Annotated in this window: 45 protein-coding genes (1 of these 45 running past the window's edge); 18 read left to right on the top strand and 27 right to left on the bottom strand. The window is 64.2% G+C overall.

Annotated elements, in window-relative coordinates; all coding sequences use genetic code 11:
- The 3 genes in view from atuC to AC07Y9_RS02665 are tightly spaced (at most 12 nt apart) and all read right to left on the bottom strand, a layout consistent with a single transcriptional unit that may run on beyond the window.
- Positions 1 to 1,289: the 5' portion of a geranyl-CoA carboxylase subunit beta gene (atuC, locus tag AC07Y9_RS02675; protein WP_102679597.1), read on the bottom strand. Its footprint begins 328 nt before the window's first position; 1,289 of the gene's 1,617 nt are visible here — the first part of the coding sequence; the start codon lies at positions 1,287 to 1,289; the stop codon falls past the left edge of the window.
- A 3-nt stretch (positions 1,290 to 1,292) separates the two neighbouring features.
- Entirely contained in the window at positions 1,293 to 2,177 is an 885-nt protein-coding gene (locus tag AC07Y9_RS02670; protein WP_007922898.1) for an SDR family oxidoreductase, read from the bottom strand.
- Positions 2,178 to 2,189: 12 nt separating this feature from the next.
- A complete protein-coding gene (locus AC07Y9_RS02665) occupies positions 2,190 to 3,980 on the bottom strand; it encodes an acyclic terpene utilization AtuA family protein (protein ID WP_102679596.1) in 1,791 nt (596 codons plus the stop codon).
- 210 nt (positions 3,981 to 4,190) lie between these two features.
- Here AC07Y9_RS02665 and AC07Y9_RS02660 point away from each other — a divergent pair, with 210 nt between their 5' ends.
- The 3 genes from AC07Y9_RS02660 to AC07Y9_RS02650 all read left to right on the top strand — a co-directional run bounded on the left by AC07Y9_RS02660 (position 4,191) and on the right by AC07Y9_RS02650 (position 6,233).
- Positions 4,191 to 4,814: a TetR/AcrR family transcriptional regulator gene (locus AC07Y9_RS02660; RefSeq protein WP_009044910.1), complete on the top strand. Its 624-nt coding sequence runs from the start codon at positions 4,191 to 4,193 to the stop codon at positions 4,812 to 4,814.
- A gap of 106 nt (positions 4,815 to 4,920) precedes the next feature.
- On the top strand, positions 4,921 to 5,712 hold the full coding sequence (locus AC07Y9_RS02655; RefSeq protein WP_053262128.1) for a substrate-binding periplasmic protein: 792 nt from the start codon (positions 4,921 to 4,923) through the stop codon (positions 5,710 to 5,712).
- Positions 5,713 to 5,795: 83 nt separating this feature from the next.
- Entirely contained in the window at positions 5,796 to 6,233 is a 438-nt protein-coding gene (locus AC07Y9_RS02650; protein ID WP_102679595.1) for a pyoverdine biosynthesis protein, read from the top strand.
- A 56-nt stretch (positions 6,234 to 6,289) separates the two neighbouring features.
- On the opposite strand, the gene AC07Y9_RS02645 is transcribed toward AC07Y9_RS02650, so the two are convergent.
- Positions 6,290 to 6,838 carry an RNA polymerase factor sigma-70 gene (locus AC07Y9_RS02645; protein ID WP_007922891.1) on the bottom strand — a complete coding sequence of 183 codons (549 nt, stop codon included), beginning with the start codon at positions 6,836 to 6,838 and terminating at the stop codon, positions 6,290 to 6,292.
- Positions 6,839 to 7,213: 375 nt separating this feature from the next.
- Here AC07Y9_RS02645 and AC07Y9_RS02640 point away from each other — a divergent pair, with 375 nt between their 5' ends.
- From AC07Y9_RS02640 to AC07Y9_RS02615, 6 genes are all read left to right on the top strand, one after another.
- Positions 7,214 to 20,257, top strand: a complete 13,044-nt coding sequence (locus AC07Y9_RS02640) for a non-ribosomal peptide synthetase (protein ID WP_102679594.1) — start codon at positions 7,214 to 7,216, stop codon at positions 20,255 to 20,257.
- Positions 20,258 to 20,913: 656 nt separating this feature from the next.
- Entirely contained in the window at positions 20,914 to 21,132 is a 219-nt protein-coding gene (locus AC07Y9_RS02635) for a hypothetical protein (RefSeq protein WP_007922888.1), read from the top strand.
- 62 nt (positions 21,133 to 21,194) lie between these two features.
- Entirely contained in the window at positions 21,195 to 21,659 is a 465-nt protein-coding gene (locus AC07Y9_RS02630) for a nitrogen fixation protein (protein WP_096375044.1), read from the top strand.
- Positions 21,660 to 21,975: 316 nt separating this feature from the next.
- On the top strand, positions 21,976 to 22,794 hold the full coding sequence (locus tag AC07Y9_RS02625) for an alpha/beta fold hydrolase (RefSeq protein WP_102679593.1): 819 nt from the start codon (positions 21,976 to 21,978) through the stop codon (positions 22,792 to 22,794).
- Positions 22,795 to 23,080: 286 nt separating this feature from the next.
- On the top strand, positions 23,081 to 24,133 hold the full coding sequence (locus tag AC07Y9_RS02620; RefSeq protein ID WP_102679592.1) for a hypothetical protein: 1,053 nt from the start codon (positions 23,081 to 23,083) through the stop codon (positions 24,131 to 24,133).
- 547 nt (positions 24,134 to 24,680) lie between these two features.
- Positions 24,681 to 25,025, top strand: a complete 345-nt coding sequence (locus AC07Y9_RS02615) for a DUF6124 family protein (protein WP_102679591.1) — start codon at positions 24,681 to 24,683, stop codon at positions 25,023 to 25,025.
- A 124-nt stretch (positions 25,026 to 25,149) separates the two neighbouring features.
- On the opposite strand, the gene AC07Y9_RS02610 is transcribed toward AC07Y9_RS02615, so the two are convergent.
- The 4 genes from AC07Y9_RS02610 to dsbD all read right to left on the bottom strand — a co-directional run bounded on the left by AC07Y9_RS02610 (position 25,150) and on the right by dsbD (position 31,955).
- Entirely contained in the window at positions 25,150 to 28,512 is a 3,363-nt protein-coding gene (locus tag AC07Y9_RS02610; protein WP_102679590.1) for a DEAD/DEAH box helicase, read from the bottom strand.
- A 94-nt stretch (positions 28,513 to 28,606) separates the two neighbouring features.
- Positions 28,607 to 29,374, bottom strand: a complete 768-nt coding sequence (gene dsbG, locus AC07Y9_RS02605; RefSeq protein ID WP_102679589.1) for a thiol:disulfide interchange protein DsbG — start codon at positions 29,372 to 29,374, stop codon at positions 28,607 to 28,609.
- Positions 29,350 to 30,222: a TlpA disulfide reductase family protein gene (locus tag AC07Y9_RS02600; protein ID WP_102679588.1), complete on the bottom strand. Its 873-nt coding sequence runs from the start codon at positions 30,220 to 30,222 to the stop codon at positions 29,350 to 29,352. The genes dsbG and AC07Y9_RS02600 overlap by 25 nt, the downstream gene beginning before the upstream one ends.
- Positions 30,222 to 31,955, bottom strand: coding sequence for a protein-disulfide reductase DsbD (dsbD, locus tag AC07Y9_RS02595; RefSeq protein ID WP_102679587.1), 1,734 nt, complete (start codon positions 31,953 to 31,955; stop codon positions 30,222 to 30,224). The genes AC07Y9_RS02600 and dsbD overlap by 1 nt, the downstream gene beginning before the upstream one ends.
- 152 nt (positions 31,956 to 32,107) lie before the next feature.
- Between dsbD and AC07Y9_RS02590 the strand changes: the two genes are divergently transcribed.
- The 4 genes from AC07Y9_RS02590 (at position 32,108) to AC07Y9_RS02575 (ending at position 36,101) form a co-directional block, all read left to right on the top strand.
- Positions 32,108 to 32,785 (top strand): response regulator, encoded by a 678-nt coding sequence (locus tag AC07Y9_RS02590; protein WP_007922871.1) that lies wholly within the window; start codon positions 32,108 to 32,110, stop codon positions 32,783 to 32,785.
- Positions 32,786 to 32,788: 3 nt separating this feature from the next.
- Positions 32,789 to 34,111: an ATP-binding protein gene (locus AC07Y9_RS02585; RefSeq protein WP_007922870.1), complete on the top strand. Its 1,323-nt coding sequence runs from the start codon at positions 32,789 to 32,791 to the stop codon at positions 34,109 to 34,111.
- Between the two features lie 271 nt (positions 34,112 to 34,382).
- On the top strand, positions 34,383 to 35,795 hold the full coding sequence (locus AC07Y9_RS02580) for an aspartate aminotransferase family protein (RefSeq protein WP_102679586.1): 1,413 nt from the start codon (positions 34,383 to 34,385) through the stop codon (positions 35,793 to 35,795).
- An 81-nt stretch (positions 35,796 to 35,876) separates the two neighbouring features.
- Positions 35,877 to 36,101 (top strand): MbtH family protein, encoded by a 225-nt coding sequence (locus AC07Y9_RS02575; protein ID WP_007923760.1) that lies wholly within the window; start codon positions 35,877 to 35,879, stop codon positions 36,099 to 36,101.
- Between the two features lie 290 nt (positions 36,102 to 36,391).
- On the opposite strand, the gene AC07Y9_RS02570 is transcribed toward AC07Y9_RS02575, so the two are convergent.
- From AC07Y9_RS02570 to soxR, 11 genes are all read right to left on the bottom strand, one after another.
- On the bottom strand, positions 36,392 to 37,219 hold the full coding sequence (locus AC07Y9_RS02570) for a class I SAM-dependent methyltransferase (RefSeq protein WP_102679585.1): 828 nt from the start codon (positions 37,217 to 37,219) through the stop codon (positions 36,392 to 36,394).
- Positions 37,220 to 37,426: 207 nt separating this feature from the next.
- Entirely contained in the window at positions 37,427 to 38,413 is a 987-nt protein-coding gene (locus AC07Y9_RS02565) for a metal ABC transporter solute-binding protein, Zn/Mn family (RefSeq protein ID WP_102679584.1), read from the bottom strand.
- Positions 38,414 to 39,313 carry a metal ABC transporter permease gene (locus AC07Y9_RS02560; RefSeq protein WP_102679583.1) on the bottom strand — a complete coding sequence of 300 codons (900 nt, stop codon included), beginning with the start codon at positions 39,311 to 39,313 and terminating at the stop codon, positions 38,414 to 38,416.
- The gene (locus AC07Y9_RS02555) at positions 39,313 to 40,068 is read right to left on the bottom strand and encodes a metal ABC transporter ATP-binding protein (protein WP_102679582.1); all 756 of its coding nucleotides are present in this window, start codon (positions 40,066 to 40,068) and stop codon (positions 39,313 to 39,315) included. The genes AC07Y9_RS02560 and AC07Y9_RS02555 overlap by 1 nt, the downstream gene beginning before the upstream one ends.
- Positions 40,065 to 40,994 (bottom strand): metal ABC transporter substrate-binding protein, encoded by a 930-nt coding sequence (locus AC07Y9_RS02550; RefSeq protein ID WP_007930423.1) that lies wholly within the window; start codon positions 40,992 to 40,994, stop codon positions 40,065 to 40,067. Before AC07Y9_RS02550 ends, AC07Y9_RS02555 begins: the two co-directional genes overlap by 4 nt.
- A 34-nt stretch (positions 40,995 to 41,028) precedes the next feature.
- Positions 41,029 to 41,601 carry a DUF6162 family protein gene (locus AC07Y9_RS02545; RefSeq protein ID WP_102679581.1) on the bottom strand — a complete coding sequence of 191 codons (573 nt, stop codon included), beginning with the start codon at positions 41,599 to 41,601 and terminating at the stop codon, positions 41,029 to 41,031.
- On the bottom strand, positions 41,598 to 41,939 hold the full coding sequence (locus AC07Y9_RS02540; RefSeq protein WP_173679775.1) for a hypothetical protein: 342 nt from the start codon (positions 41,937 to 41,939) through the stop codon (positions 41,598 to 41,600). The genes AC07Y9_RS02545 and AC07Y9_RS02540 overlap by 4 nt, the downstream gene beginning before the upstream one ends.
- On the bottom strand, positions 41,939 to 42,460 hold the full coding sequence (locus AC07Y9_RS02535; RefSeq protein WP_102679579.1) for a PA2404 family protein: 522 nt from the start codon (positions 42,458 to 42,460) through the stop codon (positions 41,939 to 41,941). The genes AC07Y9_RS02540 and AC07Y9_RS02535 overlap by 1 nt, the downstream gene beginning before the upstream one ends.
- Positions 42,461 to 42,477: 17 nt before the next feature.
- Positions 42,478 to 43,689, bottom strand: a complete 1,212-nt coding sequence (locus AC07Y9_RS02530) for a PepSY-associated TM helix domain-containing protein (protein ID WP_102679578.1) — start codon at positions 43,687 to 43,689, stop codon at positions 42,478 to 42,480.
- Between the two features lie 293 nt (positions 43,690 to 43,982).
- Positions 43,983 to 44,444 carry a VOC family protein gene (locus AC07Y9_RS02525; RefSeq protein ID WP_009050054.1) on the bottom strand — a complete coding sequence of 154 codons (462 nt, stop codon included), beginning with the start codon at positions 44,442 to 44,444 and terminating at the stop codon, positions 43,983 to 43,985.
- Between the two features lie 201 nt (positions 44,445 to 44,645).
- Positions 44,646 to 45,101 (bottom strand): redox-sensitive transcriptional activator SoxR, encoded by a 456-nt coding sequence (gene soxR / locus AC07Y9_RS02520; RefSeq protein WP_007930416.1) that lies wholly within the window; start codon positions 45,099 to 45,101, stop codon positions 44,646 to 44,648.
- Between the two features lie 118 nt (positions 45,102 to 45,219).
- On the opposite strand from soxR, the gene AC07Y9_RS02515 reads away from it, so the two are divergent.
- Positions 45,220 to 45,585 carry an antibiotic biosynthesis monooxygenase gene (locus AC07Y9_RS02515; RefSeq protein ID WP_102679577.1) on the top strand — a complete coding sequence of 122 codons (366 nt, stop codon included), beginning with the start codon at positions 45,220 to 45,222 and terminating at the stop codon, positions 45,583 to 45,585.
- Here AC07Y9_RS02515 and AC07Y9_RS02510 read toward each other — a convergent pair.
- The 4 genes from AC07Y9_RS02510 to msuE all read right to left on the bottom strand — a co-directional run bounded on the left by AC07Y9_RS02510 (position 45,582) and on the right by msuE (position 49,789).
- A complete protein-coding gene (locus AC07Y9_RS02510) occupies positions 45,582 to 46,688 on the bottom strand; it encodes a sigma-54 interaction domain-containing protein (protein ID WP_053262107.1) in 1,107 nt (368 codons plus the stop codon). The two genes, AC07Y9_RS02515 and AC07Y9_RS02510, sit on opposite strands and share 4 nt — an antisense overlap.
- Positions 46,689 to 46,711: 23 nt before the next feature.
- Positions 46,712 to 47,899: an acyl-CoA dehydrogenase family protein gene (locus tag AC07Y9_RS02505; RefSeq protein WP_007930413.1), complete on the bottom strand. Its 1,188-nt coding sequence runs from the start codon at positions 47,897 to 47,899 to the stop codon at positions 46,712 to 46,714.
- A gap of 165 nt (positions 47,900 to 48,064) precedes the next feature.
- Positions 48,065 to 49,216, bottom strand: a complete 1,152-nt coding sequence (gene ssuD / locus AC07Y9_RS02500) for an FMNH2-dependent alkanesulfonate monooxygenase (RefSeq protein WP_087092958.1) — start codon at positions 49,214 to 49,216, stop codon at positions 48,065 to 48,067.
- A gap of 9 nt (positions 49,217 to 49,225) precedes the next feature.
- Positions 49,226 to 49,789, bottom strand: a complete 564-nt coding sequence (gene msuE / locus AC07Y9_RS02495; RefSeq protein ID WP_102679576.1) for an FMN reductase — start codon at positions 49,787 to 49,789, stop codon at positions 49,226 to 49,228.
- A gap of 402 nt (positions 49,790 to 50,191) precedes the next feature.
- Between msuE and AC07Y9_RS02490 the strand changes: the two genes are divergently transcribed.
- The 3 genes from AC07Y9_RS02490 to AC07Y9_RS02480 all read left to right on the top strand — a co-directional run bounded on the left by AC07Y9_RS02490 (position 50,192) and on the right by AC07Y9_RS02480 (position 53,813).
- Positions 50,192 to 50,458 (top strand): hypothetical protein, encoded by a 267-nt coding sequence (locus tag AC07Y9_RS02490; protein WP_009044883.1) that lies wholly within the window; start codon positions 50,192 to 50,194, stop codon positions 50,456 to 50,458.
- A 321-nt stretch (positions 50,459 to 50,779) separates the two neighbouring features.
- The gene (locus AC07Y9_RS02485; protein ID WP_102679575.1) at positions 50,780 to 51,949 is read left to right on the top strand and encodes a cysteine desulfurase family protein; all 1,170 of its coding nucleotides are present in this window, start codon (positions 50,780 to 50,782) and stop codon (positions 51,947 to 51,949) included.
- Between the two features lie 55 nt (positions 51,950 to 52,004).
- A complete protein-coding gene (locus AC07Y9_RS02480) occupies positions 52,005 to 53,813 on the top strand; it encodes an aminopeptidase P family protein (protein ID WP_102679574.1) in 1,809 nt (602 codons plus the stop codon).
- Between the two features lie 70 nt (positions 53,814 to 53,883).
- On the opposite strand, the gene AC07Y9_RS02475 is transcribed toward AC07Y9_RS02480, so the two are convergent.
- Both AC07Y9_RS02475 and AC07Y9_RS02470 read right to left on the bottom strand, forming a co-directional pair.
- Entirely contained in the window at positions 53,884 to 54,474 is a 591-nt protein-coding gene (locus tag AC07Y9_RS02475; protein WP_102679573.1) for a 2-hydroxychromene-2-carboxylate isomerase, read from the bottom strand.
- Positions 54,475 to 54,510: 36 nt separating this feature from the next.
- Positions 54,511 to 55,251 carry an SDR family oxidoreductase gene (locus AC07Y9_RS02470; protein WP_102679572.1) on the bottom strand — a complete coding sequence of 247 codons (741 nt, stop codon included), beginning with the start codon at positions 55,249 to 55,251 and terminating at the stop codon, positions 54,511 to 54,513.
- Between the two features lie 94 nt (positions 55,252 to 55,345).
- Here AC07Y9_RS02470 and AC07Y9_RS02465 point away from each other — a divergent pair, with 94 nt between their 5' ends.
- On the top strand, positions 55,346 to 55,915 hold the full coding sequence (locus tag AC07Y9_RS02465; RefSeq protein ID WP_101338661.1) for a TetR/AcrR family transcriptional regulator: 570 nt from the start codon (positions 55,346 to 55,348) through the stop codon (positions 55,913 to 55,915).
- An 11-nt stretch (positions 55,916 to 55,926) separates the two neighbouring features.
- Here the strand turns inward: AC07Y9_RS02465 and AC07Y9_RS02460 are convergent, their stop codons facing one another.
- Both AC07Y9_RS02460 and rhtA read right to left on the bottom strand, forming a co-directional pair.
- Positions 55,927 to 56,208 carry a hypothetical protein gene (locus tag AC07Y9_RS02460; protein WP_009050041.1) on the bottom strand — a complete coding sequence of 94 codons (282 nt, stop codon included), beginning with the start codon at positions 56,206 to 56,208 and terminating at the stop codon, positions 55,927 to 55,929.
- Between the two features lie 169 nt (positions 56,209 to 56,377).
- Positions 56,378 to 57,265: a threonine/homoserine exporter RhtA gene (gene rhtA, locus AC07Y9_RS02455; protein WP_007930397.1), complete on the bottom strand. Its 888-nt coding sequence runs from the start codon at positions 57,263 to 57,265 to the stop codon at positions 56,378 to 56,380.
- Positions 57,266 to 57,671 lie beyond the last annotated feature (406 nt).

The raw sequence follows: 57,671 nt of genomic DNA, 5'->3' as shown, positions 1-57,671 counted from the left end.
TCCAGGCCGCGGCCGCACATGGCGTAGTTGCCGGCGCCGTAGGAGCCGCCGACCACGATCGTCAATTTCGGTACCCGGGCATTGGCCACCGCCTGGATCAGCTTGGAACCGTGCTTGATCACGCCCTGCTGCTCCGACTCGGTGCCGACCATGAAACCGGTGGTGTTGTGGAAAAACAGCAGCGGGGTGCCGCTCTGGTCGCACAACTGAATGAACTGCGCGGCCTTGCTCGCGCCTTTCGGGGTGATCGGCCCGTTATTGCCGATAAAACCGCAAGGGCGCCCCTGTATCTGCAAATGGCCGCAGAGGGTCTGCGAGTCGAACTCGCCCTTGAACTCGAGGAAGTTCGAGCCGTCGGCGATGCGCGCGATGATTTCCCGGGCGTCGTACGGCTTCTTCGGGTCGTCGGGAATCAGCCCCAGCAGCTCGTCGATCGGGTACAGCGGCTCCGCATAAGGCCGGGGTGGCTGTAGCGGCAGCCGGGCATTCCACGGCAGGGCTGCGAGGATTTCCCGCACGATGCGCACGCCGTCGCCGTCGTTTTCCGCCAGGTATTCCGCGGTGCCGGCCACCTGCGCATGCATTTCGGCGCCGCCCAGTTCTTCATCGGTGGCCACCTCGCCGGTGGCGGCCTTGAGCAATGGCGGGCCGGCGAGAAACAGCTTGGCCTTGCCGCGCACCACCACCACGTAATCCGACAGCCCCGGCTGGTAGGCCCCGCCGGCGGTGGCCGAGCCGTGGACCACGGTGATCTGCGGCAGGCCCATGGCCGACATCCGTGCCTGGTTGGCGAAGCTGCGCGCGCCTTCGACGAAAATCTCCGCCGCGTAATTGAGGTTGGCGCCGCCGCTCTCGGCCAGGGTCACCACCGGCAGTTTGTTTTCCATGGCGATCTGCTGCAGGCGCAGGGATTTTTTCAGGCCGCTGGGGGAGATGGTGCCGCCCTTGATCGCACTGTTATTGGCCACCACCAGCACCCGCACGCCACTGACGTAACCGATGCCGGCGATCAACCCGCCACCGGCCTGGCTGCCATCCTTGTCGTCATGCAGCTTGTAGCCGGCCAGGCTCGCCAGTTCGAGAAAGGGCGCGCCGGGGTCGAGCAGCAGATTGAGGCGTTCGCGGGGCAGCAGTTGCCCGCGCTTTTCGAATTTCGCCTTGGCCTCGGCGGCCTTGGCCAGCAGGTTCTGTTCCAGCTGGCGGATCTGCGCGATGCCGGCCAGCATCGCTTCGCGGTTCTGCTGGAACTGCGGGCCGTGGGGATCGAGCTGGGACTGTATGGCTGGCATGGCTTATTTCCCGTCCTTGAGTGGCTCGTCCTTGAGCACGTCCGGCAGGTAGGCGCGGTGGAAGCCGTTGTAGGACTCGCTGTGGGACGCCTTGTGCAGCGGCCAGGCACGGCTGCCCAGGCTGGCGGCGCCGTCGATGCGCAAGGTGCTGCCGCTGATGAAGGCCGCCGCCGGGCTGAGCAGGAAGACGATGGCGGCGCTGACTTCCGACTCGGTGCCGATGCGCTTGAGCGGTACGTGTTCGCGCAGGGTCGGGATCACCGCCTTGAACGCGCCTTCGTAGGTGTCCATGCCGCTGGAGGCGATCCAGCCCGGCGCCACGGCGTTGACCCGCACCCCGGCATGGCCCCATTCGAACGCGGCGGTCTTGGTGAAATTGTCCATCCCCGAACGGGCGGCGCCGGAATGGCCCATGCCGGGCATGCCGCCCCACATGTCGGCGAGCATGTTGACGATGCTGCCGCCGTGCTTGCTCATGGACTGGTTGAAGACTTCCCGGGCCATGAGAAAACCGCCCACCAGGTTGGTGCGCAGCACGGTTTCAAACCCTTTCTGATTGATCGAGGCCAGGGGCGAGGGGTACTGCCCGCCGGCGTTGTTGACCAGGCCATGTAGCGGCCCGTGGTCACGGATCAGTTCGCTGACCAGGGCCTTGACCGCTTCCTCGTCGCGGATATCGCAGGCATGCCCGCTGGCCTGGCCGCCGTCCTCGGCGATCTCCGCGGCCACCTTGTGCAGCTTGTCCGCCTTGCGCCCCACCAGCAGCACCCGGGCGCCAAGGGCCGCCAGTTCATGGGCGGTGCAGCGCCCGATGCCGCTGCCACCGCCGGTGACGACTAGGGTCTGGCCGGCGAACAGGTCGGGTTTGAAAATCGAGTCGTAGCCCACGAAAAGCCTCCTTCAGTTGACGGCGTCGGCGATGCTCTGCGGCACCGGGATCTGGATTTCCAGCAACTGCTGGGCGAAGGCCTTGCCTTGCGGGTCGATGCGCAGGCTGGCGACACCGCCGCCGCCGAGGGCGTTCTCCAGCAGGAAGTTCAGGCTGTGGGTGCCCGGCAGGTACCAGCGCTGGACCCGGCCATGCACCGGGTCCAGCACATGGCTCATCCAGTCCACCACGACGGCGGGTGTCAGGGCCTCGGCGATCCACGGCAGGTATTCGGGGGCGCGCGCCATGACCCCTATATTGCTGTGGTTGCCCTTGTCGCCGGAGCGTGCCACCGCCAGCTTGACCAGCGCCACGCTGGCGTCGGCGCGGCCCACGGGGCTGGCCACGGCATGGGGCGCGGGCAGGGCGCTGGCGTCGAGGCTGTCGAGCTCGGGCAGCTCGACCCGGTGGCGCTGGCCGGCCATCTCGACTTCCAGAGTGCAGGCGTTTTTGTCGATCAGGAACGAGAACAGGCGGATCAGCGGATAGACCGTGGGCCGGCCGCCGACGATGCCGGTCAGGCCTGGGGCCATGCCCGTGGCGGCCTGGGCGATCTCCCGGGAAAACAGCACCAGCGCGCGTTTGTCCGGATGGCGCACGGCGAGCTTGATCACCACTTCGCGGCTGTCCTGGCGCTGACCATGGGGGCCATAGGTGGCTTCGCTGCCGAGCAGTTCGATATTGACTTCGCTGTAGGGCGCCCAGCCGCGCTGGCCGAACATTTGCGTGGTCTTGTCGATGATCGCCTGGCTGACCCGACGTGCCTTGGCCACCGCGTCGATACCGGCGATCAGGCAACTGGCGGTGCAGCGGAAACCGTCCGGGTAGGTGGCGCTGACCTTGTACTGGCCGGTCGGCGGCAGGCCCTTGGCGCCGTGCACGCTGACCGCATTCTTGCCCTGTTGGCGCAGCTTGACCTGGGTGAAGTCGCAGACCACATCGGGCAGCAGATAGGCCCGTGGGTCGCCGATCTCATATAACAGCTGTTCGCCGACGGTCAGCGGCGTGACCAGCCCACCGGAACCTTCGGGCTTGCTGACCACGAACTGGCCATCGGCGCTGACTTCGACGATGGGAAAGCCGATGTGTTCGTAGTCCGGCACGTCGCGCCAGTCGGTGAAGTTGCCGCCGGTGCACTGCGCGCCGCATTCGATGATGTGCCCGGCGAGGGCGGCCTGGGCCAGTTTGTCGTAGTCGTGCCAGGACCAGCCGAATTCATGCACCAGCGCGGCGCTGACCACCGCGCTGTCGACCCCGCGGCCGGTGATGACGATGTCGGCGCCCAGTTTCAGGGCTTCGACTATCCCGGGGGCGCCGAGGTAGGCGTTGGTGGACACGCACATCGGCGGCAGCGGCGCACCGCTGAACATTTCATGAATGCCGCTGCCGCTCAGTTGCTTGAAGCGGGGTTGCAGGTCGTCGCCCAGCAGCACGGCGATTTTCAGGGCCACGCCGGCCTGGTCGCAGGCCGCTTGCAGGGCCGCGGCGCAGGCCTGCGGGTTGATCCCGCCGGCGTTGCTGATGACCCGGATCTCCTGCCGGGCGATCTCGCCCAGCAGCGGGCTCAAGACCTCGACGAAATCCGTGGCGTAGCCGGCAGTAGGGTCCTTCATCCGCGCGCCGGCCATGATCGACAAAGTGATCTCGGCCAGGTAGTCGAACACCAGGTAATCCAGGCGGCCGCCCTCCACCAGTTGCGCGGCGGCGCTCGAGGTGTCGCCCCAGAAGGCGCTGGCACAACCGATGCGAAGGGTCTTGGTCATGGCTGGGGCTCTCGATAAAAGACTCGATAAAAAGACGCGATGACAGAACTGGATCGAGACTACCAAGCAAGCGCTTGGTTTGTAAACGTCGGAAATATCTTATTCCCAAGCGCTTGCTTGGTCGTCCCCGCGGGCTTAAATTGCGCGCGCAAGCTCCCTGTTTCAGGGGGCTGCGCCGCATAACGATCGAGCAAATGTAGGAGAGAGGCCGTGGACGAGCAAAAAGCCTTGCTGGTGATGCGCCAGCTGGTCGCCAACGGGCAACTGACCGATCCGGACAGCGCCCGCGGCAAGCTGCTGCAAACCGCGGCTCACCTGTTTCGCAACAAAGGCTACGAGCGCACCACGGTGCGCGACCTGGCTGGCGCGGTGGGCATCCAGTCCGGCAGCATCTTTCATCACTTCAAGAGCAAGGACGACATCCTGCGCGCGGTGATGGAGGAAACCATCCACTACAACACCGCCCTGATGCGCGCCGAACTGGCCGAGGCCGGCAGCGTGCGCGAGCGGGTGCTGGCGCTGATCCGCTGCGAGTTGCAATCGATCATGGGCGGCAGCGGCGAGGCCATGGCCGTGCTGGTCTACGAATGGCGCTCGTTGTCGGCCCAGGGCCAGGCCGACGTCCTGGCGCTGCGCGACATTTATGAGCGGATCTGGTTGCAGGTGCTGGGCGAGGCCAAGGAGGCCGGCTTTATCAAGGGCGATGTGTTCATAACCCGGCGTTTTCTCACCGGGGCGCTGTCCTGGACCACCACCTGGTTCCGCGCCGAGGGCAGCATGACTCTGGAGCAACTGGCCGAGGAAGCGCTGACCCTGGTGCTCAAGGAGCCGTAGGCCTCCTGCAAGTAATTAATTATTCAGTGGAAAGTTGTCGAAGTCAGGGAAACCGCCTAGCTTTAATGGCATTGCCCTGTTTCTTTTCTTGAGGTGAGTTGCCTTGATGTCTTCGCCAATGCGGACGGCTTTGCGAGTGCTGGTGTGGGGCCTGGCCACCCTGACGGTTTTTCCGGCCTGCGCTGCGCAGTTGGTACGCGTGGGGGCGGCGCATTTTCCCCCTTATACCGTGCGTCCCGAGCAGGGCGCCGACACCGGGCTGCTGCCGCAACTGGTGGACGCCTTGAACGCGCTGCAGAGCGACTACCAATTCGTACTGGTGCCGACCTCGATTCCCCGGCGTTTTCGCGATTTCGAGCAAGGCCGCGTCGACATGGCGATTTTCGAGAACCCGGCCTGGGGCTGGCAGAACATTCCCCACACCAGCGTCGACATGGGCCTGGAAGATGCCGAGATCTTCACCGCCCAGCGCGAGCCCGGCCGCGGCCAGGAATATTTCGCCGATCTCAAGGGCAAGCGCCTGGCCCTGTTCAGCGGTTACCACTACGCGTTCGCCAACTTCAATGCCGACCCCAAGTACCTGGCCGACACCTACAACGCGACCCTGACTTATTCCCACGACAGCAACCTGCTGATGGTGCTGCGCGGTCGCGCCGACATTGCGCTGGTGACCCGTTCCTACCTCAGCGATTTCCTTTCGCACAATACCGACACGGCGCAGCAATTGTTCGCCTCCGATCGGATCGATCAGGTCTACCACCACTACGCGCTGATTCGCCCCATGGCGCCGATCAGCGGCGAAAACTTCGCCAAGTTGCTGGGTCGCCTGCGTGACAGCGGTGAATTGCTGAAGATCTTCGATCCCTACCGCATCGTGGTCATGCCACCGGCCAAATGAAGCCGCCGGCAAGGCGGCTTGCCTAAATTTCCCTGTGCGGCTCACGTCACTTGGTTGAACACTGATGACGCTGAGTCCGTGCCATGTCCTCTCTCGATACGCTGTCCGCTGTGGCCGTTGCCGATACCTGCCGTTGCGCCGCCGATCCCGCTGGCCTGCAACCGCTGCGCCTCGCCGGTATTGAAACGAGCGGTGCCAGCTGCGGGCCTGGCACGCCACTGCCGCCGGCGGGCAGCGAGGTGCTGCAAGCCTTGCGTGGGCAAGAAGGGTGGCGTGACGAGTGGATGGCCGGCTGGTTATCGACCCTGGTGCATTCGTTATGCCTCGACCACGGGCCGAGCGAATGGCTGGCCGAGGACGCGGGCCAGAGGCTCAAGCAGCAGGAGCGTTGCCTGCATTGTGGGAGAGCCTTCGATTTTTCCCACAAGCGCGCCGCCTTGCTGATTCTGGCGCAGGGGCGGGGGGACGGACGGCATCAGGCGGTCGAGAAGATCTGGCGGGAGCGTTCCTGTTCGCGGTAGCGCCGTGGCTGACGGTGGCTATCGCGATCAGGTGCGGGAGTAGCGTGCGGCGCGGATCAGTGGCGGGCGTAGGTGTCGGCGCGGTTGCCCGAGACTTTGCGGCAATGCACCAGCGCATCGCGAATCATGAAATTCACCAGCGTCGGCGAGACCCCGAGTTCCTTGGCGATGTCCTTTTGCGGCACGCCATGCAGGCGATACATCTCGAAGGCATAGCGGGTGCGGCTGGGCAGCTCCGTCAGCGCGTCGGCAATGTGTTCCAGGGTCGAGAAATTGATGTGTGAGGTTTCCGGCGACGCTCCCTGCACGACCACATTCAAGCCTTCTTCTTCAGTGCCCGAATACTTCTGCTCCAGCGCCTGCTTGCGATAGTGGTCGATCGCCAGGTTGCGCACGATCTGGAACAGATAGCTCAACTGCGCCTTGAACGATGAGGTGATCTGCGGCGCCGATTGCAGCCGGAAGAACGCGTCTTGCACCACGTCTTCGGCACGGGAACGACAGCCGGTAATGCGCGCCGCGATCTTGACCAGGATCAGGCGGTTGTCGACAAAGGCCTGGAGTAGCGGTGAATCGCACCTGCTTGTGGATACTTGTTCCGTCATGGAAATCACCTTGCTGCAAAAGGGTTAGTAGGACGACAGAAATTTCAGATTCGTCTTACACATCGAGCGACAAATTATGTTGAATGATAATGATTGTCAATTGAGAAAGAGAATTAATGAGCATCTTTGGTGCAGAGTGAGAACTGCGGCTCGTTGTCGCACTTTGTGAAGGGGTTCGAGGGCAGAGTGCGGACTAATTATTTCAAGACGCCATCCGTTCTCATTGGAGAAAGGTTCCGGGTGGAACATCCCGCCACAGCGCTCTCCAGATGTCCCATTCCGAGGGCAGGGGCCTTTATTTTTCAAAGGTTTATGTAACGGCCGCGGCTTTTTCCCGCGGCTCTACGTGCAAGCACAATCCGCGCAGGAAACCCCATGATGGACGCGTTCGAACTCCCCAGCACTCTGGCTCAAGCCCTTCAACGCCGGGCGGCTCAGACCCCCGATCAAGTGGCCTTGCGCTTCCTTGCCGAAGAGCAGGATCAGAGCGTGGTCCTCAGTTATCGCGACCTGGATCTGCGTGCCCGGACCATCGCCGCGGCGTTGCAGGCCAATGCCGCTCTGGGCGATCGAGCGGTGCTGCTGTTCCCCAGCGGCCCGGACTATGTCGCGGCGTTTTTCGCCTGCCTGTATGCCGGGGTTATCGCGGTGCCGGCCTATCCACCGGAGTCGAGCCGACGCCATCACCAGGAGCGGTTGATCTCGATCATCGCCGACGCCGAGCCGCGGCTGCTGCTGACCAGCAGCGGGCTGCGCGATTCCCTGGCGCAGATGGACGAGCTGCAAGGTGCCGACGCGCCGCAACTGCTCTGCGTGGATACCCTGGAGGCGAGCCTGGCCGAAGGCTGGAGCGCCACCGAACTGCGCGGCGACGACATCGCCTTCCTGCAGTACACCTCGGGCTCCACTGCCTTGCCCAAGGGTGTGCAAGTCAGCCACGGCAACCTGGTGGCCAACGAACTGCTGATCCGCCGCGGCTTCGGTATCGACCTCAACCCCGACGACGTGATCGTCAGCTGGCTGCCGCTGTACCACGACATGGGTCTGATCGGCGGCCTGCTGCAACCGATCTTCAGCGGCGTGCCCTGCGTATTGATGTCGCCGGCGTATTTCCTCGGCCGACCGTTGCGCTGGCTGGAGGCGATCAGCGAATACGGCGGCACCATCAGCGGTGGCCCGGACTTCGCCTACCGCCTGTGCAGCGAGCGGGTCAGCGAGTCGGCCCTGGAACGCCTGGACCTCAGCCGCTGGCGCGTGGCCTATTCCGGGTCCGAGCCGATCCGCCTGGACACCCTGGAGCGCTTCGCCGAGAAGTTCGCCGCCTGCGGTTTCACCTCGAATCATTTCTTCGCCTCCTATGGCCTGGCCGAAGCCACCCTGTTTGTCGCTGGCGGCACCCGTGGCCAGGGCATCCCGGCCCTGCGCCTGGACGAGCAGGCCCTGGCGCAGAACCGCGCCGAGCCGGGCACCGGCAACGCCATGATGAGCTGCGGCACCAGCCAGCCCGAGCACGCGGTGCTGATCGTCGAGCCCAATACCCTGGCCGAGCTGGAAGAGAACCGGGTCGGTGAAGTCTGGGCTGCCGGCCCGAGCATCGCCCATGGTTACTGGCGCAACCCCGAGGCCACGGCCAAGACCTTTGTCGAGCATGCCGGCCGGACCTGGCTGCGCACCGGCGATCTGGGTTTCATGCGCGATGGCGAGCTGTTCATTACCGGCCGCTTGAAAGACATGCTGATCGTGCGTGGGCACAACCTTTATCCACAGGACATCGAGCAGACCATCGAGCGTGAGGTCGAGGTGGTGCGCAAGGGCCGGGTCGCGGCGTTCGCCGTCACCGAGCAGGGCCAGGAAGGCATCGGCATCGCCGCGGAAATCAGCCGCAGCGTGCAGAAGATCCTCACGCCGGACGCGCTGATCAAGCTGATTCGCCAGACCGTGGCCGAGGCCTATCAGCAAGCGCCGAGCGTGGTGGTCCTGCTCAATCCCGGCGCCCTGCCCAAGACGTCCAGCGGCAAGCTGCAACGTTCGGCCTGCCGCAACCGTCTGGCCGATGGCAGCCTCGACAGTTACGCCCAGTTCTCCGATAACAAGCTCCCGGATCGCCAGGCGGCGGTCGGCGAGGCCAGTGGCGAAGCGACCCGCGAACTGCAAGAGCTGATCGGCCGCATCTGGCGCGAACAGCTGCAAGTCGAGCAAGTAGCGAGCGACGATCACTTCTTCCTGCTGGGCGGCAACTCCATCGCCGCGACCCAGGTCGTCGCGCGCCTGCGTGAAGCACTCGGCCTGGAGCTGAACCTGCGCCTGCTGTTCGAGGCGCCGACCCTCGGCGCGTTCGCCGCGCAGGTCGCCCAGTTGCAACAGGATGGCGGCCTGGCCCAGGGCGCGATCAACGCCTTGTCGCGCGCCGAGGCGCTGCCTCAATCCCTGGCGCAGAATCGCCTGTGGATCACCTGGCAGCTCGACCCGCACAGCAGCGCCTACAACATTCCCGGTGGCCTGCGCCTGCGTGGCGAGCTGGACGAAGACGCCCTGCGCGCCAGTTTCCAGCAACTGATCGAACGCCACGAATCCCTGCGCACGCGCTTTTTCGAGCACGACGGCCAGGCGCTGCAACAGGTCCTGCCGGCCAGCGAATTCAACCTGCAGGTGATCGACCTCAGCGACCTGCCGCTGGCCGAGCGCGAGGTGCGGGCGCAACAGCTCCGCGAGGATGAGGCCCGTGCCCGGTTCGACCTGGAACAAGGCCCGCTGCTCCGGGTGACCCTGGTGCGCCTCGACGACGAGGAACACCAACTGCTGGTGACCCTGCACCACATCATCGCCGACGGCTGGTCGCTGAATGTGCTGATCGACGAGTTCTCGCGCCTGTATGCCGCCGCCGTGCAAGGCCAGGCGGCGAGCCTGGCGCCGCTGCCGTTGCAGTACGCCGACTACGGCAGCTGGCAGCGCCAGTGGCTGGCCCAGGGCGAAGGCGAACGGCAACTGGCCTACTGGAAACAGCAGTTGGGCGACGAGCACCCGAGCCTGAGCCTGGCCACCGACCACCCGCGTTCGGCGCAACGGCAACACAGCGCCGCGCGGCACAGCCTGCGCCTGGGCGCGAGCCTGAGCGAAGCCATTCGCCAGACCGCCCAGGCCCATGAATCGACGCCGTTCATGCTGTTGCTCACGGCGTTCCAGAGCCTGCTGCATCGCTACAGCGGCCAGCGCGACATCCGTATCGGCGTGCCCAATGCCAACCGTCCGCGCCTTGAAACCCAGGGCCTGATCGGCTTCTTCATCAACACCCTGGTGCTGCGCGCCGAGGTGGACGGACGCCTGCCTTTCGTTGATCTATTGGCGCAGACTCGCCAGGCCGCGCTGCAGGCCCAGGCCCATCAGGACCTGCCGTTCGAGCAACTGCTCGAAGCCTTCCCCCAGGCCCGCGAACAGGGTCTGTTCCAGGTCATGTTCAACCACCAGCAGCGCGACCTCAGCGCCCTGCGCCGGCTGCCCGGGCTGCTGGCCGAGGAGTTGCCGTGGCACAGCCGCGAGGCCAAGTTCGACCTGCAACTGCACAGTGAAGAAGATCGCAACGGCCGCCTGAGCCTGTCGTTCGACTACGCCAGCGAACTGTTCGAGGCCGCGACCGTCGAGCGCCTGGCCGAGCATTTCGTCAGCCTGCTGCGCGAAGCCTGCGCGCGTCCGCAAACCGCCATCGCCGACCTGCCGTTGCTCAACCCCTGCGAGCAGGCGCAGCAGCAACAGTGGAGCGAAGCCCCGTGCGCGGCGGCCAGCCAATGGCTGCCCGAGCTGCTCGAGGCACAACTGCAGCAGGCCCCGGAACGCACCGCACTGGTGTGGCAGGGCGGCGAGCTGAGCTTTGCCGAGCTGCATGCCCAGGCCAACCGCCTGGCCCATTACCTGCGCGACAAGGGGGTCGGCCCGGATGTCTGCGTGGCCATCGCCGCCGAGCGTTCGCCGCAGCTGTTGATCGGCCTGCTGGCGATCGTCAAGGCCGGCGGCGCCTATGTGCCGCTGGACCCGGACTACCCGGCCGAGCGCCTGGCCTACATGCTGGCCGACAGTGGCGTCGAGCTGCTGCTGACCCAGACCCAGCTGCTCGAGCGCCTGCCCCAGGCCGCGGGCGTCAGCGCCATCGCCATGGACAGCCTCAAGCTCGACGGCTGGCCGAGCCATGCGCCGGGCCTGCACCTGCACGGCGACAACCTGGCCTATGTGATCTACACCTCCGGCTCCACCGGCCAGCCCAAGGGCGTGGGCAACACTCACGCGGCCCTGAGCGAACGCTTGCAGTGGATGCAGAACAGCTACCGCCTGGACGCCAGCGATGTGCTGATGCAAAAGGCGCCGATCAGCTTCGACGTGTCGGTGTGGGAGTGCTTCTGGCCGCTGATCACCGGCTGCCGCCTGCTGCTGGCCGCGCCGGGCGAACACCGCGACCCGCATCGTATCGCCCAGTTGGTGCAGCAATACGGCGTGACCACGCTGCACTTCGTGCCGCCGCTGTTGCAGCTGTTCGTCGAGGAGCCGCTGAGCGCCGGATGCAGCAGCCTGCGCCGGCTGTTCTCCGGTGGCGAAGCCTTGCCGGCCGAATTACGCGACCGGGTGCTGGAGCAACTGCCGAACGCTCAACTGCATAACCGTTACGGCCCGACCGAAACCGCGATCAACGTTACCCACTGGCACTGCCGCAGCGTCGATGGCCAGCGTTCGCCCATCGGCCGTCCGCTGGGCAACGTGGTCTGCCGGGTGCTGGACGCCGACCTCAACCCGGTGCCGATAGGCGTGCCGGGCGAGCTGTGCATTGCCGGGGTCGGCCTGGCCCGTGGTTACCTCGGGCGGCCGGGGCTGAGCGCCGAACGTTTTGTCGTCGACCCGCTGAGCAGCGAGGGCGCGCGCCTGTACCGCACCGGCGACCGGGTACGCTGGGCGGCCGATGGCGCGCTGGAATACCTCGGGCGTCTCGACCAGCAGGTCAAGCTGCGCGGCTTTCGGGTCGAACCCCAGGAAATCGAAGCGCGCCTGCTGGCCCAGGAGGGCGTGGCCCAGGCGGCGGTGCTGGTGCGCGAGACCGCGGCCGGTGCGCAACTGATCGGTTATTACACCGCCAGCGCGGATGGGGAAGAGGAGGGTGCGCAGATCGAGCGCCTGAAAACCGCCCTGGCCAGTGAGCTGCCGGAGTACATGGTGCCGGCGCAACTGATGCTTCTTTCGGCCATGCCCCTGAGCCCGAGCGGCAAGCTCGACCGCCGTGCCTTGCCGGAACCGCAATGGCAGGTGCGTGAACACGTTGAACCCGTCACTGAGTTGCAACAGCAGATCGCGGCGATCTGGCGCGAGGTGCTGGGGCAGCAGCGCATTGGCTTGCGCGATGATTTCTTTGCCCTAGGCGGCCACTCGCTGCTGGCCACGCAGATCATTTCCCGGACCCGCCAGGCCTGCGACGTCGAGTTGCCGCTGCGGGCCTTGTTCGAAGCCAGCGAGCTGGGCGACTTCGCCGAGCAGGTGCGGCTGATCCAGGAAGCCGGCAAGCGTAACCAGCAGCCGCCGATCGCCAAGGTCGATCGCAGCCAGCCTGTGCCGTTGTCTTATTCCCAGCAGCGCATGTGGTTCCTCTGGCAGATGGAGCCGGACAGCCCGGCCTACAACGTTGGCGGCATGGCGCGTTTCAAGGGCGTGCTGGATGTCGGGCGTTTCGAGGCGGCGCTGCAGGCGCTGATCCTGCGTCACGAAACCCTGCGCACCACGTTCCCTAGCGTCGACGGCGTGGCCCAACAACGGGTGCATGGGGAAACCGGCGTGCGCATGGGCTGGAAGGATTTCTCCAGTTTGGATGCAGCGAGCCGCGAGCAACGCCTGCAACAGCTGGCCGACAGCGAGGCGCACCGGCCGTTCGACCTGGAAACCGGTCCGCTGCTGCGCGCCTGCCTGGTCAAGGCGGCGGAGCATGAGCACTACTTCGTGCTGACCCTGCACCACATCGTCACCGAAGGCTGGGCGATGGACATCTTCGCCCGTGAGCTGAGCGCGTTGTACGAAGCCTTTATCGACGACCGTGACTCGCCGCTGGAACCGCTGCCGGTGCAGTACCTGGATTACAGCGTCTGGCAGCGCCAGTGGCTGGAGTCCGGCGAGCGTCAGCGCCAGCTGGATTACTGGACTGTGCAACTGGGCAACGAACACCCACTGCTGGAACTGCCGGGCGACCGGCCGCGGCCGCCGGTGCAGAGCCACCGGGGTGAGTTGTACCGCTTCGACCTCAGCGACGAGCTGGCGGCACGGGTACGGCGCTTCAATGCCGAACACGGCCTGACCCTGTTCATGACCATGACCGCGACCCTGGCTGTGCTGCTCTATCGCTACAGCGGCCAGACCGACCTGCGCATCGGCGCGCCGGTGGCCAACCGCATCCGCCCGGAAAGCGAGGGGCTGATCGGCGCCTTCCTCAACACCCAGGTACTGCGTTGCCAGCTCGACGGGCAGATGAGCGTCTTTGATCTGTTCGAGCAGGTGCGGCATACCGTGATCGAAGGCCAGTCCCATCAGGACCTGCCGTTCGACCACCTGGTGGAAGCCCTGCAACCGCCGCGCAGCGCCGCCTACAACCCGCTGTTCCAGGTGATGTGCAACGTCCAGCGCTGGGAGTTCCAGCAGAGCCGCAGCCTGGCCGGCATGACGGTCGAGTACCTGGCCAACGATGCGCGGGCCACCAAGTTCGACCTCAACCTGGAAGTCACCGACCTCGATCATCGCCTGGGTTGCTGCCTGACCTACAGCACCGACCTGTTCGACGAGCCGCGCATCGCGCGCATGGCGGCGCACTGGTGCAACCTGCTGGAGGCCTTGATCGCGGCCTTGATAGAGAGCCCCGAGCAGCGCCTGAGCGAATTGCCGCTGCTCGACCGCGTCGAACAACAGCAACTGCTGGACAGCCTGGGCGTCGAACCCGGCGAACACCGCCTGGACCAGTGCATCCACCACCTGTTCAGCGAACAGGCGCTGCTGCGCCCGGACGCTCCGGCCCTGACATTCGCCGGGCAGACCCTGAGCTACGCCGAGCTCGACAGCCGCGCCAACCGCCTGGCCTGGATGCTCCGTGAGCGTGGTGTCGGCCCGCAGGTGCGGGTTGGCCTGGCCCTGGAGCGCTCGCTGGAAATGGTCGTCGGCCTGCTGGCGATCCTCAAGGCCGGCGGCGCCTACGTGCCGCTGGACCCGGAATACCCGCTGGACCGCCTGCACTACATGATTGAAGACAGTGGTATCGGCCTGCTGCTCAGCGACGCGGCGATGTTCCAGGCTTTGGGTGAGTTGCTAGCCAGCGTGGCGCGCTGGTGCCTGGAAGAGGACGGCGCGCAACTGGCCAACTACCCGGCCAGCGAGCTGCCCTTTATCAGCCTGCCGCAGCACCAGGCGTACCTGATCTACACCTCGGGCTCCACCGGCAAGCCCAAGGGCGTGGTGGTGTCCCATGGCGAGATCGCCATGCACTGCCGCGCGGTGATCGAGCGCTTTGGCATGCGCCCGGACGACTGCGAGCTGCACTTCTACTCCATCAACTTCGACGCCGCCACCGAGCGTCTGCTGGTGCCGCTGCTCAGCGGCGCCCAGGTGGTGCTGCGGGCGCAGGGGCAGTGGGACGCGCAAGAGATCTGCCAGCTGATCCGTGAGCACCGCATCAACATCCTCGGTTTTACCCCGAGCTACGGCAGCCAGCTGGCGCAGTGGCTGGCAACCCAGGGCCAGACCCTGCCGGTGCGCATGTGCATCACCGGTGGCGAGGCGTTGACCGGCGAACACCTGAGCCGCATCCGCGCGGCGTTCAAGCCGAGCCTGTTCTTCAACGCCTACGGCCCCACCGAAACCGTGGTCATGCCGCTGGCCAGCCTGGCGCCGGAACAACTGGAAGAGGGCGCTGGCAGCGTACCGATCGGCACCGTGATCGGTGAGCGCGTGGCCTACATTCTCGACGCCGATCTGGCCCTGCTGCCGCAAGGCGCCACCGGTGAGCTGTATGTCGGCGGGGCCGGCCTGGCCCAGGGTTACCACCAGCGTCCGGGCATGAGCGCCGAGCGTTTCGTGGCCGACCCGTTCAGCGCTAAAGGCGGGCGCCTGTATCGCACCGGCGACCTGGTGCGCCAGTGCGCCGATGGCCAGGTGGAATACATCGGCCGGGTCGACCATCAGGTGAAGATTCGCGGCTTCCGTATCGAGCTGGGGGAAATCGAAAACCGCCTGCTGGAACATGACGCGGTGCGCGAAGCGGTGGTGCTGGCCCTGGACATGCCGGGCGGCAAACAGCTGGCTGGCTATCTAGTCAGCGACGTTGCCGAGCAGGGTGACGAGCAACAGGCGGCCCTGCGCGAAGCGATTAAGGCCCAGCTTAAAATCCACCTGCCGGACTACATGGTGCCCACCCACCTGGTCCTGCTGGCGAGCATGCCGCTGACGGCCAACGGCAAGCTCGACCGCCGCGCCTTGCCGGCCCCGGACCTGGAACTCAACCGCCAGCAGTACGTGGCGCCGAGCAACGAGCTGGAGCAGACCCTGGCCCAGGTCTGGTGCGACGTGCTGAACCTGCGGCAGGTCGGCCTGCACGACAACTTCTTCGAACTGGGCGGCGACTCGATCCTGTCGATCCAGGTGGTCAGCCGCGCCCGTCAGTTGGGCATTCATTTCAGCCCGCGGGACCTGTTCCAGCATCAGACCGTGCAGGCCCTGGCCGCGGTGGCCAGCCGCAGCGAGCGGATCGTCGCCGAGCAAGGCTTGCTCAGTGGCGAGTCGCACCTGACACCGATCCAGCACTGGTTCTTCGACAGTGCGATCCCCGAGCGTCAGCACTGGAACCAGGCCCTGCTGCTGGCGCCGACCCAGGTGCTCGATGGGCAGTTGCTGGAGCAAGCGCTGCACGCGCTGCTGGCCCAGCATGACGCCCTGCGCCTGCGCTTCACCCAGGTCGACGGCCAATGGCGGGCCGAGCACCAGCCGCTGTCCGAGGCGCCACTGCTGATGCAACTGCGCGTGGCTTCCATGGAACAATGCCCGGCGCTGTTCGCCGAGGCGCAGCGCAGCCTCGACCTGGCCAACGGACCGCTGTTGCGCGCGCTGTTGGTGGACGGTCCGGATGCGCAGCAACGCCTGTTTATCGCCATCCACCACCTGGTGGTCGACGGCGTGTCCTGGCGGGTGCTGCTGGAGGATCTGCAAAACCTCTACCGCCAGCTTGAAGCTCAGCAGACGCCGCGCCTGCCGGCGAAAACCAGCGCCTTGCGCGATTGGGCGTCACGCCTGCAGGCCTATGCCGGCAGCGAGTCGCTGCGCGAAGAGTTGAGCTGGTGGCAGGACCAATTGGCTGGCCCGGCGGCGACGCTGCCGGTGCAGCACGCCCAGGGCGGGCGGCAGAACAAACATGCGCGGACCGTCAGCGTGAAGCTGGATGCCGAACGCACCCGGCAGCTGCTGCAACAGGCGCCGAGCGCCTACCGCACCCAGGTCAACGACCTGCTGCTGACCGCCCTGGCCCGCGTGCTGTGCCGCTGGACCGGCGAAGCGTCGGCGCTGATCCAACTGGAAGGCCATGGCCGCGAAACCCTGTTCGACGAGATCGACCTGACCCGCACGGTCGGCTGGTTCACCAGCGCTTACCCGCTGCGCCTGACCCCGCTGGCCATCGAAGCGGCGGCCGGGCAGGGCGCCTCGATCAAGGCGATCAAGGAACAGCTGCGCGCGGTGCCGCATAAAGGCCTGGGTTATGGCGTGCTGCGCTACCTGGCCGACGGGGCGATCCAGCAACGCATGGCGGCCTTGCCGCAGGCGCCGATCACCTTCAACTACCTGGGCCAGTTCGACCAGAGCTTTGCCAGCGACGCGCTGTTCCGTCCGCTGGACGAGCCGGTGGGCGCCGCCCATTCGCCGCAAGCGCCGCTGCCCAACGAGCTGAGCGTCGACAGCCAGGTCTACGCCGGCGAGTTGGTGCTGCGCTGGACCTTCAGCGGCGAGCGTTTTGATGTGCAGAGCATCGACGCGCTGGCCCAGGCCTACCTCGGCGAACTGCACAGCCTGATCGTCCATTGCCTGGAGGACGATGCCGGCGGCCTGACGCCGTCGGACTTCCCCCTGGCACGCCTGACCCAGGCGCAACTGGACGCGCTGCCGGTGCCGGCCAGTGCCATCGAGGACGTCTACCCGCTGACCCCGATGCAGGAGGGCATGCTGCTGCACACCCTGTTGGAGCCGGGCACCGGCCTGTACTACATGCAGGACCGCTACCGCATCGACAGCGAGCTGGACCCGGCGCGTTTCGCCCAGGCCTGGCAGGCAGTGGTGGCCCGTCACGAAGCCCTGCGCGCGTCCTTCTGCTGGAACGTCGGCGAAGACATGCTGCAGGTTATCCACAAGCCGGGCAGCACGCCGATCGAGTTCCTGGACTGGAGCGCTGTCGCGCAAGACGAGCAGGAACCGAAGCTGCAGGCGCTGCTGAAAAGCGAGCGCGAGGCCGGTTTCGATCTGCTCAGCCAGGCACCGTTCCACCTGCGGCTGATCCGCGTGGGGGCCGCGCGCTACTGGTTCATGATGAGCAACCACCACATCCTGATCGATGCCTGGTGCCGTTCGCTGTTGATGAACGACTTCTTCGAGATCTACACCGCCCTGGGCGAAGGTCGCGAAGCCCAGCTGAGCGTGCCGCCACGCTACCGCGACTACATCGGCTGGCTGCAACGCCAGAGCCTGGCCGAGGCGCGCCAGTGGTGGAAAAACAACCTGCAAGGCTTCGAGCGCACCACGCCGATTCCGAGCGACCGGCCGTTCCTGCGCGAACACGCCGGCGACAGCGGCGGCATGATCGTCGGTGACTGCTACACCCGGCTCGATGCCCGCGACGGCGCGCAATTGCGCGAGTTGGCGCAGCAGCATCAACTGACCATCAACACCTTCGCCCAGGCGGCCTGGGCCCTGGTCCTGCGGCGCCTGAGCGGCGATCGAGACGTGCTGTTCGGCGTCACCGTGGCCGGGCGTCCGGTGGAAATGCCCGAGATGCAGCGCACCGTCGGCCTGTTCATCAACAGCATCGCGCTGCGGGTGCAGCTGCCGGAGGACGGCCAGCGCCTGAGCGTGCGTCAATGGCTCAGCAGCCTGCTGGAACGCAACATGGAGCTGCGCGAGTACGAATACCTGCCGCTGGTGGCGATCCAGGAAAACAGCGAACTGCCCAAGGGCCAGCCGCTGTTCGACAGCCTGTTCGTGTTCGAGAACGCGCCGGTGGAAGTCTCGGTGCTGGACCGCGCGCAAAGCCTGAACGCCACCTCGGATTCCGGCCGCACCCACACCAACTTCCCGCTGACCGCGGTGTGCTACCCGGGGGATGACCTGGGGCTGCACCTGTCCTACGACCAGCGCTACTTCGAGCAAGCGACCATCGAGCGCATGCTCGGCGAGTTCAAGCGCCTGCTGCTGGCGCTGGTGCAGGGCTTCCATGGCGACATGGCCGAGCTGCCGCTGCTGGGCGCAGAAGAGCAGGACTTCCTGCTCGCCGGCTGCAACCAGAGCGAGCATGAGTACCCGCTGCAGCGCAGCTACGTCGAACTGTTCGAGGCCCAGGTGGCGGCGCATCCGCAACGCATCGCCGCCAGTTGCCAGGACTTGCAATACAGCTATGCCGAACTGAACCAGCGCAGTAACCGCCTGGGCCACGCCCTGATCGCCAACGGCGTGGGCCTGGACCAGCCGGTGGCCCTGCTGGCCGAGCGCAGCCTGGACCTGCTGGGCATGATCATCGGCAGCTTCAAGGCCGGCGCCGGCTACCTGCCGCTGGACCCGGGCCTGCCGGGCCAGCGCCTGGGGCGGATCATCGAGCTGAGCCGCACGCCGTTGCTGGTGTGCACTGCGGCCTGCCAGGAACAGGCGCAAGCCTTGCTGGACGAGTTCGCTTGCGCCAACCGACCACGTTTGCTGGTGTGGGAGGAGGTGCAAGCGGCCGATCATTCGCAGGACAACACGGGGATCTACAGCGGCCCGGACAACCTGGCCTATGTGATCTACACCTCGGGCTCTACCGGCCTGCCCAAGGGCGTGATGGTCGAGCAGCGCGGCATGCTCAACAACCAGCTGAGCAAGGTGCCGTACCTGCAATTGAGCGAGGCCGATGTGATCGCCCAGACCGCGTCGCAGAGCTTCGATATTTCGGTCTGGCAGTTCCTCGCCGCGCCGCTGTTCGGTGCGCGGGTGGACATCGTGCCGAACGCCATCGCCCATGATCCGCAAGGCTTGCTGGCCCATGTGCAGGCGCAGGGCATCAGCGTGCTGGAAAGCGTGCCGTCGCTGATCCAGGGCATGCTCGCCCAGGAGTCCATCGACCTCGATGGCCTGCGCTGGATGCTGCCGACCGGCGAGGCGATGCCACCGGAGCTGGCGCACCAATGGTTGCTGCGTTACCCGCAGATCGGCCTGGTCAACGCCTACGGTCCGGCCGAGTGTTCGGATGACGTGGCCTTCTACCGCGTCGACATGGCCTCGACCCGTGGCAGCTACCTGCCGATCGGTACGCCGACCGACAACAACCGCCTGTACCTGATGGATGGCGCGCTGGACCTGGTGCCACTGGGCGCGGTGGGCGAGCTGTGCGTCGCCGGTACCGGGGTCGGCCGTGGTTATGTCAGCGATCCGCTGCGCACCGCGCAGGTGTTCGTGCCGCATCCGTTCGGTGCCCCGGGCGAACGCCTGTACCGCACCGGCGACCTGGCACGGCGCCGCGCCGATGGCGTGCTGGAGTACGTCGGGCGTATCGACCATCAAGTGAAGATCCGTGGCTACCGCATCGAGCTGGGGGAAATCGAAGCCCGCCTGCACGAACAGCCGGAAGTTCGCGACGCTGCGGTCGGCGTGCAGGAAGGCGTCAACGGCAAGCATTTGGTGGGGTATTTGGTAGCCAGCGACTCGGCCCTGAACCCGACGGAACGCCTGGAGCGCATCAAGCAACGCCTGCGCGTCGAGCTGCCGGAATACATGGTGCCGCTGCACTGGCTGTGGCTGGAGTGCCTGCCGCTCAACGCCAATGGCAAGCTCGACCGCAAGGCCCTGCCGGCCCTGGAGATCGGCCAGTTGCACAGCCAGGACTACCTGGCACCGCGCAGCGAACTGGAGCAGACCCTGGCCGCTATCTGGGCCGAGGTGCTCAAGGTCGAGCGGGTCGGGGTCCAGGACAACTTCTTCGAGCTGGGCGGGCATTCGCTGCTGGCCACGCAGATCGCTTCGCGGGTGCAGAAAACCCTGCAACGCAACGTGCCGCTGCGGGCGATGTTCGAATGCAGCACGGTGGAGGAGCTGGCGCAGTACATCGACGGCCTGGCGAGCAGTGAAATCAGCGAGGAGAAGGTCGATCGCCTGAGCGATCTGATGGCGGAGCTGGAGGGGTTGTAATCCAGGGTTGTCGGCGCTGGCCCTATCGCGAGCAAGCTGAACTGGCCTGATAATCCGGGACACCCCAATCGGGCGCCATGATGGCGCCCAAATCTGCACCTTCGTCTGGCAGGGCCTTACCATCGAGGCCCTGCTCACTTCCGGCTGGCCCGAGTGCTACCGCCACATCCACGGTTATCCGCTGCCCATCTTTGAAACCGGCTCCCGCTCCCGCTTCGAATGCGCCGACAACATCGACGCGGCAGGCGGCGTAGCAGATGTCGCTGTTCTAAAAAACTCGGCCCTTCGGGTCGAATTATTCATCCCTCACCGTGCGAGATTAGAGTCCTTAGCAGAACTGCTCATGGGGCTCGCAATGAATTTTTGAAGTATCTCCGCGACCAAGGCGATTCAGTCTTGCACTTATAGTGATTCGAGTTAATCCATCTTCCAAATTTGACTTTTGACGCTAACTTTAGTGGCTATGCTCTTACAGTGGGTTGACTATCAAAGTCATTGCCGCGCCAGCAATAATGGCAGATCGTTATTTTGGAGTTTTTATGGACATGGAGCTGTTTGAAGCGAGCCATTACCAAGCCCCCGAGACACCAAAACGCCATTGATGTTCTGCTTGCACGCCTCCAGTTATTTCAACGGCTATGTTTTGGAGAATTAAAATGTCCAATGAAAAGTTTGACCGCGTCACAGCGAATTTGTCTGTTGCCGATATAAGCACTGCAATCGCTACCGGTTTGCAAAGAGCGCTTGATACTCGTGGAGAAGCGTTGCGCGATAAAATCCTTATTTATGGTGGAAGGATTGACTTCAACATTCAAGTGCTCCCCCAAAGCGCGGTAGGCGAACTCAAGGAAGTTGCCAATATTGGCAAGGTCTAGGTTTTTCGGCATTTTTTCGTCAAGCCAATAGGGACAGAAGGAATGCTGGTGGAGGGAATAAAATGCCACCCAAATCGTTGGAAAAATCCCGCCGATTGATTGAGAACGGTCGAAATAAGGAGCTTCTGTGCCCAAGTGCTCAGCCGGAATGGGAAGGAGCGAAAATATTCGGGGTGGTGAATGGCACGGTGGCAGCTCCTGAAGTAGCTTACCTTTCACAAGCAATACCCATGACGAAAGAGCTGGCTGAATCAACAGTCCCTGTCAGTCCGGCAGAGGTATTTCGCATTTCCGCACCCTGTGCGGAAATGCGATGCCAGCACTACAAGGAAGGAGGCTGCCAGCTTGTATCGCGCACCGTAGAGAAATTAAAAACGGTCACAGACAAACTTCCCCGTTGCTCGATAAGAGCCTCCTGTCGCTGGTGGAATGAACAGGGCCCCGATGCCTGTTTCCGCTGTCCGCAAGTTGTAACCAATAGTTTTTCCCAGGACGAGATGATCATTATTGCGGCAACCCCGATATAGCTCAAAGTGTGAGTCTCGTTGAACTGATCAACTTGCACTCTCTGATATGAACTTTGAGTCTATTTGCCACTTCTGGAGGGGAGTCGAAGGGACCGGCTGTGCCGCTCTTCGATATCTCACTCAAGAGTGTCGAAGGTATACACATCGTTCAGGTGTTCAGCAGCCTACATGGATTCCATCATCTTCTGTGGGGGCAAGTTTGCTCGAAAAAACTTCCAGGCTTGCACGGCCCTTAGGACTTGTCCGATTGACGGCAACCCTTCACCGGCACAGTCTACCGAGGCTTTTTCGCAGCCCACCTGACAGGAGACAGTTGATGCCCTTCGCGACTATTGATGGACAAGCCCTTCACTACCTGGACCAGGGCCGCGGCCCGGCGGTGCTGCTGGCCGGCAGCTACCTGTGGGACCTGAACATGTGGACGCCGCAGATCGAGGCGCTGTCCCGGCAGTACCGGGTGATCGCCCTGGACCTGTGGGGCCACGGCCAGTCCGGCGCTCTGCCGCAAGGCACTGCTTCACTGGACGATATCGCCCGGCAGGTGCTGGCGCTGCTGGATCATCTTGAGATCGAACGCATTACCCTGGTCGGCCTGTCCGTGGGCGGCATGTGGGGCGCGCGCCTGGCCCTGGCGGCGCCGCAACGCATCAATGGCCTGGTGCTGATGGACACCTACCTCGGGGCCGAGCCCGAGCCGACCCGCCAGTACTACTTCTCGTTGTTCAAGCAGATCGAAGAGGCGGGGACCATCCCGTCGCCGCTGCTGGACATCGTGGTACCGATTTTCTTCCGTCCTGGCATCGACCCGCAGTCGGCGCTGTACCAGGACTTCCGCGCGGTCCTCGCGGCACTGCCCAGCGAACGCCTGCGCGAAAGCGTGGTGCCCATGGGCCGCATCACCTTCAGCCGCGCGGACCTGTTGTCGCGCCTGGACCAGCTGGACCCCAAGACCACCTTGCTGCTGTGCGGCGACCAGGACAAACCGCGCCCACCTGCGGAAACCCGGGAAATGGCCGAGCTGATTGGTTGCGCTTATCAGCTGGTGCCCGAGGCGGGGCATATCTCCAACCTGGAGAATCCGGCGTTTGTCACCGAGGCTTTGTTGAAGTTTTTGGCGGAGCGGTATTCCTGCTGATGCCTCGGCGGCGTTTGGGCTGACGTCATCGCGGGCAAGCCTCGCTCCTACAGAAGCATGCAATCCACTAGGGGAAATGCGGCCTCTGTAGGAGCGGCCGGTCGACGCTCGATTGCCCGCGATGCGACTGCGTAATGTCGACGAATCTTCCGGTTGACGGCGCTTCTGTAGGAGCGAGGCTGGCCCGCGATTCGATCTTACGGCCACCACCCGACCCTCTGCTATAGTCGCGCCCGGCGCAGGCCCAAGCACCTGCGCCGGGCGTTTTCATTCAGGGACAGGGGCGATGACGGAACAGATTTACTGGCGCGATATCGAGGATCTGGCGGGCAACTGGAACGGCCTCGGGGTGGAGGTCAAGCGCCCGGCCAGCGGCAAGCCGAACCTGCGCCTGCTCAGTGGCAACCACCGACGCATGCAACTGGTGCTGGGGGACCAGACGCTGCTCTGGGGCACCATGTCCCGCTGCCTTTACGGCGTGTGGCTGGTACGCAATCACCTGCTGGAGCAACTGCCGCAAACCCTGGTGGGGCCCATCGATTCGCCCCAGGTGGAGCAACAGCTACGCCTCGACCCGGCCCTGCGCCTCAAGGCCTGGAGCCGCTTTTTCGTCCAGCAGTTGATGCAGCACCAACCGGACTTTTTCTACCCCGGCTACTGGCTGGTACGGGCCCTGCGCCCGGAATCCCTCCAGCCGATGCGGCCGTTGCTGAGCGGCACCGAAGCCTGGTACTTCAAGGGCGGCGAAGACGCCCTGAGCCATATGCCGCAGTGGGCGATCTACGGCCGCAACATCCTCGACAACCGGCAACCCGGCGCGGCGCGCTGGGTCGAGTTGGGCGAGAGTGGCGGCGCGGTGGTCGGCCTGCATGCAGTGGACCCGCATTCCGGGCGCCTCAAATGGTGGCGCAAGAAAGCCCGCGAGGGCAGCTTGCCGCCCATCCTGCTGTGGTACGTCAGCGGCCTGAGCTGCCACCTGATTCTCGATGGCCATTACCGCTTGCAGGCGGCCATCGATGAAAACCTTCCACCGGAGTTCCTGGTGCTCAGCTCGCCGCGGCTCTTTAGCTATCGCCCGAACCCGCAAGAGCAGCAGAAGGTGCTGGGGGCGCTGCAGATGCAGATCCAGCGCAAGAACCTGGAAACGGTGCGCTTCAACCAACTGCTGATCAGCACCTTCGATGACCGTCCGTATCACGGCTTCGGCAGCCAGTCGTGGGCCGGGATTGCCTCGGAAAAGGTCTGGGTCGATCAGGTCAGCGCCGTCCTCAACGAACGGGCAGACACCGGCGAGCTGGAAAACATCCTCGCCCGCGAAGCACCGGACGAGTTCGCCTGAGCCTTACGCACAAATGCCGAAATCTGACACGCCCCTGTAGCCGCTGCCGAGCCTGCGAGGCTGCGATCGGGCTGGGCGGCATTCCGACGAAGCGGCCGTAAACCAGGCGACGGTCTTTTGCCTGACACACCGCATGGGCAGGTTTGGCGCCTGCTGCGCCCAAACGCGGACCGAGCCAATCTTATGCACAGGCGTCGAATGCTGACGCGCCCCTGTAGCCGCTGCCGAAGGCTGCGATCGGGCGCGAAGCGGCCGTAAACCAGGCGACGGTATCTTGCCTGACACACCGCATTGGCAGGTTTGGCGCCTGCTGCGCAGTCGATCGCAGCCTGCGGCAGCGGCTACGGTGGGGCGATTCACTTTCTTTTGTAAGGCTTTTCCGAGAAGCAGTTTGCCGCTTGAGTGTGGGTGTCCTGGCGCATTAGCCTGCACAGGTCATCGCGAAATCGATGGCCGGATGTGCAAGTCCGAAAAACATATCAGGAACGTACGAAGACCCAGAAGTAATTGCTGGGTGTTCATATCCACTGTGTTGAGGACCGCATCCATGAAAAAGCCAATTCCTGCATATCGCTACCCTGAACTGAAGACTGCCAATCAGACCTTGCGCCAATCTCTGGCCAATTCGCCTGCCGAATCATTCGATGCTCTTCCTGCCACTGTGGCAGGGCCGGTAGGTCCGGATTCTCTTTTCTGTGTACGCGAAGGCATCAGCGCCGAAGAAGCCCTGGTGCATGTCTCGCTCTTGCTCAAATGCGCTGAAGAAGTCAGCGATGAAATCACCGAACGCGGCAGTGGCCTGGAGCGTGGGCTGATCTGGTCGATGGTCCATTCCGTGGAAATGGCCAGGGCGGTGGTGGATGCGTTGCTGGATGGGCGCGGTGCCCGTTGAACCGATACTGTTTTTTGAAGCGCGCATCGTGAGCGGGTTCGCCCCCACAGGGGCCTGATGGTCGTTTCACAATCAGGTACCCGTGGGGGCGAGCGCTCAGGTCAGCGTCAGGCGCTGACGGTGTTCAACTTGGGGTCTGTTCTTCCAAAGCATTCAGTTTTGCCAGAAAGGCAGCAGGCCCCATTCTTTGCAGCGGGAATTTGCCGCGACTCACCGCATCGAAGTAGCGCAGCGACCCCCACAGTTCAAAATCCCCCACCAGATAGACCCGACGTTTGGCCCGGGTGAGGGCAACGTTCAGCAGGTTAGGCTTGGAGGCAGCCCACTGCGCCGCTCCCGCATGCTCGGTGTCTGCCCCCAGCAGCATGAACACGGTGTCTTGCTCCTTGCCCTGGAAGGTATGCACGGTGCCGATGGAGGCTTTCAACCACTGCTTCAACTCGCCCGCAGGTAACTTCGGGCGATGGTTGGGCCGGGCCCAGGCCGCCATGCGTATGGCTTTTTGCAGGGCCAGGCGCACGGCCTTGAACGGCGAGATCACGTACAGCTGCGGCAGCTCTCTATCGCGTGAGTAGAGTTGTCCGAGAAGATCGACCATGAACTCGATCTGCTGGGGGACAACCTGTTTGTGTTTGACATTGCCAGGGATATCGACCCAGCAACTGGAGCTGTACACAGGGGCGTCCTGTTCGGCGTGGGCATTGGGCAGGCCAAAGACCATCTTGTTACCGTAGGCGATCTGATTCGACAGGCTGAACATGGGTTCGATGCAGCGTCTGTGGACCCGCAACGGGCTGCCGATCCACAGCTCTTGATCGGTGTCGTTCTTGAACACGCTGCCATACAGATTGTTGTGGTCCGCCAGGCTTTGCACCGACACACGATTGGGGGCGAAGGCATCGTTCGCCGTGTGTACCGATAGCTGGCCCAGGGTCTTGACCAGGCGTTGCGGCAGGGTGAAGACCGGCTCGATTTGCAGGGGGTCGCCCACCACCATGGCTCTTTGTGCCCGCCACAAGGCACCGACGGCGGCCTGGGGCACGGCCTGTCCCGCCTCGTCGATGTACAGCCAGCCCAAAGAGCCAGCACCCAACCCACGGAACTGGTTGGCAAAGGAGGCAAAGGTGCTCGAGACCACCGGGATCACCATGAACAGGCTTTGCCAGAGCACCTGGGTCAGTCGCTCATCCTCGGGTGTCTTGTTGCTCAGCAACAGGCTGATGGCGGCGAGGTTGGCGCTGAAGCCCTTGCCGTTCGAGCCTGAGGGCGCCACCTCGGCCAGCCAGGCTTCATGCAGGGTCAACGCCGCGGCGAACAAGGTCGAGCGCAAGCGATTGAGTGCTTCATCATGCCAAAGCCCATTGATCTGGAACTCGCTGTTCTCCAGCTCACTGAGCTGGCTTGGCAAATTCGGACGGCCCAGGCGGCTGGCGAAATCGTCCAGGCATCGGCACTTGTCTTGCCATTGCGCCAGACGGGTATCGAGTTCGCTTTTACAGAACAGCAATGCGGTTTGCGCGCTTTCAAGTTCTGGTCTGAGGCTTTTGTTCAGAAGGCTTTTCGCGCGGTTGATCTCTTCATGCGCCAGACGCTGAAGCCGGGCATTTTCCAGTTGTTCGTCACGGTGGGTTTTAGCTGCTTGAGTATTGAACAAGCGCTTCCACCAGACCGGACGGCTGCGATCTATCAGGCGCTCCAGTTCCTGAAGGCTGCTCAGATGTTGCGCTGATGCCTGAAGTTGCTGTTGCTGTTGGTCGAGGGCTTGCTGGGCGGACGCCCTGGTCTGTTCGGCCTGATCGAATGACTGTTGCTGAAGGTGCAGGAAGGCCTGTTCATCGGTAGCCGCCATTTCTTCCAGCAGGCTGGCGTAACGGGCTCGTTCCTCCAGTGCTTTGCTGACCTCCTCATCGGCTTTTTTGAAGGCTGCGCTGGCATCCTTGAAGGTGGGACCCTTGTATTCATCCACCCATTGCCGAATCGTCAGTGGCCGATTGGGCTCGGTGGAGTCTACCGGGGCGAAGAACATGCGCTCCTGCAGGACCTTTCGGTTGTTGCTATTACCGAGCGCGGCGCAGATCAAGCCCCAGGGTTTGTCCTCGTCGGACAGGTCGCTGATGCTGCCATCGCTTTTTTGTGCGGCAATCTTATGGGCGACCGGTTGCAGGTACTGCACGTCGTTCCAGCATTTTCCCAGGGATTTGCGTTTGGGCAGGTCTCGGGAAATGTTTTCCACGGCGGCATTGTTGGAGGAGGCCACCACCATTTCATAGCCGGTCAACTCAGGTTTGAGCGCGCGGATGGTGTAGGTATTCGGCATGCCCTTGAAGGTGACCTGCGGTTTTTTCCCGCCGACGAAAGCATCTTCCGCCTCGCTGTATCCCGCCAATACCCGCGCCCGACGCACGATGTTCTCGGCGAACATATCGCGCAACAACGTCGTTTTGCCTGTCCCGGGTGGTCCGTTAACGGAGAACACTCCGCTGTTTTCCAAGGTGCCGAGCGCGGTATTGATCGCGAACTGTTGCATCAGGCTCATGGCATGGCCCGGCTCATCCGGCCAATGCCCGGGGTTTATGCATTGCGGTTGCAGGGCCTGGTAAATGGCCTTGCGGCCATTGTCGGTATACAGGTCGATTCTTTTGCCCGGGTCGGCTTCGCCCAGGTATTGAAGCAAAGGCAGCGGTTGTTCTGCGCGTTGCAGGCTGGCGATCGCACGCTCGATGTCTTTTATGAAAAAGCTGTTGAGGATGTCGATCTCGGTATCGGGCTCTTCTTCGTCCTCGACTTCCGTTGCCTGTGCCGCAGAGGGTTGCGTGAGTGGTTTCTCGACCTTGGGCTGGGTCAGCACTTGAAGCAATGCGACCGAGCTACCGCTGTTTTGCTCAGGCGTGAAACTGGCCCAGTTGCACAGCAGTTGATGCAGATGCATGACTTCCTCAGCCATCAAGGCTGGGTCATCGTTTTGCTGACGCTGTCCGTGGAAGTTGTGCAGCAGTTTGATCAACTGCTCCTTGGCGTCCTCGAAGGCTTGATGGCCAAGCGCACCAAGCCCTTTGCTCACTGTTTGCCCCAGGGCCCAGGGAGCCGTCGACAGTGACACGGCATCCAGTTGCGGGACGGCTTGAGCATTGAGCTTGATCTTGGCGAAGCAGGTAAACCCTTCAAGCTCCACCCGTTCCTGCTCTTCGTAGAAGGTGTTCTCGTCTACCGATAAAGCGGCCAGATACGGTTCGCAAAGAGTCGCAATGACGGAGGCGTCAAAGACCCCGATATAGAGATTGAAGCCTTTGACTTGAAGGTCTTCAGGTATGGAAAAGTTGCGCCAGTGGCTGTCCTTGCTCTGCTGGAGAATTTCCTGGGAGAGCCATCGGGTCTCCCATTCCTTGAAGTCCTCAACATATTTCCCGAGGGCATAAGGTAGAAAGAATTCCACCTTGTGCCAGTAGTCGAGAATGTCTAAAAGCCTAGCTTGTCCTTGAGCTGTCAAAACGTCACATCCCTGTCTGCGTGAATAAAGGCAGTAGTGTAACGCTGTCGGTAAGGCTAAAGGCCATTAGTGGTCAGGTCGTGGCGCATCTCATTTATTTGGGCCCGAAAATCTTGCCCAGCTTGTCCGGCGCGGGCGCGCCTTGTTGCTGTTGCAGCTCGCCCTTGTCGTCCATGTAGAAGATCGCCGGGGTGGCGGACAGCTCCAGTTCGTCCATCAGCGCCATGTTGGCGTCGAGCTTGGCCTGGACTTCGGCGGGGATCTTGGCCAGGGGCTTGAGGCTGCTGCCCTTGCCGGCTTTCTCGTGCTCCTGCAGGGCTTTCTGCGGGTCTTTGGCGGCCAGCAGGGCGGCGGATTTGCCCGGGCTGTCTTCGCGGATGATGCCGACCATGATGTGCCGCAGCTGGACCTTGCCGGCGTTCACCCAGGGCCGCGCCTGTTCCCAGAACATGTTGCAGTAGGGGCAGTTGGGGTCGCTGAACAGGTAGATCACGCGCGGCGCGTCGGCCTTGCCATCGGCGATCCAGTTGCTCTTTTCCATCTTGGCCCAGACGGCCTTGGCCATTGGCGCGTACACCAGTTTCTGCAGCGGCTCGGCGCTCAGGTCCTTGCCGTCGGCGTCGTACAGATTGCCCAGCAGCACATGCTTGCCGTCCGGCGTCAGGTACAGGGCCATGCCGCGGTTCTGGTACTGCGCGGCATAACCCTTGAGGCCGTCCGGGGCGTCAAAGCGGCCGACGATCTTGGCGCCTTTGGCTTCGATGTTCTTGATCGCCTGGGGCAGTTCTTCGGCGTGCAGCAACGGTGCCTGGAGCAGCGCCGCGCCCAGGGACAGGCTCAGCAGGTGGCGGATGAAAGGCATGGCAATTTCCTTGAAGGGGCGGCCTGCGTGGCCGTGGTCGAATGCGGTGAGTCGAAATGTTCCAGGGCGCGGGCCAGGCTGGCTTCGGACAGCTCGCCCAGGTGGCTGCCGAGCAGGCGCCCGTCGGCGCTGTAGAACAGCGTAGTCGGTAGCGCCATGGAGCCCACGGCCTTGCCAAGGCGGCCGCTGCCGTCGAACAGCACGTTGTTCAGGTTCAGCTCCTGGGTGGCCAGGAAGGTGCTGACGCTCTGCATGCTTTCGGCCTGGTTGACGAACAGGAAGGTCAGGTCCGGGCGCTGCTGCTGGGCTCTTTCCAGCACCGGCATTTCCCGACGGCAGGGCGGGCACCAGGTGGCCCAGAGATTGATCACCAGCGGTTTGCCCTGGTAGCTGGTCAGTTGCACGGTGGCGCCGTCGGGGTTGCGCAGGGCGATTTCCGGCAGCCGCGTGCCTTGTTCGAAGAGGCTCAGGGACAGGGTGGCGAGCAGCCAGAACGCCAGGCCGCTGCCGACCCCGGCGCCCAGCGGCTGGCGCAGGGCTGGGCGGCGCCAGCCCCAGGCGAGGGCGGCCAGCAGCAGGACGATAGCCCCCGGCCAGGCGAGGAAACCGCCGTCGCGCAGGTCGATGATTTGCCACAGGTCGTGGCGATAATGCTTCCAGTAGGCGACCACGAAGCCGATGCGCGCCGCCAGCATGCCCAGCAGGAACAGGCCGAACAGCACCGATTCCGGGTTCTCGCCACCGCGCTTGGCGACTCGCCAGCCGACAAGGGTGGCCAGCGCCAGGGCACTGATCAGCAGCAGGTGGTTGAGCGCGATGGCAAAGGTGCCGATGGTAAAGGTCAGCATCAACGGGCTTCTCGGGTAGCGGTCCAGCGTTGCAGGAAGGCAGCCGCGTCTACCTCACCGGTAATCCGCTGGCTGCGGCGTTCTTCGCCGTCCGGGCCGATCCACAGCAGGCTCGGCGGCCCCGGCACTTTATACCGGTTGAGCAGTTCGCGGCTGGCGGCGTTGTCGGCCGTCACATCCAGGCGCAGCAGGCGCACGTCTTTCAGGGCCTCGAGGACCTGGGGTTGGCCGAACACCTGTTTTTCCATGATCTTGCAGGACACGCACCAGTCAGCGTAGTAGTCCAGCAGCACCCACTGGTCCTGGGCCCTGGCCGTGTCGAGGGCGCCTTGCAGGGCGGCCGGGTCGTTGACGGTGCTGAAGGCGTTGTGGGCGCTGACGGTCGCCACGCCATTGCCGCCGCTGTAGACCTTCAGCGGTCGCCACAGGTCGTCGCTGCCACCGGCGGCGCCCACCAGCAACAGGCTGCCCCACAGGCCGAACACCACTGAACCTGCGCCGAACAAATGACCGGCGCGCCCGGCCGCACGCATCTGCTGCCAGGCGGTGTAGGCCAGGACCAGCGCCAGCGCGCCCCACAGGCCGATCCACAGCGATTCGTCGAGCACCGGGCGCAGCAGCACGATGGCGGTGCCGAGAAAGAGGAAGCCGAACACACCCTTGAGCAGGTTCATCCACGGGCCCGGCTTGGGCAGGAAGCGGTTGCCCACGGTCACCAGCAGCAACAGCGGCAGGCCGATGCCCAGGCCCATGACGAACAGGATCAACCCGCCGTGCAGGGCGTTGCCGCTCTGGGCGATGTATAGCAGGGCGCCGGCCAGCGGCGCGGTCATGCACGGGCCGACCAGCAGGCCGGACAGGGCGCCGAGCACCCCGGCGCCGACCAGGCTGCCGCCGTTGCGTGAGCGGCTGGCGTTTTCCAGGCGATCGCGCAGGGCCGCCGGCAATTGCATCTCGAAGAAACCGAACATCGGCAGCGCGAGGATCACGAACACCGCGGCAAAGCTGCCCAGCAGCCAGGGCTGTTGCAGCAGGGCTTGCAGGTTGGCGCCGAGCAGCGCGGCCAGCACGCCCATCGCGGCGTAGACCAACGCCATGCACACCACATAGCTGCCCGCCAGGGCGAAGCCGCGCCGTGGGCTGGCGCCGCTGCCCACCACCAGGCCGGCGAGGATCGGCAGCATCGGCAGCGAGCAGGGGGCGAAGGCCAGCAGCAGGCCGAGGCCGAAGAACACCAGCAGGCTCCAGCCCAGGGCCCGCTGTTGCAGGCCGCTGGCCAGGGCCTGGTCGCTGGCCTCGGGGGGATTGCCGGCGATGGCCGGGCTGCCGCCCAGGTCGACTTCCAGAGATTGCGGCGGGTAGCACAGGCCAGCGTCGGCACAGCCTTGCCAGCCGACCTTGACCTTGCCGGTGGCGCCGGCGGGGATTTTCAGTTCCAGGCCCTGGCGATACACCTGCTGCGCGCCGAAGAATTCGTCGCTGTGGGACTCGCCCTCGGGCAGCGCCGGGGTGTGCGCCTCCGCCAGGCCGTCGAATTTCAGCCGTTGCTGATACAGGTAATAGCCGTCGGCGATCTGCCAGAACAGCTGGGTTTCCCCCGACGCCAGGCGTTCGGAGGTGAAGACGAAGGCTTTGCCGACCGGGAGAAAGTCGGGTTTGACCTCGAACGGGTTGTTACCCGCCTGGGCCAGGCCCGACAGCAGCATGAACAACAGGATGAACAGACGACGCATGGAAAAGCCTTAAACCGGTGCAAGTGACCGCACAATGGCCGATGGCGATTAACCGATGATTAACCCTGCACGCCTTGTGGCACTAGCGGTGCAGGCATAATGTCGGCTTAATCGGCGCTGGTTTTAATGCCCACTTTTCTACAGGTTCCACCATGCACGTACTTGTCTGTGAAGATGATGAGCTGATTGCCAGCGGGATCGTGGCCGGCCTCACGGCCCAGGGCCTGACGGTCGAGCACGTGGCCACCGCCTCGGCGGCGCGGGCCATGCTCGGCGTGGCGGAATTCGACGTGATGGTGCTCGACCTCGGCCTGCCCGACGAAGACGGCCTGAAACTGCTCAAGCAACTGCGCCACAACGGCCTGGAAATCCCCGTGCTGATTCTCACCGCGCGGGACTCGGTCACCGACCGGGTCGACGGCCTGCAGGCCGGCGCCGACGATTACCTGCTCAAGCCCTTCGACCTACGGGAACTGGCGGCGCGCCTGCATACCCTGTTGCGCCGGGTGGCGGGGCGCAGCGTCAACCTGATCGAGCACGGCCGCCTGACCTACGACCCGAGCACCCGCGAAACCCAGCTCGGCGGCCAGCCGGTGGACCTGTCGCGGCGCGAGCAGGCGCTGCTCCAGGCGCTGCTGCACAACCGTGGCCGGGTGCTGTCCAGCGAGCAGCTCAAGGACAGCGTCTACGGTTTCAACGACGAACTGGAAAGCAACGCCCTCAACGTGCACATCCACCACCTGCGGCGCAAACTCGGCAACGGCATCGTCGAGACCGTGCGCGGCCTGGGCTATCGCCTGGGGCCGGCGGATGGCGGGGAGGAGTCGTAAGTGATGAGCCTGCGTTTGCGCCTGAGCCTGACCATCGGCGCGGCCTTCGTGCTGATCTGGGCGCTGGCCGCGGCCTGGATGTTCAGCGACCTGCGCAACCAGATGATGTTTTCCCTCGACCAGCGCCTGGTGGCGTCGGCGCGCATGGTCGCCGGCCTGCTGGAACAATTGCCGGCCTTGCCAAGCAAGGGCGAGGGCACCCATTTCAGCGCCGAACAGCTGAACATTCCCGGGGGCATGGCCTGCCAGGTCAGCTCCCTGCGCGGCGAGATCCTCGCCCGCAGCCATAACCATCCCGACGAAAAGCTCGAAGCCGAGCGCATGGGCTTTCACGACCAGATGATCGACGGTGTGCGCTGGCGCAGTTTCACCCTGGCCCGGGGCGACCTGCGCATCACCACCGCTGATCGCCAGGTCGAGCGTGAAGCGCTGAACATGTCGGTGCTGCTGGCCGCCTCGGTGCCGGTCGGCGTGGCCTTGCTCGGTTGCCTGTGGTTGTTGTGGCTGGGGATCGGCCAGGGCCTGGCGCCGCTGAACCGCATGCGCGATGCCCTGATGCGCCGCAGCGCCGACTCCCTGGAGCCGTTGCAGATCCAGCCGCTGCCCAGCGAGTTGCGGCCGTTGCTGGAAACCCAGAACCAGCTGTTCCAGCGCATCGGCAAGACCCTCGAGCGCGAGCGCCGCCTGACCGGTGACGCCGCCCACGAATTGCGCAGCCCGCTGACGGCGATCAAGACCCACCTGCAAGTGGCGCGGATGACCGACGGCGCGGCCCGCGATCAATCCCTGGCGCGCGCCGAAGAAGGCGCCGACCGTCTGCACCGGACCCTGGAGCAGCTGCTGTTGCTGGCGCGGGTCGAAGGCAGCCTGTCGTTCGAGGACGGCGTGCAGTGCAGTGCCGAACAGGTGGCGAAAACCGCGATCCAGGACGCCGCCAGCGGCGCCCGGCAGCGGGTCCGGCTGCACATCGACGAGCGGGTGTCGGCGGCGCCGCTGGAAATGCCCTCGGTGCTGGCCATCGCCGCGCTGCGCAACCTGCTGGACAACGCCCTGCGGCATACCCCGAGCGATGCGCCGGTGGAGCTGAACCTGGAAACCATCGGCAACCGCGTGCGTTTCCAGGTGCGCGACCACGGTGACGGCATTCCCGAGGATGACTTGCAGCACCTGACCCAGCGCTTCTGGCGCAACGGCCAGAGCACCGGTTGCGGCCTGGGCCTGGCCATCGTCCAGGCGATTGTCCAGCGCTGCGGTTGCGTGCTGCATTTCGACAGCCGGCCCGATGGCTTGCGGGTCGAGCTGACCATGCCGCTGCAAGCGGCATGAGGGCCTATCGCGAGCAAGCCTCGCTCCTACAGTGGGCAGTACAACCCTTGTAGGAGCGAGCTTGCTCGCGAAAAAACTCGAATCCCCCCTGTCCCCTGACGATTCGTCCGCTTCCCGTTATCTCCCCACGCAATAAACCGCCGCCTGGGTGTAAATCCTCTCGTCGCTGATGCGTTTCCAGAACAGGAAAACCTGCGAGTGCGCGCTGAACCGGCTGCGTACCTGTGTGGTGTGCGGTTTCGCTCAACTCATCAGCGTGAGGATTCGAGAGATGTCAGTTGCTACCAGCCTTGTCGACGATCAGCCCGCGCGGACCAGTCCCGCGCCTGCCGAGACGCTTTACCAGTTCACCGAATCGCCGTTGCTGGCCCGGCAGAACCAGCAGGAATCCAATGCCCGCAGCTATCCGCGGCGGATCCCGCTGGCGCTCAAGCGGGCGAGCGGGATTCATGTCGAGGACGTCGAAGGCCGGCGTTTCATCGACTGCCTGGCCGGTGCCGGGACCCTGGCCCTGGGCCACAACCACCCGGTGGTGATCGAGGCCATCCAGCAGGTGCTGGCCGATGAGCTGCCGCTGCTGACCCTGGACCTGACCACCCCGGTCAAGGACCAGTTCGTCCAGGACCTGTTCGGCCTGTTGCCGCCGGCCCTGGCCGCCGAGGCGAAAATCCAGTTCTGCGGCCCCACCGGCACCGACGCCGTGGAAGCGGCATTGAAGCTGACCCGTACCGCCACCGGCCGCAGCACCGTGCTGTCGTTCCAGGGCGCCTACCACGGCATGACCCAGGGTGCCTTGAGCCTGATGGGCAGCCTGGGGCCGAAGCGGCCGCTGGGTGCGCTGCTGACCAACGGCGTGCAGATCCTGCCGTTCCCTTACGACTACCGCTGCCCGTTCGGCCTGGGTGGCGAAGCCGGGGTCAAGGCCAACCTGAGCTACCTGGAAAACCTGCTGAGCGATCCGGAAGCCGGCGTGCAGCTGCCGGCGGCGATCATTGTCGAAGCGGTGCAGGGCGAGGGTGGGGTGATTCCCGCCGACCTCGACTGGCTGCGCGGCGTGCGCCGGATCACTGAAAAGGCCGGGGTGGCCTTGATCGTCGACGAGATCCAGAGCGGGTTCGGTCGTACCGGCAAGATGTTCGCCTTCGAGCACGCCGGGATCATTCCGGATGTGGTGGTGCTGTCCAAGGCCATCGGCGGCAGCCTGCCGATGGCGGTGGTGGTCTACCGCGACTGGCTCGACACCTGGCTGCCGGGCGCCCATGCCGGCACCTTCCGTGGTAATCAGATGGCCATGGCCACCGGTTCCGCGGTGATGCGCTACCTCAAGGAACACCAGGTGGCCGAGCATGCCGCCGCCATGGGCGAGCGTTTGAGCGAACACCTGCGGATCCTGCAGCGCGACTATCCGCAGATGGGCGACATTCGCGGGCGCGGCCTGATGCTGGGGATCGAGCTGGTGGACCCGGCCGGCGAGAAAGACGCCCTCGGCCATCCGCCGCAGTTCAGCCGCCTGGCGCCGCTGGTGCAGCGTGAATGCCTCAAGCGCGGGTTGATCCTGGAAATGGGCGGGCGCCATGGCAGCGTGGTGCGTTTCCTGCCGCCGCTGGTGATCACCGCGGCGCAAATCGATCAGGTGGCGGATATTTTCAGCCGGGCGTTGGCGGCGGCGGTCGCCAGCCTCTAATTTTCCACGGGCCTTGAACGTTCCTTATTCACAACCGCTGCGCGTTCAGCGCAGCGAGCCTTATAGCGATGGAGACACGTAATGACTTCAGTATTCGACCGCGAGGACATCCTCTTCCAGGTAGTGGTCAACCATGAGGAGCAGTATTCGATCTGGCCGGACTACAAGGCTGTGCCACAGGGCTGGCGCACCGTGGGCAAGAGCGGCTTCAAGAAAGAGTGCCTGGCCTACATCGAAGAGGTGTGGACCGACATGCGTCCGCTGAGCCTGCGGCAGAAGATGGACGCCCAGGCGGCGGCCAACTGATTACCCCGTACTGACGTTGACCCGTAGCCGCTGCCGCAGGCTGCGATAAGCCCGCCAGGGCTTCGGCGCTCTTAAGATCGCTGACGACCGTTCCGGTCGATCGCAGCCTGCGGCAGCGGCTACGTACCTGGGTAGGAGCGAGCTTGCTCGCGATAACGACCCACCAGCCAACGCCGATGTCGAGGCGGATAACGCTATCGCGAGCCAGCTCGCTCCTACAGGTAATTTGATCAGGTGCCGTTAGCAAAAAGCCCCGCCCTCGTGAGAGAAGCGGGGCTTTTTTGTGGGCGTCAGCCCAGGCGTTTGACGGCCTGCAAGGTGTAGCTCAATGGCAAGCGCCAAGGGGCGTGGTGCAGGTGCCATTCGCCTTGTTCGTCACAGCGCATCTGCCCGGGCAGGGCTTCCCAGGGGATGCTCTGGTGTTCCACCAGGCCGCTGATGTCCAGGCCGTGCTTGAGCAGCGCACTGACGATTTCCCCCAGGCCGTGGTTCCACGCATGGGTCACCGTGGCCTTGAGCGGTCGGTCGGTACTGACGTAGGTGCTGTCGTCGTCCCACACCAGCGGTTCGCTGCGCTCGAAGTAGGGCAGGTCGACCACCAGCGCATCCTCGCGGCTTTCGTCCAGGGCCCAGAGCATCGGGTGGCCTTCGCGGATAAACAGCCGGCCGCCGGGCTTGAGCAATTCGCTGACATTACGCGCCCAGGTATCGACGCTGGGCAGCCAGCACAGAGCGCCGATACCGGTGTAGACCAGATCGAACGCGCCTTTGGGCAGCACCTCGCAGGCCTTGTAGACGTCGGACTCGACGAACTCGATGGCGCTCCCGGTGCGCGCCGCCAGGCTGCGGGCTTCGGCCAGGGACGCGGGGGAGAAGTCCAGCCCGGTCATCCGCGCGCCGAGGCGGGCCAGCGACAGGGTGTCGGTGCCGATATGGCATTGCAGATGCACGCCGCGCAGGCCGCTGATATCCCCCAGCAGCGGCAGGTCGAAACGCACCACCTCGGACAGGTGCCGCGGGTCGTCGACAAACATCTGCGCCTGGTAGTCCGGCGAGGCCGCGTGCAGCGGTGCGCGCTCGTCCCAGTTGGCCTGGTTGAGCTTGAGGTAGTCACTCATGGCGGGGCTTCCTGTCCGTTCGGTGGGAGCAGCAGGCTAGCACCGCCGAGGCGGGCGATTCTTGGGGGAATTTGTAAGCCGCGCCATTTCCCCTGTAGGAGCGAGCTTGCTCGCGATAAATGCAAGAACAACGCGTCCACTCAGGCAATACGCGTCATCGTTGACGTTCATCGCGAGCAAGCTCGCTCCTACAGAGGGAGTGGCGGGTCAGGTTTTCGGGGCGAGGGCACTGGTGATCTGGCCGATGCTGTTCTCCAACTCCGCCAGCGGGTCGGCGCTGTCGGTTTGCAGCACCAGCAACTGGCTGCCGGCGGCGCTGATGGCGGCCTTGATCGCGTCGGACGGCTGGCGGTGATGCAGGACGATGGCCACGTCGTTGTCCTTGAGCCGGGTTTGCAGTTGCTGCAGGGCTTCGGGCGTCCACTCGTTGTCGGCGCGGGCGTCGATCTCCAGCAGCTCCAGGTTGAGCCCGCTGACCAGATAACCGAAGTGATCGCTGAGGCTGAGCACACTGAGGTTGTCGGCATTGGCCAGTTGCCCCTCGCTATCGGCGCTGAGCTTGAGCAGGCGTTGCTTGAGGCTGGCCAGGTTGGCGTCGATCTTCGGCTTGGCGGCGGGGGCCAGGCGCACCAGGTCGGCGGCCAGGACATCGGCCATGCGTCCCAGGTTATTGCTCGACAGCCACGGCTGGCTGTTCAGGCCGTCGCTCTTGCCGGGCTGCAGGGCGACCCCGGGCAGGGCGCCGTCCACCGGGCGCGCGGCATCGACTTCGACGATGCGGATGTTGCTGCGCCGCGCATTGGGGTACAGCGGGTCGTCCGGCCAGATCGAGCGCAGGCCGATCACCGCGTCGGCGTCGAGGGCCAGCTTATGCAGCGCCGGGGCGCCGCGGCCGGTGAAGTAGGCAGTCTGGCGTGAGCCCGGCAGGTTGTCGGGGGCGGCGCGTTCGAGTCGCACATCGGTGCCTTGCAGCAGCCACTGGGCGAGGCCGAAGGTGATCGGTAGCGAGGCCAGCACGGTGAGCGGCTTGGGTGAGCTGGCGCTGTGCAGCGCCGTGGTGCCCAGGCTCTGGTTGGCGGTGACGCGCATCGGTTCGAAACGGTCCGGCTGGGCCAGGGCCGGCGCGCTGCTCAGCCCGCCGAGGGCCAGGGCCAAAGTCAGGGGGCGTGTCAGGTGACGTAATGAACTGTGCATTTATCCGATATTCCCTTTGAGGCTGGGGACAATGCCGCGGGCAACGGCGGCCAGGGCGAAGGCGACACCGGCCACCAGGATGATCGCGGCGCCGGAGGGGATGGGCAGGTCGAAGAGGATCGGCAGCAGGATGCCGCACAGGGTGCTGACCGTGGCGATCAGCACCGAGATCCAGAAAAAGCCCTTGAGCGACTGGCTCAACAGGCGCGCGGCCGCCGCCGGGATCACCAGCAGGGCGCCCACCAGGATCGCGCCTATGACTTTCACCGCGGCCACGGTGATCAGGGTCACCAGGATCACGAACAGGTAGTCCAGGGTTTTCACCGCGACACCGCGCACCGCCGCCAGTTGCGGGTTGAAGCTGGCCAGCATGATGCGGTTGTACAGCGGCAGGCTCAGGCCCATCACCAGGGCGCCGACGATCAGCAGCACCAGCAGGTCGTTGCCGTTGACCGTGAGCACCGAACCGAACAGCACGTTTTCCAGGATGTGCACGTTGATCTTGCCGGCGAGGATCAGCAGCAGGCTGGCGCCCAGGGCCAGGGACACCGACAGGAACACCCCGATCAGGGTGTCCGGCGCCAGGCCGGTGCGGTTGCGCAGGTAGTTGAGCAGGATGCCGAACAGCAGGCAGTAGCCGAACAGGCTGCCGTAAGGGCCGGTGTAGGGTTCGCCGAGCAGGATGCCGATGGCCACGCCGGTCAGCGCCGCGTGGCCCACCGCTTCGGAGAAGAACGCGAAGCGCTTGACCACAACCAAAGTGCCCAGGCCGCCCAGCACCGGGCCGATCAGCAAGCCGGCGAGCAGGGCGTTGACCACAAACCCATAGGCCAGGGCTTCTGGCAGGTAACCGGAGGAGGCCCAGCCCTGGATCATCAGACGAAAGGCTTCGTAACTCATCAGGCAACACTCCCGCTGACGATATCCGCGCTGCGCGGGTGAGTGGAAAACAGCGTCAGCAGGCGTTCCGGGGTCAGCGCCTGCTGCGGGTGGGCGTCGAACAGCACCCGGCGATGCAGGCCGGTGACCCGGTCCGCCAGGCGGCCGACCGCTTCCAGGTCGTGCTCGATCCACAGCAGGGTGATCCCGGCCTGGCGCCAGTCGCCGAGCAGGCGCTCGAAGACCTGGATGCCGGCTTCGTCGAGGGCCGACATCGGTTCGTCCAGCACCAGCAGTTGCGGCGCCGGGATCAGCCCCTGGGCCAGCAGCACCCGCTGGCGTTCACCGCCGGACAGGGCGCCCATGCGCCGCTTGCGTTTGTCCTGCATGCCGACCCGTTCCAGGGCTTCGCCTATGGCCGTGGCGTAATGCCGGCTGAGGCCGAGGAAAGCCGGGCGGCGCTGGCACATGGCGGCCATGAAGTCGTCGACGGTCATTGGCAGGCCGCGGTCGAATTCCAGGGCCTGCGGCACATAGCCGATCACCCCCGGCTCGCCCGGCCATTGCAGGCGCAACTGGCCCTGGTGGGGCATCTGCCCGAGCAGGGTCTTGATCAGCGAGCTCTTGCCGCCGCCGTTGGGGCCGACCAGCGCATGCACGGTGCCGGGCTGCACCTTGAAGTTGACGTTGTCGAGGATGGTGGTGCGACCCAGGGTCAGGCTGACCTGGTCGAATTCGATGGACGGGCCGCGGGCCAGGCTGTGCAGGGCGGTCATGCGCCGGCCTCCTGGATCGCCCGGACCACGGTGTCGAGGTTGCCGGCCATTTCCTTTTCGTACTTCTCGGCGCTGTAGTCGCCGTAGGAAATGTGCGACAGCGGGTACAGTTTGACCCCGGACTCGCGCTGGATGGTGTCGACGTAGGTGGAGGGGAAGTCCATCTCGGAGAAGATCACCTTGACGTCCAGTTCACGCAGCTGGTCGATGGTCTTTTTCAACTGGCTCGGGCTGGGCTCGATGCCATGGGCCGGCTCGACCACGGCGGTGACTTCCAGGCCGAACTCGCGCAGCAGGTAATCGTAGGCGGCATGCACCGTGGCCACCCGCAGGTCGGCGTTGGGCGCCTTGGTCAGCTTGGCCAGGGCGTCGGCGCGCATCTGCCGCAGGCGTTTGCCGTAGGCGCGGGCGTTCTGGGTGTAGGTCTTGGCGTTGGCCGGGTCCATCTTGCCCAGCTCGCGGGCGATGTTGTTGACCTGGGCGATGGAGGCGCTGATGGACAGGAAGGTGTGCGGGTTGACCACTTTGCCGGCGCCGCGCGCGGCGATGCCGGTGGCGGCCAGCAGCGGCACGTTCTGATTGGCCTCGATCACCGGAATGTCCGGGCGTTCGCTGGCCTCGATCATGCGGTCGGCGAAGTCGTCGTGGCCGACGCCATTGAGCACGATCACGTCCAGGGTGCCGATGCGCTTGATGTCTTCGGCGCGCGGTTCATAGGCGTGGGGGTTGAAGCCGGCGGGAATCAGCGGCACGACCTCGGCCTTGTCGCCGACGATGTTGGCCACGTAGCTGTAGTAGGGGTGCAGGGTGATGCCGATACGCAGGCGCTTGGCCTGGTCGGCCGTGGCGAGAGGGCTGAGCAACAGGGCGAACAGGCTGACCAGCAGCACCCGCAGGAGCGGGCGGCGTTGAGATGAAATAGGCATGGGCTAGCGGTCTTCTCTCGGTGAATGCGTGGGTTCAGTGGCGATGCTGGCGGGTCACTCCGGCATCGAATTGCGCGACCACCTGCTGCCAGCCGGCACTGGCCAGGGCGGCGTCGCTGAGGTCGTCGGGGGCGGCGAGGGACGGGCCGCGGTTGAGCCAGATGTCCGGGGCGGCGGCCGGGTCGGCGGCGATGCGCATCAGGAAGGAGCCGGCCACTTGATTGTTCTGGCTGAGGCCGACATAGGCCTGTTGCCGCAACTGCCAGGCATGCCCGCCACGGCTCACCGAGCTGGCGTCCTGGGCAAAGGGCGCGAAACCTTCCTCGGCCAGTTGTTCGGGCGTCGGCAGGGCCTGGGCTTCTTCGCGCAGCAGGCGGATTTCGTCGAGGGTCACCCGCAGGTCGGCGTACAGGCCCTGTTCGCCGGCGGTGAGGTCGCGGCGGGCGTCCAGTTGATGGCTATCGATGCTGGCTACTTCGCTGCTTTCGCCGCGCCAGAGCACCACGGTGCCGGCCACGCTGAGGATCAACAGGCACAGCAGCAGGACGTAGAGGGTTTCATGGCCGGCGCCGGCCGGGCGCACGACTTGGGGGGGGGAGGTGTTCATGGGGCCTCGATGTCGGCTTGGTCGATCTCGACCACGTGGCCGGGGCCGGCGTCGAACAGCACGTAGAACTCGGCGTCGGGTTTCTTGAAGGTCAGGGTGGAGTCGGCGCCCAGCTTGCCGGGCACCAGGATGGTTTCGTCGTAGCCGATCACGTCCAGGGTCACCCCCGGGGCGCCGCTGCCATCGGAGAAGCCGCCGGTGCAGCGGATCTGCTCGCCGTCGATCTGCTTGCACTCGCACATCGGGTTATGGGCCAGGGCGCCGCCGCTGAACAGGGCGCTGGCCAGCAGGAGTACGCCGGCACCGAGCAGGCGCAGGCGGGCGGTGGGTACAGCAATCATGGTTTGCCTCCTTGTTGGTTCAGCCAGGCGAGGGTGGCCGGGGATGCCTGGCTCAGGGGGATGGCCGCCTGGTGCATGCTGCCGTCCCAGCCTTCCATGGTTATCCACAGCTCGGCGTCGGCCTTGGTCTTTTCCGGAACGGGCAGGCTGGCCCCCATGCGGTACGGGGTGCCGAAGAAGATCACCCCGGCGGCGCGCAGGCTGCGGGGTTTGCCGATGCGCAGGTAGGTGGCCTTGACCTGGTCGATACAGGCGTCGCACAGGGCGGCATTGAAGCCCTTCATATAGCCGGCTGGCCCCTGAAGTTGCGGCGCTTGGTTGCGCAGTTCGGCCAGGCGCAGGCTCCAGGGCCCGACCTGCACCTCGCCCACCTCGCGTTCGCCCAGGCCGCTGTCGCCACGGGCCAGCGCCGCGTCGGCGAAGTACTTGGGCATGAAGCCGAGGGGGATCAGCAACAGCAGGATGTTCAGGTGGAAACGCCATTTCAGCCAGAATTGGCGCAGGGGTGAAACCGGCATTGGGTTGTCTGTCTTGCTCACAGGTTGCCCTCCGGCGTGTCGCTGTGCAGGGCCGCAACCGGGCGCTGGGCGAGGGTGGGGCGTGGTGTCTTGGTGCTGCGCTTGAGGGCCGCGGCGGTGGCCAGGGCGGTGCGCTTGGTCCAGATCAGCAGGCCGCTGAGCACCATCATGCTCAGCAGCAGGCCGAAGAAGCACCAGATCAGCTTGATCCAGATGCCGCCGAAATCACCGGTGTGCAGCGGACGCATGGACTCGGTGACGAACTCCAGGGCCGAGCGATGGGACAGCAGGTGCATGGTATCGACCGAGCCGCTGTAAGGATTGAGGTTGGCGGTCTGGTACATCAGCGGGTACCAGCCGCGGCCGCCAATGAACAGGTGGCTGTAGGCATTGCTCGGCAGCATGACGAAGCTGACCTCGAACCCCGGGATCTGCTGGGTGGCGATGCGGATGGCTTCATCGACGCCGATCATCGGCGCCGGGCTGCCGTCGGCGGAGGTCGGCACGCTTTCGCGGGCGATCACCGGAACTATGGGTTCGCTGGAAAGGGTGATCTGGTTGTCGCCAAGAATCGCCTGGATCAGGAACCAGGTGCCGGTGATGGAGATCACCGCGATGAACCAGATCGACCAGAGGCCGCTCAGGCGATGGAAGTCGCCCCAGAAAATCCGCGCGCCGTGGCGCAGGCGCAGGGTCGGCTTGAGGAAACCCTTCCAGAACTTCTTGTAGACCACCAGGCCGGTGACCAGCGAGGCCAGCATCGGCAGGCCGAGCAGCGATACCAGGTACCAGCCCCAGCTGTAGCCGTTGGTGAAAGGCACCAGCCACCAGCCGTGCAGGGCACGGGTGAAGGCCTGGAAGTTGAATTGCGGGCTGACGCCCTGGATGACGCCGGTGTACGGGTTGACATAGACCTCGACGGAACGGCCATCGGGGTAGTTGACGCCCACGGTCAGGGCGAAATGCGCTTCGTCAGGGGTGCTGATGCTTTCGACCAGGGTCTGCGGTTCGGCCTGCTTGATGGCCTTGACGATCTGGTCGTAGCTCAGCGGTTGGGCGTCGCCTGTGGGTTTGCTGGCGCGGATGTCGGGGTTGGCCAGCCAGACGATTTCCTGGCTGACCACGGCCAGGGTGCCGGTGACGCAAACGATCAGCACAAAGAACCAGATGGGCAGGGCCAGCCAGCTGTGAACGAGAAACCAGATTTTCGAGCGGGACTTCTTCGACATTGAGCACGCGTCTTGATTCGAGGAGTGGAGCCGCGGGCGGCTGGTAAGCCCGGAGAGAAACCCGCGGCGTAACCTTCGCCAACGCGACCTGCTGCATCTAATTAAGACGAATGAGAATCGTAAATCCCGAAAGACGATATGAAAGTAAATGTTTCCGCGCGACCAATGGCAGGGGGACGGTCCGGGGGAGGCTATCGCGGGCAAGTCGGATCGCCGCCCGCTCGCTCCTACAGAAGCACGCGCGTCTGTAGGCGCGAGGCTGGCCCGCGATCAACGGTTTTCAGGCACAGCGCTTATCCCTGCTGTTTAAACATCTCCACGGCCCGCTGCTTGATCTGCTCTTCGCTCAGGTCTTCCTTGCGGGTGGCGAGAAACCACAGATGGCCGAACGGGTCTTTGAGGGTGCCGCTGCGGTCGCCGTAGAACTGGTCCTTGACCTCGGACACCACCTGGCCACCAGCGGCGATGGCCTGGGCGAACTGTTTGTCGACATCGTTGACGTACAGGTGCAGGCCGACGGAGGGTGATTGGTCGGGATTGCTCAGTGGCCCTTGATCGCAGGGCGTTCCCAGCATGATCGGGCAGTCGCCGATGCGCAGCTCGGCATGGCCGACGCTGCCGTCGGGCATGTCCAAGCGCATGACCTGGGTGGCGCCGAAGGCATTCTTGTAGAACTCGATAGCCTCGGCAGCCTGCGTAATCCCCAGGTAGGGCGTGATGCTGGGGTAACCCTCGGGAATGGGTTTGACGCTCATCTCGGTTCTCCTTTCTTGTCATGGGTTTGTCGAAGTGAACCTGGCCGGTTTTCCGGTCGGTTCACTATAGGCCCGGGCAGTCCACTGCCTGGCTTGAGCTGACGAGGTGTTCGCCTGGCAACAGTGATCCGGCGATCAGGAGAAGAGGTGCAGCCGCTGCCGCAGGCTGCGGTCGGGTTGGGGAAACCGTCGTGCAGCCGCTCAGTCGGTTTCCAGCAATCGCGCGCCCGGGCCGCGTTCGCCCAGCTGGTCGCCCTGGTTGCGCAGCGGGCAGTCTTGCATCGACAGGCAACCGCAGCCGATGCAGCCGTTGAGGCGGTCGCGCAGCAGGGTCAGTTGCTTGATCCGCTCATCCAGCTCCTGGCTCCACTGCTCGGACAGCCGCCTCCAGTCGGCGGCCGTCGGCGCGCGGTGGTCCGGCAGGCTGCGCAGGGCCTGGCCGATCTCGGCCAGGGGAATGCCCAGGCGCTGCGCCACCTTGATCAGCGCCACCCGGCGCAGCACTTCCCGCGGATAACGGCGCTGGTTGCCGGCGTTGCGGTTGCTCTTGATCAGCCCCTTGGTTTCATAGAAGTGCAGGGCGGTGACCGCTACGCCACTGCGGGCGGCCACTTGGCCGACGGTGAGTTCCTTGTGCACGGTTTCGGGGCTGGGCATGCAGCGCTCCTGCGGGTGGGGAATGAGCAAAAGTCGCTTGACCTTTACTTAACTGGAGGTTTTACCCTGCGGAACTTCGAATCACAAGATTCCGTTTATCCGTCAGTGGGGACTTGCCATGCACGCGTTTGCGCAAAACCGCAGCTTTACGCAATTGATCGAATTCGAAACCGAACCCCATCAACAATCCGGCCTGGTGTCGGCGCTGTCCGAGCAGACCGAACGCCTGGCCCAGGGCCACCCGGGTTTCCTGAGTGGCAGCGTGCAGGCCAGCGAGGACGGCCGGCGGGTGCTCAACTACCTGCAATGGCAAACCCGGGAAGCCGGCGAGGCGGCCTTCCAGAGTTTCGAGAAGGGCGAACAGGACTTCTGGCAACTGCTGCGTGTCTATCAGGCCAAGACCGTGACCTTCGGCTCGTTCCAGGTGGTGCGCAGCATCGAGCGCAGCCCGGACAACGCGTTGCATTGCCGCCTGGCCAGCTAGATCGACAGTTGCAGGGTGCGCTCGTGCTGGCCGGGTTTTTCCGGCGGACGGCGCTTGTTCACCGCCAGTTCGCCGATCTTGATCAGCCGGGTGCGGGTGACGTTGCGGCTCAGGCCCAGCAGGTTGGCGGTGTGCACCTGGTTATAGTGGCTGAAGCGGTAGGCCGCGCGCAGCAGCGCGTCCTCGACCTTTTCATGCAGGGCGCCGGCCTGCTCTTCGAAGAGCTTGTGAAAGGCCCGCTCCAGCAGGGCTTCGGCTGAGTCGTCGTGGCTGTGGTGGCTGTCGTCCTGGCGTTCGATACGCATGTTCGACAGGCGCAGGTCGTCGCGCTCGATCACGCCGTCGCGGCAGATCAGCAGGGTGTGGTGGATGACGTTTTCCAGTTCGCGGATATTGCCCGGCCAGCTGTAGCTGCGCAGCTTGTGCTCGGCCTCGCTGCTGATGGTCACGGCGCCGTAGCCCAGGCGCTGGCTGTAGGCCTCGATAAAGTGCCGGGTCAGCGGCAGGATGTCGCCGGGGCGCTCGCGCAGCGGGCTCAGTTCCAGGCTGACCACGTCGAGGCGGTAGTACAGGTCCTCGCGAAAATGCCCGGCGTTGATGGCTTTCTCCAGTTGCACGTTGGTTGCCGCCAGCACCCGCACATCGATGGGAATGCTTTTGCGCGAACCCAGGCGCACCACTTCGCGCTCCTGCAGCACCCGCAGCAGCTTCACCTGGATTGCCATCGGCAGGTCGCCGATCTCGTCGAGGAACAGGGTCCCGCCATTGGCCTCTTCGAACCAGCCGGCCTTGGCGCTCAGGGCCCCGGTGAAGGCGCCTTTTTCATGGCCGAACAGCTCGGCCTCCACCAGCGACTCGGAGAACGCGCCGCAGTTCACCGCCACGAAGGGCCGGTTGCGTCGGGCGCTGAGGTTGTGGATATGGCGCGCCACCAGCTCCTTGCCGGTACCGGTTTCGCCGATGATCAGCACGCTGGCCTCGCTCGGCGCGACCTGCTGCAGGTGCGCCAGCAAGGCCTGGGATTTCGGGTCTTCGAACACCTGGGCGGTGGCCCGGATCGAGGTGGCCAGGGCCGGCGAGGGCGGTAGGGTCAAAAGCTGCATGGACAAGCTCCGGGAGCAGAAGGCTAGGAATAGAAAGTCGGGGTCGGCAGGGACTGGTTCAGGGCCCAGTCACCCAACTCATGGAGTTTGTAATCCACCGGGTCGTGCAGGGTTTGCGTGCGCAGGTTGCGCCAATGCCGGTCCAGGCGCAGGGAGGCGTGGGTGGAGCGGGCGCCGGTGACCTCGAACAGGCGGCTGCACAGCTCCAGGCCCTGGCGCGTGGTGGCGACCTTGGCGGTGGCGATGGCCGTGGCCAGGTGACCGCGTTCTTCGGCGCTCAGGTTCGGCCCCTTGGCCCAGGCCTTGTCCAGCAGCTCCGCGGCGCGCTCCACCAACAGGCGCATGCCTTCCAGGGCCACCCAGAAATCACCGTAATGACCCAGCACATAAGGGTCCTGATAGGCCTCCTGCGCGCTGGACTTATGCCAGGGCCGGGTTTCGGTGAGGGTGTACTGGCGAGCTTCTTCAAAAGCCCCTTCGGCAATGCCGAGGAACATGTGGGTGAAGGTCAGCTGAGCGATCAGTGGGCGCAGACAGGCGAAGGGCGTGCTCAAGGGGCCCGGGTCCAGCAGCAGTTCCGATTCCTCGACCCGCACCCGCTCGAAGCTGGCGCTGCCGCTATCGGTCTGGCGCTGGCCCATGTTGTTCCAGTCGTTGTGCAGGGTGATGCCGCTGCGGCCGCTGGGGATGGCGGCGATCAGCAGCTTGCCGCCGTTGCTTTCGTCGACTGCCGAGGCGATGAGCATTTCCGAATCGCTGGCGCCGGAGCAGAAGCTTTTCTTGCCGGAAAACTCGCGCCAGCCGCCGAGGTTCTTCACCACGGTACGGGTGTCCAGCGGGTTGAGGGCATTGCCCCAGAACCAGTTCTTGCGCGCGGTCTGTTCGAACCAGGGTTGCCATTGTTCCGGCCGGGCGAACAGGCGCACGGTGGCCAGCATCAGGTGATGGAAACCGAAGACGTGGGCGATGGAGCTGTCGACCTTGGCGAACTCGCGGACGATGTTCAGGGTCTCGCTCCAGCTGGCGCCGAGGCCGCCGTACTGGGTGGGAATGCTCAGGGCCAGCAGGCCGCTCTGGCGCAGGGCGTCGCGCTGGGCTTTCGGGGTACCGCCGCGTTCGTCGCGTTCGACGGCGGTCAGGGCAAACTCGGCCGCCAGCTGGCGGGCGGTCTGCAAGGGGGACAACAAGGCGCTTTGCGGCTTGGCAGTCACGCGGTGTTCCTCGTTTGGGGCCGGTTGGGCGGCCGTGAAGTCGGTGGGGCTGTGAGGTGAGCGCGGGGCGCTCGATCGCGAGCAAGCTCGCTCCTACAGGGTGCAGGTGGTTTCTGTAGGCGCGAGGCTGGCCCGCGATAGCGTTCTATCAGGCGATCAACACCCTCAAGCCCCAGCCGTTTTTTTGCTCGGCAACACGTCATTGGCGATCATTTCGCCGAACGGCCCGGTGAGGTTGGTCACGCCACGCCCGGCCAGGCTGGCGTAGGGTTCCGGCAGCAGCGGGAACACCAGTTCGGCAAAGCGGTAGGCTTCTTCCAGGTGCGGGTAGCCGGAGAAAATGAAGCTCTCGATCCCCAGGTCCGCGTATTCCTTGATCCGCGCCGCCACCTGCTCGGGGTTGCCCACCAGCGCGGTGCCGGCGCCGCCACGTACCAGGCCGACGCCGGCCCAGAGGTTGGGGGCAATTTCCAGGTTGTCGCGCCGCCCGTCGTGCAAGGCGGCCATGCGCCGCTGGCCCTCGGAATCGAAGCGCGAGAAGGATTGCTGCGCGGCGGCGATGGTGTCGTCGCTGATGTGTTCGATCAGCTTGTCCGCGGCCTTCCAGGCCTCTTCCGCGGTTTCGCGCACGATCACATGCAGGCGGATACCGAACTTCACCGTGCGGCCGTGGCGGGCGGCCCGTTCGCGTACGTCGGCGAGTTTCTCGGCGACCGCGGCCGGTGGTTCGCCCCAGGTCAGGTAGACGTCCACCTGTTCGGCGGCGAGGTCATGGGCGGCGTCCGAGGACCCGCCGAAATACAGCGGCGGGTAAGGTTTCTGCACCGGCGGGTACAGGGCCTTGGCGTTCTGCACGTGCAGATGCTTGCCTTCGAAGTCCACGGCTTCGCCTTGCAGCACCCGGCGCCAGATCCTCAGGAATTCGTCGGTGACTTCATAGCGTTCGCTGTGGCTGAGGAAGCTGCCGTCGCCGCGGTTCTCGTCAGGGTCGCCGCCGGTCACCACGTTGATCAGCAGGCGCCCGTTGGACAGCCGGTCGAGGGTGGCGGCCATGCGCGCCGAGACGGTCGGCGAGATGATCCCCGGGCGGATCGCCACCAGGTAGCGCAGGCGTTCGGTCAGGGGCACCAGCGCCGAGGCGATCACCCAGGAGTCTTCGCACGAACGCCCGGTGGGGATCAGTACGCCGTGATAGCCCAGGCTGTCCGCGGCCTGGGCCACTTGCTTGAGGTAGTTGAGGGTGACCGGACGCGCGCCCTGGGTGGTGCCCAGGTAATGGCCGTCGCCGTGAGTCGGAAGAAACCAGAAAACATCCATGACAGGTCCTTAAGCGATTTTCAGCAGATTTTTCGGATGCACGCCGAACAGCGGCGCGGCGCGTTCTGCCGCAAGGCGAATGCGGGCCTTCAAGGGCTCGCTGGTGATCTGGTAGTTGGCGAAGTCGGCCTCGGTGGCATAGACCCCGATGGGCAGGGTCAGGGCCTGGAAGAAACTGAACAGCGGCCGCAGCTGGTGATCCAGCACCAGGGCGTGACGTTCGCTGCCACCGGTGGCGGCCAGCAGCACCGGGGTGTCGATCAGCGCGTTGAGGTCGATCAGGTCGAACAGGTGCTTGAGCAAGCCCGGATAAGAGCCGCGGTACACGGGCGCCGCGACGATCAGCAAGTCGGCGCTTTCGATGGCTTGCAACTGCGTTTCGACTTCCACGGCCAGCTCCTGGCGGGACAGGGCCGCGCCCAGGGGGCGGGCGATGTCGCCCAGTTCGATGAGCGTGCTCTCGATCGGCAATTGCCCCGCCAGTTCGGCGAGCAGCGCCTGGGTCAGCACCAGGGTGCGCGAGGGGCGCCAGGTTCCACCGGACAGGGCAACGACTTTTAATGGACGCGACATGATCAGTTCCTTTGTTGAACAGGGCTCAACGAGCAGTGAGTAGTCCCAGGGCTTGAGCAAGAGCTGTACCAGCGACGCAAAGCCTTGAGTGGCGGGGCTTGTGGCGCTGTTGCAGGAGCAGGCTGTTGTTGGGAAGACACTGTTTTTGTTGATTGGCTGTTGCCTGGCGAACAGTTGCTCAGGCAACAGCAGGCGGCGCGATGGGCCTGTTATAAAGGCTTACTGATATTCCTAAAAAATACTTTATTTCCATATTTATAGGTCTTTTAGGTATATATGAGGCTGTGATGGGCGGCGATAGGGGGAATCGATAGCCACTATCGAGCGTGATGATTTCTGTCCCGGTAAGGGCGACGGTAGCCTGTATCCATTGCCTCGCAGCCCAGATCCAGGAGCTTTGCCATGAACCGTTCGCTTGTCTTTTCCTTGCTTGTCGCCACTGCGGTGCTGGCCGGTTGTGCCAGCCAGCCTGGCCCGGAGTCGCGTCCCTATACCGCCGAGGAAACCCGCGAACTGGCGCTGGAAGCACTGAACCGGCGCGGGCTGTCCTTTGACGAATACCAACAGAAGAAGGCCGAGCTGCTTGCCCCGCAACGGACCTTCGGTTTCGACCGGCAGGGCGAAATGAACGCCGAGCACAGCGTGACCCTGCATGGCCGGGCCAGCTGATTTGTCGATCTGCCACGGCCTTGCCCGCGTAGGCTGACGGACTGCCGGTGAACGTCGGCAAAACCCTGTGATGATTTTCCCCGCCTTGCGCCTTGTTCTTCGGCCCCCTGGCCGAACCTTGCTTAACCCGGCTCCCGGAGCCTGTTAAGCTGCCCCTCGGGAGCGTTCCTACGCACTTTTAAATGAAGTTGTCCTTCTTTAACTGCATCCGATCGGGTATTGCTGACGGTCTGCCGTTTTTGCGTTGCCGAAAGGGCGCGTATCAGCGTTCGGCACCGAGCGAACCTTGATCCTGGAACAGGCTCTGCGGGTATTTTTGCGATGAATAAACGTCCTCTCTATTTCGACTACGCCGCCACCACGCCGGTGGACGAGCGAGTCATTCAGGTGATGGTGGAATGTCTGGGGTTCAACGGTAACTTCGGCAATCCGGCGTCCAGCTCCCACGCCTTCGGCCAACAGGCCCGGCGCAGCGTCGAGCTGGCGCGCCAGCAGGTCGCCCAACTGGTGGGCGCGGCGCCCGAGCAAATCGTCTGGACCTCCGGCGCCACCGAATCCAACAACCTGGCGCTCAAGGGCGTGGCCCAGGCCCGGGGCATCTCCGGCGGGCACATCATCACCAGCCAGATCGAACACAAGGCCATTCTCGACACCGCCAGCCAGTTGCAGGCTGCCGGCGTGGCCGTGACTTACCTGGTGCCGGACAGCGACGGGCTGATCACGCCCGAGGCGGTCAGCGAGGCCCTGCGCGACGACACCTTCCTGGTGTCGCTGATGCTGGTCAATAACGAACTGGGCACGCTCAACGACATCCCGGGCATTGGCCGTGTGGTCCGTGAGCGCGGGGCGCTGCTGCATGTCGACGCGGCCCAGGGCGCGGGCAAGGTGGCGATCGACCTGGCGCAGTGGCCGGTGGACCTGATGTCCTTTTCCGCCCACAAGATTTACGGCCCCAAGGGCATCGGCGCGCTCTACGTCGGCCCGCGCGCGCAGCAGCGCTTGCAGGCGCAGATTCACGGCGGCGGCCATGAGGGCGGCTTGCGCTCCGGGACGCTCGCGACCCATCAGATTGCCGCCATGGGCGCCGCCTTTGCCCTGGCCGCCGAACATTTCGACGAAGAAGCGGCGATTATCGCCCGTCTGCGCGAGCGTCTGCTCGAACAATTGGCCGACGTGCCGGGGCTGCGCCTGAACGGCAGCCCGGCCCAGCGCATTCCCCACACCTTGAGCCTCACCTTCGGTGAAGGGGAGTTCAACCCGGCGGCCCTGAGTGCCTCCATCGCGTTTTCCGCGACCTCGGCCTGCAACTCGGCGAGCAATGCGCCGTCCCATGTGTTGCTGGCGCTGGGGCTCGACGCCCGGGCGGCGGGGCGGACTATCCGCCTGAGCCTGGGGCGTTTCACCACCGAGCAGGACATCGATCAGGCCGTCCAGCTGATCAAGGCTTCATCCGCCAGTGCACCGGCGTTCTGGGCGGTTGCCCAACCCTGAGGGTCGATGCCCTCGGGATCCAATAACAATGATTGACCTGGTAGCAGGAGACACAATGAGTACGCAGCCCTTGACCAATGGAGTGGTCCCCCAGCGCCTGGCGCGCACCCGCGAGCTGATGAACCGCGAGGGCATTCATGCCCTGCTGGTGCCGTCGGCCGACCCGCACCTGTCGGAGTACCTGCCCGGTTACTGGCAAGGCCGGCAGTGGCTGTCGGGTTTTCACGGTTCGGTCGGCACCCTGATCGTGACGGCGGATTTCGCCGGGGTCTGGGCCGATAGCCGTTATTGGGAACAGGCGACCAAGGAACTCAAGGGCAGCGGCATCGAGTTGGTCAAACTGTTGCCGGGCCAGCCCGGCCCGTTGGACTGGCTGGCCGAACAGACCCCGGAAGGGGGCGTGGTCGCGGTCGACGGCGCGGTGATGGCGCTGGCTTCGGCGCGTACCCTGGGCAACAAGCTGCAGGAGTGCGGTGCTCGCCTGCGCACCGATATCGATCTGCTGAACGAAGTCTGGAGCGACCGCCCGAGCCTGCCGGACCAGCCGATCTACCAGCATTTGCCGCCCCAGGCCACGGTCGGCCGGGTCGAGAAGCTCGGCAAGCTGCGCGAAACCCTGAAAGAGCGAGGCGCGGACTGGCATTTCATCGCCACCCTCGACGACATCGCCTGGCTGTTCAACCTGCGCGGCGGCGACGTCTCGTTCAACCCGGTGTTCGTCTCCTTCGCCCTGATCAGCCAACAGCAGGCGACGCTATTCGTGGCGCTGAGCAAAGTCGATGACGCCTTGCGTGCCGTGCTGGAACAGGACGGCATCACCCTGCGTGACTACAGCGAAGTGGCCGCGGTCCTGAGTGCGATTTCCGACGGCGCCAGCCTGCTGGTGGATCCGGCGCGGGTTACCGTCGGTTTGCTGGATAACCTTGGGAACGGTGTGAAGCTGCTGGAAGGTCTGAATCCGACGACCTTGGCCAAGTCCCGCAAAAGCCTGGCCGACGCCGAGCATATCCGCCAGGCCATGGAGCAGGACGGTGCGGCGCTTTGCGAATTCTTCGCCTGGCTGGAGTCGGCCTGGGGCCGTGAACGCATTACCGAGCTGACCATCGACGAGCACCTGACCGCGGCGCGCACCCGTCGCCCCGGTTATGTGTCCCTGAGCTTCAACACCATCGCCGCGTTCAACGCCAATGGCGCGATGCCGCATTACCACGCCACCGAAGAAGAGCACGCGGTGATCGAAGGCGATGGCCTGCTGCTGATCGATTCCGGCGGCCAATACCTGGGCGGCACCACGGACATCACCCGCATGGTCCCGGTCGGTACCCCGAGTGCCGAGCAGAAGCGCGATTGCACGCGGGTGCTCAAGGGCGTGATCGCCTTGTCCCGGGCGCAATTCCCGCGGGGCATCCTGTCGCCGTTGCTGGACGCCATCGCCCGCGCGCCGATCTGGGCCGAAGGCGTGGATTACGGGCACGGCACCGGTCATGGCGTGGGGTATTTCCTCAATGTCCACGAAGGCCCGCAAGTGATCGCCTATCAGGCGGCGCCAGCACCGCAAACCGCGATGCAGCCAGGGATGATCACCTCGATCGAGCCGGGTACTTATCGTCCGGGCCGTTGGGGCGTACGCATCGAAAACCTGGCGATGAACCGTGAGGCAGGCACTAGCGAATTCGGCGAGTTCCTCAAGTTTGAAACCCTGACCTTGTGCCCGATTGACAGCCGCTGCCTGGAACCTTCGCTGCTGACCCAGGACGAGCGTGAGTGGCTCAACGCCTACCACGCTGAAGTGCGTCGGCGCCTGAGTCCGCTGCTGCAGGGCGCGGCGCTGGAATGGCTGAATACCCGTACCGCAACCCTCTGAACGTGAATCGCGGGGGGGGGGGTTGGGCCGGCAGCGCGAATTGCGTTGTTTGTCTTACCGAAGCTTTGACTTAGCTCAGGGCTTCGAGGACAAAGTCCAGGCGATCCTGGCCGAAGAACAACTGGTTATCGACGAACATGCTCGGCGCGCCAAAAACGCCGCGCTGCAAGGCTTGTTCGGTCTTGTCCTTGAGGGCGTTCTTGACCTCTTCATCGCTGGTCAGGGCCAGCACCTCTTGCGGATCGAATCCCCCCTCACTGAGTACCGCGGCAACTATGGCCTGATCGTTCAGGTTGCGCTTCTCGACCCAGAGTGCGCGGAACAGGCAGTCGATAAAGGCAACAAAACGCTGTGGATGTCGCAGTTGCATGCCGGTCACCGCGCGCATCAGCAGCAGGGTGTTGATCGGGAAGTGCGGGTTGAATGCCAGTGGCACCTCATAACGTTTGGCATAACGCGCCAGGTCCTGAAGCATGTAGCGTCCTTTGGCGGGGATGCTGATCGGCGAGGCATTGCCCGTGACCTTGAACACGCCACCGAGCAACATGGGTTGATAAATCAGCTGGCTGCCTGTCTGGGCACAGATCTTCGGCAATTGGGTGTAGGCCAGGTAAGAGGTCGGGCTACCCAGGTCGAAAAAGAACTCGACGGTTTTGCTCATCGGTGATGCTCCCATTTTGTTGTTGTGGCGCAGGGTTTACCAGCGTTCGTTCCAGGGCCGCAGATCCAGTTCGAAGGTCCAGGCATCTCGGGGCTGGCTGTGCAGATACCAGTAGTTGTCGGCGATGTGTTCGGGGTTGAGGATGCCGTCCTCATCCTTGAGCGCATACTTTTCCGGGAAACTGTTGCGGATGAAGTCCGTGTCGATGGCGCCATCGACCACCACATGAGCAACGTGGATATTCAACGGCCCCAGCTCCCGGGCCATGCTTTGCGCCAGTGCGCGAATGCCATGCTTGGCTCCGGCAAAGGCGGCAAACCCCGCAGCACCGCGCAAGCCCGCGGTGGCGCCGGTGAACAGGATGGTCCCGCGTTGGCGAGTGACCATGCGTTTGGCCACTTCTCGCGCATTGAGGAAACCCGAGAAGCAGGCCATCTCCCAGATCTTGAAGTACTTGCGCGCTGTTTCTTCAAGGATGCTGCAGGGCACGTTGGCACCGATATTGAACACCAGGGCTTCGATCGGACCAATCTCGCGCTCGATCTGTTCGACCAAGGCAATCACTTCTTCCTCTTTTCGAGCGTCGCAGGCGAACCCATGGGCTTCGCCTCCCGATTGCTGGATGGCTTCCACCAGGGGCTGCAACTTGTCCGCGCTGCGTCGGGTGACACAGGCGACAAAACCTTCCCGGGCAAAACGCTTGGCAATTGCACCGCCTGTGGCATCGCCGGCTCCGACGACCAAAACGACTTTCTTGTTCTCTGTGGCTGTAGTCATGGTGGGATCGCTCTATTGTTAAACGGTCGTTAACTAAACGAACGTTATGCTACGCTCCGCCGAGCGTCAAGGCGAAGAGAGGAGAGGGGGCGTCATGCGTTATTCAGCCAGTCACAAGCAGGAAACCCGGGAACGGCTGCTGCAGAGCAGCGCGGTGTCAGCGAAAAAAGAAGGATTTTCGACTGTGGGGGTCGATGGTCTGATGAAAGCGATCGGGCTGAGTGGTGGGGCCTTCTACAGCCACTTTTCATCCAAGGATGAGCTGTTCGGTTCTATTGTCGAACGGGAGCTGAGCCAGAGCCTTGAGCGTCTGGGGGGCGATGGTGAGCAAAGCCGGATGCGGCTTGAGCGCTGTCTCAAGCACTACTTGAGCATGGCGCATGTCGAGAGTCCTGAAACGGGCTGCGCCTTGCCAACCTTGGGCGCGGAAATCTCACGGGCGGACGAGGGGGTTCGACAGCAGGCGCAAGACTGGATTTGCCGTTTGCAGCAGAGTTGGGCGCGCACCCTGGGCAGCGACAGCCTGGCCTGGTCGATTCTGTCGCAGTGTGTGGGGGCGTTGGTGGTGGCGCGAATGCTGGTCAGTCCGGACATTCAGCGCCAGGTCCTGAAGTCGAGCCATGACGAAATTGTTCGTCAATTGCCAATGCAGGATGTGCAGTAGGCAGGTGCTGCCTACTTGCAGATGACGATCATGCTGCGGCTGGTATAGCCGGCGGGATTCAGGCCGAAGGGATAGTCGCCCGGGTCCTCCACTGTATCTCCGGACTTGGCGATCACTTTGTAGCCTTTGGGGCCGCAGGAGGTAGCAGCGCTGGCGTAGCATTTGTCCCAGGAGGAGGACAGGCCGGAGCAGTTGATATGCAGGCCCTTCTTTCCGCGCTTGACCTCGGTTTTCGAAGTTGCGGCGCAACCTGCGATGGCCAGTACGGCTAACAGAATCAAAAAACGTTTCATTCCTGTCCCTATTGCTGATCCCGGATCTGTTGTCCGGGTTCGACTGCGTTAGCTGTCACTTTGGCGTCTGTGCGGTCCTTGCCTGAAAAATCCATGACTGGCGCTGAGTTACAGCGCCTAAACATGGCCTAATTGAGCGGCAAATACCAGAGCTATGTACAACCAGGAATCAATCCGCCGCTACCAGAGGTTTCGATTCGCTGCGCATGGTTAGGGTCGCACCCACTGACGCCAGGATGATGCAGGCGATAGCCAGCCACTGCGCGAGCGACAGGAATTCGTGGAGGAACAGCAGCCCGGACAAGGCACCAAAAGCAGGCTCGATACTCATCAGCGTGCCGAAGGTTCTCGCCGGCATTCGGGTCAGGGCGACCATCTCCAGGCTGTAGGGAAGGGCGGTGGAGAGAATGGCCACGCCAATAGCGATGGGGATCAGGCTGGGCGTCAGCAAGGCAGCCCCGGCATGCACGATGCCGATAGGCGCAACGAACAAGGCAGCAATCATCACGCCCAGCGCTGCAGTCTGGATGCCATTGTCGGCCCCGGCCTTTTGCCCGAACAGAATATAGAGCGCCCAGCACACCCCGGCTCCCAAGGCATAACCCGCGCCGATCAGGTCGATACCTGCGCTCGTATCGCTGGTTGGAATCAACAGCAGCAGACCGATAATCGCCAGGGCGATCCAGAGAAAGTCGATGGCTTTTCGCGAAGCATAAATGGCCACGGCCAGTGGGCCGGTGAATTCCAGGGCCACGGCGATTCCCAGAGGAACGCTGCGTAGCGACATATAGAAGAGAAAGTTCATTCCACCCAGCGCCATGCCATAGACGATGACGGTGCGCAGGGACTTGGCGGTGAGCTTCGCGCGCCATGGACGCAATAGCAGCAGCATGATGATGCTGGCGAAAATCAGACGCAATGTGGTGGTGCCTTGTGCGCCCACGATCGGGAACATGCTTTTGGCCAGTGAAGCGCCGGACTGGATGGACGCCATGGCAATAAGCAGCAGTCCCACCGGGAACAGGGTCGAGGCTAGGCTGCGGGGCTGGTCATTCATGGCAAGGCATCATCCGGGTCAGGGGGGAGGTTTGGTGCGCCGACATGATGCTCAACTAGAAACGCTTGAGCAATATATTGCTCATGATGTTTCTGCTCTTCTTATATTAGAGAAGGATTGATCTGTTTTTGCAGGTTATTGATAGAAAAGACAAATTAGGGGTTGACGGCAGATTCTGGAAGTCTATAATTCGCCCCACTTCCGGTGCAGTCGAAACGGAAAACTCCTTGAGATTCAACGAGTTACGCGGTTTTCGACAGCGATTACGCTTCAGTTCATCGAAGCTCGAAGGAGTTGATTCGGCAGTAAGTTTTCGCCGAGTTAACGAATCGATCTTCTCGGTCGAAAGCGGAGAAAAAGAGGTGTTGACAGCAGCGTGTAACGCTGTAGAATTCGCCTCCCGCTG

The organism is Pseudomonas sp. GW456-L12 (assembly GCF_059424045.1).
The sequence above is the reverse complement of the archived record's forward strand: the minus strand, read 5'-3'. Positions and strand labels throughout refer to the sequence as shown.

Coding starts and splice junctions, on each gene's coding strand:
- dsbD (WP_102679587.1), bottom strand. CDS start 31,955: ATGCGTCGTCTGTTCATCCTGTTGTTCATGCTGCTGTCGGGCCTGGCC.
- AC07Y9_RS02550 (WP_007930423.1), bottom strand. CDS start 40,994: ATGCCTATTTCATCTCAACGCCGCCCGCTCCTGCGGGTGCTGCTGGTC.
- AC07Y9_RS02490 (WP_009044883.1), top strand. CDS start 50,192: ATGAACCGTTCGCTTGTCTTTTCCTTGCTTGTCGCCACTGCGGTGCTG.
- rhtA (WP_007930397.1), bottom strand. CDS start 57,265: ATGAATGACCAGCCCCGCAGCCTAGCCTCGACCCTGTTCCCGGTGGGA.
- AC07Y9_RS02655 (WP_053262128.1), top strand. CDS start 4,921: ATGTCTTCGCCAATGCGGACGGCTTTGCGAGTGCTGGTGTGGGGCCTG.
- AC07Y9_RS02650 (WP_102679595.1), top strand. CDS start 5,796: ATGTCCTCTCTCGATACGCTGTCCGCTGTGGCCGTTGCCGATACCTGC.
- AC07Y9_RS02465 (WP_101338661.1), top strand. CDS start 55,346: ATGCGTTATTCAGCCAGTCACAAGCAGGAAACCCGGGAACGGCTGCTG.
- AC07Y9_RS02580 (WP_102679586.1), top strand. CDS start 34,383: ATGTCAGTTGCTACCAGCCTTGTCGACGATCAGCCCGCGCGGACCAGT.
- dsbG (WP_102679589.1), bottom strand. CDS start 29,374: ATGCCTTTCATCCGCCACCTGCTGAGCCTGTCCCTGGGCGCGGCGCTG.
- AC07Y9_RS02460 (WP_009050041.1), bottom strand. CDS start 56,208: ATGAAACGTTTTTTGATTCTGTTAGCCGTACTGGCCATCGCAGGTTGC.
- AC07Y9_RS02525 (WP_009050054.1), bottom strand. CDS start 44,444: ATGAGCGTCAAACCCATTCCCGAGGGTTACCCCAGCATCACGCCCTAC.
- AC07Y9_RS02535 (WP_102679579.1), bottom strand. CDS start 42,460: ATGCCGGTTTCACCCCTGCGCCAATTCTGGCTGAAATGGCGTTTCCAC.
- AC07Y9_RS02615 (WP_102679591.1), top strand. CDS start 24,681: ATGAAAAAGCCAATTCCTGCATATCGCTACCCTGAACTGAAGACTGCC.
- AC07Y9_RS02470 (WP_102679572.1), bottom strand. CDS start 55,251: ATGACTACAGCCACAGAGAACAAGAAAGTCGTTTTGGTCGTCGGAGCC.
- AC07Y9_RS02485 (WP_102679575.1), top strand. CDS start 50,780: ATGAATAAACGTCCTCTCTATTTCGACTACGCCGCCACCACGCCGGTG.
- soxR (WP_007930416.1), bottom strand. CDS start 45,101: ATGCCCAGCCCCGAAACCGTGCACAAGGAACTCACCGTCGGCCAAGTG.
- AC07Y9_RS02480 (WP_102679574.1), top strand. CDS start 52,005: ATGAGTACGCAGCCCTTGACCAATGGAGTGGTCCCCCAGCGCCTGGCG.
- ssuD (WP_087092958.1), bottom strand. CDS start 49,216: ATGGATGTTTTCTGGTTTCTTCCGACTCACGGCGACGGCCATTACCTG.
- AC07Y9_RS02630 (WP_096375044.1), top strand. CDS start 21,195: ATGCCACCCAAATCGTTGGAAAAATCCCGCCGATTGATTGAGAACGGT.
- AC07Y9_RS02555 (WP_102679582.1), bottom strand. CDS start 40,068: ATGACCGCCCTGCACAGCCTGGCCCGCGGCCCGTCCATCGAATTCGAC.
- AC07Y9_RS02625 (WP_102679593.1), top strand. CDS start 21,976: ATGCCCTTCGCGACTATTGATGGACAAGCCCTTCACTACCTGGACCAG.
- AC07Y9_RS02570 (WP_102679585.1), bottom strand. CDS start 37,219: ATGAGTGACTACCTCAAGCTCAACCAGGCCAACTGGGACGAGCGCGCA.
- AC07Y9_RS02515 (WP_102679577.1), top strand. CDS start 45,220: ATGCACGCGTTTGCGCAAAACCGCAGCTTTACGCAATTGATCGAATTC.
- AC07Y9_RS02635 (WP_007922888.1), top strand. CDS start 20,914: ATGTCCAATGAAAAGTTTGACCGCGTCACAGCGAATTTGTCTGTTGCC.
- AC07Y9_RS02510 (WP_053262107.1), bottom strand. CDS start 46,688: ATGCAGCTTTTGACCCTACCGCCCTCGCCGGCCCTGGCCACCTCGATC.
- AC07Y9_RS02560 (WP_102679583.1), bottom strand. CDS start 39,313: ATGAGTTACGAAGCCTTTCGTCTGATGATCCAGGGCTGGGCCTCCTCC.
- AC07Y9_RS02585 (WP_007922870.1), top strand. CDS start 32,789: ATGAGCCTGCGTTTGCGCCTGAGCCTGACCATCGGCGCGGCCTTCGTG.
- AC07Y9_RS02620 (WP_102679592.1), top strand. CDS start 23,081: ATGACGGAACAGATTTACTGGCGCGATATCGAGGATCTGGCGGGCAAC.
- msuE (WP_102679576.1), bottom strand. CDS start 49,789: ATGTCGCGTCCATTAAAAGTCGTTGCCCTGTCCGGTGGAACCTGGCGC.
- AC07Y9_RS02590 (WP_007922871.1), top strand. CDS start 32,108: ATGCACGTACTTGTCTGTGAAGATGATGAGCTGATTGCCAGCGGGATC.
- AC07Y9_RS02475 (WP_102679573.1), bottom strand. CDS start 54,474: ATGAGCAAAACCGTCGAGTTCTTTTTCGACCTGGGTAGCCCGACCTCT.
- AC07Y9_RS02545 (WP_102679581.1), bottom strand. CDS start 41,601: ATGAACACCTCCCCCCCCCAAGTCGTGCGCCCGGCCGGCGCCGGCCAT.
- AC07Y9_RS02530 (WP_102679578.1), bottom strand. CDS start 43,689: ATGTCGAAGAAGTCCCGCTCGAAAATCTGGTTTCTCGTTCACAGCTGG.
- AC07Y9_RS02665 (WP_102679596.1), bottom strand. CDS start 3,980: ATGACCAAGACCCTTCGCATCGGTTGTGCCAGCGCCTTCTGGGGCGAC.
- AC07Y9_RS02645 (WP_007922891.1), bottom strand. CDS start 6,838: ATGACGGAACAAGTATCCACAAGCAGGTGCGATTCACCGCTACTCCAG.
- AC07Y9_RS02640 (WP_102679594.1), top strand. CDS start 7,214: ATGATGGACGCGTTCGAACTCCCCAGCACTCTGGCTCAAGCCCTTCAA.
- AC07Y9_RS02575 (WP_007923760.1), top strand. CDS start 35,877: ATGACTTCAGTATTCGACCGCGAGGACATCCTCTTCCAGGTAGTGGTC.
- AC07Y9_RS02600 (WP_102679588.1), bottom strand. CDS start 30,222: ATGCTGACCTTTACCATCGGCACCTTTGCCATCGCGCTCAACCACCTG.
- AC07Y9_RS02565 (WP_102679584.1), bottom strand. CDS start 38,413: ATGCACAGTTCATTACGTCACCTGACACGCCCCCTGACTTTGGCCCTG.